48 protein-coding genes and 5 pseudogenes are annotated in these 56,615 nt (G+C 71.5%); 23 read left to right on the top strand and 30 right to left on the bottom strand.

The features are described from left to right. Nucleotides 1–847: 847 nt before the first annotated feature. Nucleotides 848–1,180 (top strand): annotated as a pseudogene (locus tag ABZW32_RS09410) (TRCF domain-containing protein); the annotation flags it as partial. A gap of 60 nt (nt 1,181–1,240) precedes the next feature. Here ABZW32_RS09410 and ABZW32_RS09405 read toward each other — a convergent pair. The 4 genes from ABZW32_RS09405 to ABZW32_RS09390 all read right to left on the bottom strand — a co-directional run bounded on the left by ABZW32_RS09405 (nt 1,241) and on the right by ABZW32_RS09390 (nt 4,466). Then, entirely contained in the window at nt 1,241–2,155 is a 915-nt protein-coding gene (locus ABZW32_RS09405) for a phosphatidylinositol-specific phospholipase C (protein WP_280920310.1), read from the bottom strand. A gap of 211 nt (nt 2,156–2,366) precedes the next feature. Next, nucleotides 2,367–3,164, bottom strand: coding sequence for a VOC family protein (locus tag ABZW32_RS09400; protein ID WP_356213692.1), 798 nt, complete (start codon nt 3,162–3,164; stop codon nt 2,367–2,369). A 428-nt stretch (nt 3,165–3,592) separates the two neighbouring features. Further along, nucleotides 3,593–3,964, bottom strand: coding sequence for a hypothetical protein (locus tag ABZW32_RS09395; RefSeq protein WP_356213482.1), 372 nt, complete (start codon nt 3,962–3,964; stop codon nt 3,593–3,595). Nucleotides 3,965–4,076: 112 nt separating this feature from the next. Beyond that, entirely contained in the window at nt 4,077–4,466 is a 390-nt protein-coding gene (locus ABZW32_RS09390) for a VOC family protein (RefSeq protein WP_356213479.1), read from the bottom strand. Nucleotides 4,467–4,554: 88 nt separating this feature from the next. Here ABZW32_RS09390 and ABZW32_RS09385 point away from each other — a divergent pair, with 88 nt between their 5' ends. Further along, complete coding sequence (locus ABZW32_RS09385) at nt 4,555–5,337, top strand: TetR/AcrR family transcriptional regulator (protein ID WP_356213476.1); 783 nt, start codon at nt 4,555–4,557, stop codon at nt 5,335–5,337. 90 nt (nt 5,338–5,427) lie between these two features. Here ABZW32_RS09385 and ABZW32_RS09380 read toward each other — a convergent pair whose 3' ends face one another. From ABZW32_RS09380 to ABZW32_RS09370, 3 genes are all read right to left on the bottom strand, one after another. Further along, nucleotides 5,428–7,203, bottom strand: coding sequence for a cytochrome c biogenesis protein DipZ (locus ABZW32_RS09380; RefSeq protein WP_356213473.1), 1,776 nt, complete (start codon nt 7,201–7,203; stop codon nt 5,428–5,430). Between the two features lie 191 nt (nt 7,204–7,394). After that, the gene (locus ABZW32_RS09375; protein WP_356213470.1) at nt 7,395–7,925 is read right to left on the bottom strand and encodes a VOC family protein; all 531 of its coding nucleotides are present in this window, start codon (nt 7,923–7,925) and stop codon (nt 7,395–7,397) included. A gap of 113 nt (nt 7,926–8,038) precedes the next feature. Further along, the gene (locus tag ABZW32_RS09370) at nt 8,039–8,842 is read right to left on the bottom strand and encodes a class I SAM-dependent methyltransferase (protein WP_356213467.1); all 804 of its coding nucleotides are present in this window, start codon (nt 8,840–8,842) and stop codon (nt 8,039–8,041) included. A gap of 404 nt (nt 8,843–9,246) precedes the next feature. Between ABZW32_RS09370 and ABZW32_RS09365 the strand changes: the two genes are divergently transcribed. After that, nucleotides 9,247–9,870: a hypothetical protein gene (locus ABZW32_RS09365; protein WP_356213464.1), complete on the top strand. Its 624-nt coding sequence runs from the start codon at nt 9,247–9,249 to the stop codon at nt 9,868–9,870. 90 nt (nt 9,871–9,960) lie between these two features. Here ABZW32_RS09365 and ABZW32_RS09360 read toward each other — a convergent pair whose 3' ends face one another. The 4 genes from ABZW32_RS09360 to ABZW32_RS09345 all read right to left on the bottom strand — a co-directional run bounded on the left by ABZW32_RS09360 (nt 9,961) and on the right by ABZW32_RS09345 (nt 14,657). Then, nucleotides 9,961–11,136, bottom strand: coding sequence for an NUDIX domain-containing protein (locus ABZW32_RS09360; RefSeq protein ID WP_356213461.1), 1,176 nt, complete (start codon nt 11,134–11,136; stop codon nt 9,961–9,963). Next, nucleotides 11,133–11,549 carry a GFA family protein gene (locus ABZW32_RS09355; RefSeq protein ID WP_356213458.1) on the bottom strand — a complete coding sequence of 139 codons (417 nt, stop codon included), beginning with the start codon at nt 11,547–11,549 and terminating at the stop codon, nt 11,133–11,135. Before ABZW32_RS09355 ends, ABZW32_RS09360 begins: the two co-directional genes overlap by 4 nt. Next, on the bottom strand, nt 11,546–12,508 hold the full coding sequence (locus ABZW32_RS09350) for an NUDIX domain-containing protein (protein WP_356213455.1): 963 nt from the start codon (nt 12,506–12,508) through the stop codon (nt 11,546–11,548). The genes ABZW32_RS09355 and ABZW32_RS09350 overlap by 4 nt, the downstream gene beginning before the upstream one ends. Before the next feature lie 133 nt (nt 12,509–12,641). Next, a complete protein-coding gene (locus ABZW32_RS09345; protein ID WP_356213452.1) occupies nt 12,642–14,657 on the bottom strand; it encodes an ABC transporter ATP-binding protein in 2,016 nt (671 codons plus the stop codon). A gap of 538 nt (nt 14,658–15,195) precedes the next feature. Between ABZW32_RS09345 and ABZW32_RS09340 the strand changes: the two genes are divergently transcribed. Then, complete coding sequence (locus tag ABZW32_RS09340; RefSeq protein ID WP_356213449.1) at nt 15,196–15,747, top strand: hypothetical protein; 552 nt, start codon at nt 15,196–15,198, stop codon at nt 15,745–15,747. A gap of 449 nt (nt 15,748–16,196) precedes the next feature. Continuing rightward, nucleotides 16,197–17,587: pseudogene (locus ABZW32_RS09335) on the top strand (FAD-dependent monooxygenase). A 121-nt stretch (nt 17,588–17,708) separates the two neighbouring features. Here the strand turns inward: ABZW32_RS09335 and ABZW32_RS09330 are convergent. The 3 genes and pseudogenes from ABZW32_RS09330 to ABZW32_RS09320 form a co-directional block, all read right to left on the bottom strand. Further along, entirely contained in the window at nt 17,709–18,338 is a 630-nt protein-coding gene (locus ABZW32_RS09330; RefSeq protein ID WP_356213446.1) for an HAD-IA family hydrolase, read from the bottom strand. A 214-nt stretch (nt 18,339–18,552) separates the two neighbouring features. Beyond that, nucleotides 18,553–19,281, bottom strand: coding sequence for a DUF2625 family protein (locus ABZW32_RS09325; RefSeq protein ID WP_356213443.1), 729 nt, complete (start codon nt 19,279–19,281; stop codon nt 18,553–18,555). 300 nt (nt 19,282–19,581) lie between these two features. Continuing rightward, nucleotides 19,582–19,827, bottom strand: a pseudogene (locus ABZW32_RS09320) (transposase); the annotation flags it as partial. Nucleotides 19,828–20,052: 225 nt separating this feature from the next. On the opposite strand from ABZW32_RS09320, the gene ABZW32_RS09315 reads away from it, so the two are divergent. Next, on the top strand, nt 20,053–20,922 hold the full coding sequence (locus ABZW32_RS09315) for a hypothetical protein (protein WP_356213440.1): 870 nt from the start codon (nt 20,053–20,055) through the stop codon (nt 20,920–20,922). Between the two features lie 521 nt (nt 20,923–21,443). Here the strand turns inward: ABZW32_RS09315 and ABZW32_RS09310 are convergent. Further along, the gene (locus ABZW32_RS09310; protein ID WP_356213438.1) at nt 21,444–22,019 is read right to left on the bottom strand and encodes a helix-turn-helix domain-containing protein; all 576 of its coding nucleotides are present in this window, start codon (nt 22,017–22,019) and stop codon (nt 21,444–21,446) included. A 70-nt stretch (nt 22,020–22,089) separates the two neighbouring features. Here ABZW32_RS09310 and ABZW32_RS09305 point away from each other — a divergent pair, with 70 nt between their 5' ends. Further along, nucleotides 22,090–22,983 carry an NADP-dependent oxidoreductase gene (locus ABZW32_RS09305; RefSeq protein ID WP_356213435.1) on the top strand — a complete coding sequence of 298 codons (894 nt, stop codon included), beginning with the start codon at nt 22,090–22,092 and terminating at the stop codon, nt 22,981–22,983. A 137-nt stretch (nt 22,984–23,120) separates the two neighbouring features. Here the strand turns inward: ABZW32_RS09305 and ABZW32_RS09300 are convergent. Then, nucleotides 23,121–23,374 (bottom strand): annotated as a pseudogene (locus tag ABZW32_RS09300) (IS5/IS1182 family transposase); the annotation flags it as partial. A 483-nt stretch (nt 23,375–23,857) separates the two neighbouring features. Here ABZW32_RS09300 and ABZW32_RS09295 point away from each other — a divergent pair. The 10 genes and pseudogenes from ABZW32_RS09295 to ABZW32_RS09250 form a co-directional block, all read left to right on the top strand. Further along, on the top strand, nt 23,858–24,769 hold the full coding sequence (locus tag ABZW32_RS09295) for a CAP domain-containing protein (RefSeq protein WP_356213432.1): 912 nt from the start codon (nt 23,858–23,860) through the stop codon (nt 24,767–24,769). Between the two features lie 255 nt (nt 24,770–25,024). Then, a complete protein-coding gene (locus ABZW32_RS09290; protein ID WP_356213429.1) occupies nt 25,025–25,597 on the top strand; it encodes a hypothetical protein in 573 nt (190 codons plus the stop codon). A 399-nt stretch (nt 25,598–25,996) separates the two neighbouring features. Continuing rightward, nucleotides 25,997–26,827, top strand: coding sequence for a thioredoxin family protein (locus ABZW32_RS09285; protein WP_356213426.1), 831 nt, complete (start codon nt 25,997–25,999; stop codon nt 26,825–26,827). Further along, a complete protein-coding gene (locus tag ABZW32_RS09280; protein WP_356213423.1) occupies nt 26,824–27,486 on the top strand; it encodes a TlpA disulfide reductase family protein in 663 nt (220 codons plus the stop codon). Before ABZW32_RS09285 ends, ABZW32_RS09280 begins: the two co-directional genes overlap by 4 nt. Continuing rightward, complete coding sequence (locus ABZW32_RS09275) at nt 27,483–28,295, top strand: cytochrome c biogenesis protein CcdA (protein WP_356213420.1); 813 nt, start codon at nt 27,483–27,485, stop codon at nt 28,293–28,295. The genes ABZW32_RS09280 and ABZW32_RS09275 overlap by 4 nt, the downstream gene beginning before the upstream one ends. A gap of 236 nt (nt 28,296–28,531) precedes the next feature. Then, nucleotides 28,532–29,116 carry a hypothetical protein gene (locus ABZW32_RS09270; RefSeq protein WP_356213417.1) on the top strand — a complete coding sequence of 195 codons (585 nt, stop codon included), beginning with the start codon at nt 28,532–28,534 and terminating at the stop codon, nt 29,114–29,116. A 38-nt stretch (nt 29,117–29,154) separates the two neighbouring features. Further along, nucleotides 29,155–29,883 carry a response regulator transcription factor gene (locus ABZW32_RS09265; RefSeq protein WP_356213414.1) on the top strand — a complete coding sequence of 243 codons (729 nt, stop codon included), beginning with the start codon at nt 29,155–29,157 and terminating at the stop codon, nt 29,881–29,883. After that, nucleotides 29,880–31,268 carry a HAMP domain-containing sensor histidine kinase gene (locus ABZW32_RS09260; RefSeq protein WP_356213411.1) on the top strand — a complete coding sequence of 463 codons (1,389 nt, stop codon included), beginning with the start codon at nt 29,880–29,882 and terminating at the stop codon, nt 31,266–31,268. The genes ABZW32_RS09265 and ABZW32_RS09260 overlap by 4 nt, the downstream gene beginning before the upstream one ends. A 131-nt stretch (nt 31,269–31,399) precedes the next feature. After that, nucleotides 31,400–32,050, top strand: a complete 651-nt coding sequence (locus ABZW32_RS09255) for a glyoxalase (RefSeq protein WP_356213409.1) — start codon at nt 31,400–31,402, stop codon at nt 32,048–32,050. A 100-nt stretch (nt 32,051–32,150) separates the two neighbouring features. Beyond that, nucleotides 32,151–32,537, top strand: a pseudogene (locus tag ABZW32_RS09250) (DUF1801 domain-containing protein); the annotation flags it as partial. A 47-nt stretch (nt 32,538–32,584) separates the two neighbouring features. Here the strand turns inward: ABZW32_RS09250 and ABZW32_RS09245 are convergent. Together ABZW32_RS09245 and ABZW32_RS09240 are read right to left on the bottom strand one after the other, a co-directional pair. After that, nucleotides 32,585–33,436, bottom strand: coding sequence for an NAD(P)H-binding protein (locus tag ABZW32_RS09245; protein ID WP_356213407.1), 852 nt, complete (start codon nt 33,434–33,436; stop codon nt 32,585–32,587). Nucleotides 33,437–33,554: 118 nt separating this feature from the next. Next, nucleotides 33,555–34,436: an SDR family oxidoreductase gene (locus tag ABZW32_RS09240; RefSeq protein WP_356213404.1), complete on the bottom strand. Its 882-nt coding sequence runs from the start codon at nt 34,434–34,436 to the stop codon at nt 33,555–33,557. 85 nt (nt 34,437–34,521) lie between these two features. Between ABZW32_RS09240 and ABZW32_RS09235 the strand changes: the two genes are divergently transcribed. Then, entirely contained in the window at nt 34,522–35,100 is a 579-nt protein-coding gene (locus tag ABZW32_RS09235) for a helix-turn-helix domain-containing protein (RefSeq protein WP_356213401.1), read from the top strand. A gap of 45 nt (nt 35,101–35,145) precedes the next feature. On the opposite strand, the gene ABZW32_RS09230 is transcribed toward ABZW32_RS09235, so the two are convergent. Then, on the bottom strand, nt 35,146–35,754 hold the full coding sequence (locus ABZW32_RS09230; protein ID WP_356213690.1) for a helix-turn-helix transcriptional regulator: 609 nt from the start codon (nt 35,752–35,754) through the stop codon (nt 35,146–35,148). A gap of 142 nt (nt 35,755–35,896) precedes the next feature. Here ABZW32_RS09230 and ABZW32_RS09225 point away from each other — a divergent pair, with 142 nt between their 5' ends. Continuing rightward, nucleotides 35,897–36,889 (top strand): alpha/beta hydrolase, encoded by a 993-nt coding sequence (locus ABZW32_RS09225; protein WP_356213398.1) that lies wholly within the window; start codon nt 35,897–35,899, stop codon nt 36,887–36,889. A gap of 92 nt (nt 36,890–36,981) precedes the next feature. Here ABZW32_RS09225 and ABZW32_RS09220 read toward each other — a convergent pair whose 3' ends face one another. From ABZW32_RS09220 to ABZW32_RS09185, 8 genes are all read right to left on the bottom strand, one after another. Beyond that, nucleotides 36,982–37,908 carry an MBL fold metallo-hydrolase gene (locus ABZW32_RS09220; protein WP_356213395.1) on the bottom strand — a complete coding sequence of 309 codons (927 nt, stop codon included), beginning with the start codon at nt 37,906–37,908 and terminating at the stop codon, nt 36,982–36,984. 31 nt (nt 37,909–37,939) lie between these two features. Further along, complete coding sequence (locus ABZW32_RS09215) at nt 37,940–39,193, bottom strand: MFS transporter (RefSeq protein ID WP_356213392.1); 1,254 nt, start codon at nt 39,191–39,193, stop codon at nt 37,940–37,942. Between the two features lie 718 nt (nt 39,194–39,911). Continuing rightward, complete coding sequence (locus ABZW32_RS09210; RefSeq protein ID WP_356213389.1) at nt 39,912–41,384, bottom strand: aldehyde dehydrogenase; 1,473 nt, start codon at nt 41,382–41,384, stop codon at nt 39,912–39,914. Nucleotides 41,385–41,494: 110 nt separating this feature from the next. Beyond that, nucleotides 41,495–42,040, bottom strand: coding sequence for an EF-hand domain-containing protein (locus tag ABZW32_RS09205; RefSeq protein ID WP_356213386.1), 546 nt, complete (start codon nt 42,038–42,040; stop codon nt 41,495–41,497). A 66-nt stretch (nt 42,041–42,106) separates the two neighbouring features. Next, nucleotides 42,107–43,714, bottom strand: coding sequence for an acyl-CoA dehydrogenase family protein (locus ABZW32_RS09200; RefSeq protein WP_356213383.1), 1,608 nt, complete (start codon nt 43,712–43,714; stop codon nt 42,107–42,109). Nucleotides 43,715–44,014: 300 nt separating this feature from the next. Beyond that, a complete protein-coding gene (locus tag ABZW32_RS09195) occupies nt 44,015–45,265 on the bottom strand; it encodes a multidrug effflux MFS transporter (protein WP_356213381.1) in 1,251 nt (416 codons plus the stop codon). Nucleotides 45,266–45,268: 3 nt separating this feature from the next. After that, a complete protein-coding gene (locus ABZW32_RS09190) occupies nt 45,269–45,913 on the bottom strand; it encodes an NAD(P)H-binding protein (RefSeq protein ID WP_356213379.1) in 645 nt (214 codons plus the stop codon). Nucleotides 45,914–45,936: 23 nt separating this feature from the next. Continuing rightward, nucleotides 45,937–46,689 (bottom strand): MBL fold metallo-hydrolase, encoded by a 753-nt coding sequence (locus tag ABZW32_RS09185; protein WP_356213377.1) that lies wholly within the window; start codon nt 46,687–46,689, stop codon nt 45,937–45,939. 81 nt (nt 46,690–46,770) lie between these two features. On the opposite strand from ABZW32_RS09185, the gene ABZW32_RS09180 reads away from it, so the two are divergent. The 4 genes from ABZW32_RS09180 (at nt 46,771) to ABZW32_RS09165 (ending at nt 51,551) form a co-directional block, all read left to right on the top strand. After that, nucleotides 46,771–47,400 carry a helix-turn-helix domain-containing protein gene (locus tag ABZW32_RS09180; RefSeq protein ID WP_356213374.1) on the top strand — a complete coding sequence of 210 codons (630 nt, stop codon included), beginning with the start codon at nt 46,771–46,773 and terminating at the stop codon, nt 47,398–47,400. A 191-nt stretch (nt 47,401–47,591) separates the two neighbouring features. Beyond that, on the top strand, nt 47,592–47,861 hold the full coding sequence (locus tag ABZW32_RS09175) for a hypothetical protein (RefSeq protein ID WP_356213704.1): 270 nt from the start codon (nt 47,592–47,594) through the stop codon (nt 47,859–47,861). 777 nt (nt 47,862–48,638) lie between these two features. Continuing rightward, nucleotides 48,639–50,171: an alpha/beta hydrolase gene (locus tag ABZW32_RS09170; RefSeq protein WP_356213372.1), complete on the top strand. Its 1,533-nt coding sequence runs from the start codon at nt 48,639–48,641 to the stop codon at nt 50,169–50,171. A gap of 639 nt (nt 50,172–50,810) precedes the next feature. After that, entirely contained in the window at nt 50,811–51,551 is a 741-nt protein-coding gene (locus ABZW32_RS09165; RefSeq protein ID WP_356213702.1) for a hypothetical protein, read from the top strand. 56 nt (nt 51,552–51,607) lie between these two features. On the opposite strand, the gene ABZW32_RS09160 is transcribed toward ABZW32_RS09165, so the two are convergent. The 3 genes from ABZW32_RS09160 to ABZW32_RS09150 form a co-directional block, all read right to left on the bottom strand. Continuing rightward, nucleotides 51,608–51,988 (bottom strand): hypothetical protein, encoded by a 381-nt coding sequence (locus ABZW32_RS09160; protein WP_356213369.1) that lies wholly within the window; start codon nt 51,986–51,988, stop codon nt 51,608–51,610. A gap of 671 nt (nt 51,989–52,659) precedes the next feature. After that, entirely contained in the window at nt 52,660–55,200 is a 2,541-nt protein-coding gene (locus ABZW32_RS09155) for a Helicase associated domain protein (RefSeq protein ID WP_356213366.1), read from the bottom strand. Nucleotides 55,201–55,251: 51 nt separating this feature from the next. Next, the gene (locus ABZW32_RS09150) at nt 55,252–55,746 is read right to left on the bottom strand and encodes an SMI1/KNR4 family protein (protein WP_356213363.1); all 495 of its coding nucleotides are present in this window, start codon (nt 55,744–55,746) and stop codon (nt 55,252–55,254) included. Nucleotides 55,747–56,615 lie beyond the last annotated feature (869 nt).

Here is a 56,615-nt window from a genome sequence, read left to right as displayed (position 1 = left end):
CCAGCTCGGGCCGGGACCGGTCCGGTAACCGCCACCCTCAGGTCGTCTCACCACCCTGACAATGCGCAGCTCAGGAACCACCGGTCCCACCGTGATCGATGAGACGCGAACCCGGCGCCGCGCTCAGTCCGCCCCGAAGCCCGGGCCTCCACGCTCTGAGTCGCAGCCCATTCCGGGCAGGGAAAACGCACCACTGCTCCTGCCTGTTTCGGCCGGTGGGACAGTGTTCTTGAGGGAGTGTCACCCATGCTGTCCTGCTGCTTCCTCCGTCCGCCGTATCGCCGCGACCGTCCTGGCCGCCGGGGCCGTGGTCGGTGCGGCCGCGCTGCCGGCCAGCGCGCAGGACCACGACCGGCGCCAGCACCCGAGGGTGGAAACCAGCGGGGTTCAGGACGACGACCCCGGACGCGATCCGCATCCACACGGGAACCGGCCGCAACACCTGCACCGACCCCTACCAGGGCAGTCGCGAATACATTCGGGGCAACCAGGCCGACGCCGCCACCCTGCGCGACGACCGCAACCGCGTCGTCGACACCGAGACCTGGGGCCGCCGTCACTGCCCCGCCACCAGGCCCACCGTGCGGGCCGCACCTTTACCGGGTGGCGGCCCGCACCGCTGTCCGAAGGTGGCGTTGTACGCGCGCAGGCGTGCATGCCGGCCATGGTCCACGTCGGCGTACTCCCAGGCGCGGGCTGCGCAGAACCTGAGGGGAAAGTCTCCGCCGGCGATGCTCAGAGCAAGCACCCTGCCGTACCAGCCGAAGAGGACCAGGGCGACGGTTACGACAGCCGCCCCGCCGGGCGCGAGGACCACCACCGGGTCTGTTCCGGCAGGGTGCCCGCCGCCGTCGCCGCCGCCAGCTCGGAGGCGGACATCAAGGCGGTACGGGAGGAACTCACCGACCGCTACGCCACGTTGCCGGAGCCGGTGGAGAACCTGCTGCTGGTGGCCCGGCTGCGGATGCTGGCGCGCGCCTGCGGGGTCGGCGACATCAGCCTGGCGGGCACCAACATCCGCTTCGGCCCGCTCGAGCTGCGCGAATCGCAGGAGCTGCGGCTCAAGCGGCTCTACCCGGGGACGGTCCTCAAGCCGGTCACCTCACAGATCCTGGTGCCCCGCCCGAAGACCGCCCGGGTCGGCGGCAAGCCGCTGGCCGGGCGGGAACTCCTGGCCTGAACGGGGGAGTTCTTCACCACGATCCTCGGCTCGTGACGCCGGAGAGGGCGGCCTGACGGTCTAGAGGAAGTTCTTCTGGACCAGGAGGCGGACGATGTCCGGGAAGAAGTCCGGGAAGTCCATCGGAACGATGCCGAGGTGGACCTTCTCGGTCTTCCGGGCGTCCAGGTAGCGGAGAACGTCCGGCAGCGTCAGATTCGCGTTCTGCTGGGGCCAGTTCCCGCCGGAATAGCTCGTGAAGTTCACGAACATCTGGGAGGAGTCCTGGTGCCACCAGGCGTTGTCGAACTGCTTGATGATGGTGGCGGACTTCGTGAAGTTGGTGGTGTTCCAGTCGTCCTGGATATTGAAGGCCTTGTTGCTGTCCCAGGTGAGGATGCCCCAGTCGTTCGCGAAGTCCGCCGCGATGATGACCTTGCCGCGCACCTGGCCCAGCTTGGGCCAGAACGGTGCGGTCCACACCAGACTCCGGTAGCCCATGGTGTCCAGGTAGTAATTGAAGCGGCGCCGGAACTCTTCGTCCGAGAGGGCCTGGCCGCCCGAGTTCTCGTTCTTCACCCGCATGATGACGGTTTCGCCCGGGTACTTCTTGAAGTGGTTGCGGCAGGCTTCCAGGACGTCCTGGAAGCGGTGTCCCTGGTAGGCGGAGCCGTGGTAGAGGCCGAATTCGTTCGGTGCGCCCTGGAGTCCGTTCAGGCGGATGTCGAGGAAGCGGATTCCGCGCTCGAACTGCTCGGGGACGCCCCAATTCTGGGTCTGGGCCCACTTGGTTCCGTTGTTGGGGTCGGTGCACCACGAGTCGTGGGTCCCGGGGATCGTCAGGGCGGTGACCGGCGTGCTGCCGGGCAGCTTGCCCATCCAATCGGGGGCGTAGTAACCGGCGGCCCGGGCGGTGCCGGGAAGGCCGAGGGTGACCGCTGCTGCGGCGCCTGCTCCGGCTCCCCATTTCAGAACGTCACGACGGGTGGGGCTCATACCTGGTCTCCGTATCTCCGCGGATGCGACCGCGGGAGCGTGCGCGCGGTGGTGGTTGGGCCACCTTGCGCCGACCGTAGGACGCCCCGCTAACGTTTCCCTCACGCCCGCTAACGTTTCCCTCACGCCTCACTGACGTAGGAAAACGAGCCGGAACACGCCGCGGCCGGGGAGGTCACCCTTCGGTGCGCCTCCCCGGTCGCGGAACGGATCAGGCTGGCTGCTCGGGGGCCTTCGCCGTGATCACGGCGAAGACACCGCCCTGCGGGTCGGCGAGGACGGCGATCCGGCCCACCGCCATGTCGAAGGCCGGGGCCAGGACGGTGCCGCCCGCGCGGGTCGCCGCCGCCTGGATCTCGTCGGCGTCGTCCACCTGGAAGTACGGCAGCCAGTTCGGCGGGGTCCCGGGCGGCAGCGCGGACAGGTCCATCATCCCGGCGACCGCGCGGCCGTCGACCTTGAACTCGATGTACCCCTCGGCGCCCGGGATCTCGGTCGTGGCCATGGTGACCGGCAGGACGGCCGAGTAGAACGCGGAGGCGGCGGCGGTGTCGCCGGTGCTCAGCTCGTTCCAGATCAGCGCGCCGTGCTCGTTGACGATGCCCGCGCCGTCGAAGGTGCCGGGCTGCCAGAGGCCGACGACGGCGCCCGTCGGGCCGGCGAGTACGGCCATCCGCCCGAGGTCCATGACGTCCATCGGGCCCATCATGACGCTGCCGCCCGCGTCCGTCACCGACCTGAGGGCGGCGTCGATGTTGTCGGTGGACAGGTACGTCGTCCACACCGTCGGCGGCATCGGCTCCGGCACGGTCCCGTCCGGGTCCGACGTCTTCATGATGCCGGCGACGGGCCTGCCCTTGAGGGTGCAGACGGAGTAGCCGCCGGTCTCGGCCGGTCCGACCTCGCCCTGCCAGCCGAGGAGGTCGCAGTAGAAGTCGAGGGCCGCCTGCTGGTCGGGAACCATCAGGTCGATCCAGCACGGGGTGCCGGGCTTGTAGGGGCCGTTCATGTCGGGCACGGATACCTCCGGGGCGGGTGGTGGGGAAGGACGGGCCGCCCCCTACCTGGGCCCTGTCGGGCGGAACCAGGCCGAACGGGTGACGGACCCGGGGCGGGTGCCTTTCAGCCCGTCCGGCGCTTGAGGACCGGGTCTGAGTGGAGCCCGGGAGGCCGAGTCGCGGGCGGAGTTCGGCCGTGGTTGCCTCCGGCGGCCCCTCAAACGCAGGGGAGGCTGGGATGGCGGATGCTCGGGCCGGGCAGGCTGGGATGGTCACAGGCTGGCCCATACCGTTTTGCCCGGCGCACCGCTGCCCCGCGGCCGCACTCCCCACTCCCGCGCCACGGCCCCCACCAGCACCAGCCCCCGCCCGCTATCCGCAAAGCACGAGTCCACCCCGGCCACCGCCTCCACCGGCTCCGCCTCGCCCTGGGCGTCGCTCACCTCCACCCGGACCCGCAGCCCGGGTGGCTGTTGTCTTCGGACAGGACCCGCAGGATGCGCTGATAGTCCACCGACAGTACCGACCAGGCCAGCCCCTCGCGCCACACCGGCTCCACCGACTTCGGCTCCACCGGCCCGGACTGCGGACCTGTCTCTCGCAGGCCCACGGCGGAATCCGGAGCGGCATCTCCAGCACCGCCCGGGCCGAGGACCTCGCCGACCCGCGAGCGGGCAATGACCCACTCCTTCCAGTCCTGCTCGACCACCACCAGCTCGGCATGGACGCGATCGGCCTCCTCCCGCAACCCCTCCACACGACGACGAGCAGCGAGCTCCCGCTCCTCCAGCAACCCAGAAACTGACGGCATCCACGACCTCCCGGAGAACAACAACCCGACAGGCCAACCCTCCCGCCGAACCACCGCTCCTACTCCTGACCAGCGGAAACACCGCAGCCACGGACGGAAAGACAACAGCCACTCAGCGTCCGGAGGGCGCGTTCCAGTCGACCAGCTGGACGATGACGCCGTTGGGGTCGCGGACCTGGAAGGCGCGCTCGCCCCACTCCTCGTCGGTCAGCGGCATGGTGATCGCGACGCCTTCGGAACGCAGGCGCGCCAGCTCGCCTTCGAGGTCCTCGACGACGAAGGCGAGGATCAGGCCTGCGGCGTGCTCGTCGCGCTGGTCCGCCGGGAGGCTGTCCAGCCCCCGCCGCAAGAAGACGACGTTCATGCCGACGTCGTCGCGCGTCAGGGACGCGAAGCCGTCGGCGGCCATCTCCTCGCGGAACCCGAAGTGCTCGACGAGGAAGGTGCTGGACGCGGGGACATCGTCGACGTTGAGTGACACGGCGCTAGAGGTGATCTTCATGAAGGCTCCTCCGGGACTGCACTGAACTCTTTTTCTGTACGTCGTACAATGTACAGCGTACAGAGAAAGATCGCGAGAGGATGACCCCGTGCCAACGGAACGAACCAGCTCGGGCGACCCGGCCCGCACCCTGCAACTGCTGTGGCGTGACCCCTCCTCCGACCGTCGCCGAGGACCGCGGCGGGGGCTGAGCATCGACGCGGTGGTCGATGCCGCCACCGCCATCGCCGACGCCGAAGGCCTGGACGCGGTGACCATGCGCGGGGTGGCCAAGGAACTCGGCGTGGTGCCGATGACGCTGTACACCTACGTCCCCAGCAAGGCCGAGCTCCTCGACCTCATGCTCGACGCCGCCTACGCCCGCATGCCCCGCACCGGCACCACCAGACAGCCCTGGCGGCAACGCGTCACCGCCATCGCCGAAGAGAACAAAGCCCTCTTCGAACGCCACCCATGGGCCGCGGCCGTCTCCACCGCCAAGCCTCCGCTGGGGCCGGGGCAGATGGCGAAGTACGAGCACGAACTCTCCGCGCTCGACGGCCTCGGCCTCGGCGACGTCGAGATGGACGACTGCCTGACCCACCTGCTCACCTTCGTGCAGGCATGCGCCCGCGCAGACGCCGAGGCCCGCGCCGCTCAGCACGACAGCGCCCTGGACGACCAGCAGTGGTGGGAGCTGAACGCCCCGCTCCTCGCCCGGGTCCTCGACGAGAACGCCTACCCCACCGCCGTCCGCGTGGGCGCAGCCGCAGGCGCGGCACACGGCAGCGCCTACGACCCCGCCCACGCGTACTCCTTCGGCCTGCAACGCGTCCTCGACTCCTTCGCCGCACTGATCGGCCGAAGCGGAAACACGAAGACAGCGACGTGACCACCGCACCCGCGCCCGACGCCATCGCCCCGAGAGCCGGAGCACCTGCCGCCGGTGCTCCGGCCTTGTTCCCCGGGGGGACCTCCGCCGTCAGCCGAAGGTGAACGCGAAGGCCTGCAGGCCGGGGGTCAGACGCAGTTCGAGCTCCGCCTGCCGGGCAGTGCCGTCATCGGTGAGCCGGTAGAGGGTCGGGGCCCCGTGGATCCGGAGGGTCCTAGTCTGCCTGCCGTCGACCAGGACGGTGACATTGCCCTCCCCGGCGAGGACCAGGTTGGCGTTCCTGGCGCGGTAGGTGAAGGCGAGGCGGGCGTCGGGTCCGGCGGTGAACCGTTCGTAGGCGGCGGTCCAGGTTCCGGCGAGGGAGAGCCGGTTCAGCGGGACGCCGTCGGCCGGGAACGCGTAGCCGGTGGCCTTGTCCCCGACGAGTTCGGGGGTGCCGGTGTAGCCGCGGATGCGGGTGGTGCTGAGGTAGGTCTCCGGGGTGCGGCCTTCGGTGAGCCGGTCACTGTCCAGGCCGGTAGCCGAAGGCAGTCGTACCTTCGGGTCGGCCTGCTCGAGGAGGTCGCGGATGAGGTTCTCGGTCTGGGCGTACCGGCCTTCGCCGAAGGTGAAGTAACGGACGGTGCCCTGGGCGTCGATGAGGTACTTGGCGGGCCAGAAGCGATTGCGGTAGCCGTTCCAGGTGTCGAGGTCGTTGTCGAGGGCGACGGGATAGGTCACGCCGAGCTTTCGGGCCTGGTCGGCGACGTTCCCGGCGTCCTTCTCGAAGGCGAACTCGGGTGAGTGCACGCCGATGACGGTCAGGCCCTCGTCCCGGTAGGCGCGGTCCCAGGCTTCGACGTGGGGGAGGCTACGCCGGCAGTTGATGCAGGAGTAGGTCCAGAAGTCGATCAGAACCACTCTCCCGCGCAGCGACGCGAGGTCGACGGGGGATCCGCCAGGGGTGTTCAGCCACTTCGCGATGCCCGCGAGCGGCGGGGCCGCGCCGCAGGAGCGGAGTTCGTTCACGCCGTCCTCGCAGCGGGCGAGGTCCTTGTTGGAGTCGTCGTAGAGGCCGGAGAGCTTCTGCCGGGCGGTCTCGCTGTCCTCGACCTGCTTCTGCGCGGCCGCGGTGTAGTCCGGCAGGGCCTTCTGCAGGGCGGTGGTGGCGTCGAAGGCGAGGGCGAACGCCAGCAGGATCATCAGGATCCCGGCGGCGATCCGCAGCCTGCGGGCGCGGGTACGGAAGGCGGCGACGCGCTCGGCGACCCGGCGGCCGGCCAGGGCGAAGAGCAGCAGGGGGATCGCGGTGCCGACGGCGACGGACAGGGTCAGGGCGACGATGTCGGCGTTGATCTCACCACGTGCGCCGGCGACGGTGATCGCGGCGAGGACCGGCCCGGCGCAGGGTACGTAGAGCAGCCCGAGCCCCAGGCCCAGGACGAAGGCGCTGCCCTCCTTGTTGACCTGACGCTGCGGGATCCGGGCGAAGGGCTTCTCCAGCAGCCGCTCGACCGGCGGGAAGATCAGACCGAGCCCGATGAGGACCAGGAGCGAGAGGCCGACGTAGCGCAGGATGTCCTGCGGCAGCCCCAGCGCGGAGATGATCGTGACCCCGAGCAGGGTGAAGAAGCCGAAGCTGAGGACCAGCCCGGCGACGACGGCGTACGGGCGTCGGTTCCTGGGGGAGGCCGCGGGCACGGTTTCCAGGAGCGCCCCGCCTTCCCGTTCCGCGCCGGCCGGCCCCTCGCTCCCGGCCGTGGCGGACGGCGGTGACTCGTTGCCCGGGCCGCCCGCGAGGAAGACCACCGGCAGAACGGGCAGGATGCACGGCGAGACCGCGGTGATCAGACCGCCGAGCAAACCGATCAGAACCAGGGTGAGCATGAGAACCGCCTCGGCCGGAGGGAACACCCGGTGTGCTCCCTCTCGGGGTGTTCGGACCCGAGGGCGAACCGGATGGGAGAGGCGTCTTCCTGGGGCGTCTTCCCGAGGACCGCACCGGCGGTCGGTTCGGCCGGCGTGACGACGATCTGCCGTCAGCTGCCATACGGCCGAGCCGGAAGGCGATCTCAGTCTCAGCGGGTCGGGCGCCGCGGGGAGCTGGCCACCCCGGTCTCACGGCCGCTGAGCGCGGCGTTCAGAGTCTCCTGGGCCGTACGCATCGCCTCGGCATACCTGGGCTCGGACATTCGCCGCCATGCAAGGTCCGGTGCGACGTGCTCGACCCGGCTCATCACCCACCAGATGTTGCCGAACGGGTCCCGCACCCGGCCGCCGCGGTCTCCCCACGCGCTGTCAGCAGCCTCGGTGATCACCTGTGCCCCGTGCGCAACAGCCGCGGCCATGGCGGCGTCGGCGTCCGGGACGTAGACCCGCAACAGCGAGGGCATCGCCGGCCAGTCGGGCCGTCGGTCGAAGGCCAGCACGACCGTGTCGCCGACCTGGATCTCGCCGTGCCCGATGGTGCCGTCCTCGACCGCTACCCGTGCGATCTCCTCGCCGCCGAACGCGAGGGTGATGAAGTCGAGCAGCGCGCCGGTGTCATCGGTGACCACCCACGGCGCAACGCTCGTGTATCCCTCGGGTGCTGCGTGACTCTGACTCATCGATGCCGTCCCCTCATCTGTCCCGTGCCGTTCGGCGATGTGACGACACTAGCGACCATTCAGGACAGAACTTGTCCTGAATGCGGCGGGAATCAGCGCGTTCACCCTCCGGGTCAAGGACGGCAGGCGATGACGACGTCCGTGCGGACACGCTCTTCGAGCAGCTCACCCTCCGGACGGAGCGCGGTCAGTGCTCGGCGAAGGTCGTGTTCGAAGGCCGGGAGACCGGGGCCGAGGGCGGCCGGGCTGGTGAAGCTGAAGGAGAGCTGGAGCCCGACCACTTCGTCCACGGTCCGGCGGACCGTGCGGTCCCAGTGGACCGCCTCGATCCGGGAGAACGGAGAACGGAGCAGTACGTCCTCGTGCCGCACAGCGGGGTAGGCGCCCGGGCCGGAGTCCGGCCGGCGGTTCGCGCCCAGGTAGCGGTTGCGGACCTCCTCGACCGCGGGCAGCCAGGCCGGGAGGGCGAGATCCTCGTGCCGGGCTCCGCAGGTCGCCAGTACCACCGCTCCACCGGGTTCGATCAGCGTGTCCAGGTCCTGCAGCAGCCGTTCGCGGTCGGTCCAGTGGAACGACGCGCCCATGACCGTCAGCAGTACCGGACCCACCTCCAGCGCGAGCAACGTGCCGGAGTCCCCCAGCCGCCAGTCGATGCCGCCCACGCCTGCTTCGGAGGCGAGCCGACGGCCCTCGGCGAGCATGTCCGGCTCGGGATCGACCGCGATCACTTCGCGGACCCGAGCCGCGAGCGGCAACGTCAGCGTTCCGGGCCCGGCCCCCAGATCCAGCACGCGTTGGGTCCCGTCCAGCGCGAAGCGGGTGCCCAGCAGGGTGAACAGGTGATCGTCGTACGCAGGTCGAAACCTCGCGTAGTACGGCACGGTCGAAGCGAACGGCCCCCGAGGTGAAGACTCCATCCCCGCACTGTTCCACCACGGCCCCCAGGTATGCGGGAAGCCGGAGGTACGGCCCGCTACGGCCTATGCGGACCACAGCGGTGCCTCAAGCAGTCGGGGCTCTCCCACGGCGAGGCATACGGTCCGGCCGTCTCTTGTATACATATCGGCCGAACGGGGGGGGCGGCAAAGGCTCTGGGAGCTCTGCCACTGTGGGGTCCGGACGGACACACCCGTGGGCACCAACCAGGACAGTCCGACCCGTGCCTGCACAGGTGGTCCCGAACGGGGCGTCCGGTCCCATCCCAGAGGTGGGCTCATTGAAGCGGTCGGGGGGAGAGGGGGAGGCTGATTTGGTCGATTCCCCCACGGCCGCTGCTCGGGTGCGGGATCGTCTGACCGGGGGCGGGGATACCGCCCGTGGCGTGGTGCGGGAGGCGCTGGTGGAGAAGGACGAGATCTGGACGTCCGAGGAGTACGGCACGTCGCACCAGGGCCGGGTCGCAACCCTCCTGGAAAACGGCAGCGGACCCAAGCCGGTCTACTTCGATTCGAACTCAGGCGGCTTCGGCTGGGAGGTCCGCCACTGGTCCGTCTACGACGGCGGCACCCACCCGCAGCGCCCCCTGGCGCACGCCCTGCAAGGGGAGTGCTCGTGCGGTTGGCGGGGCGAGCCCCGGATCGTCGACTGGACGGCGGCCGGCGATCTGCCCTTCCGTGAGCACGGCTGGGAGACAGCCGGGGAGTGCCAGGACGACTGGGACCGGCACATCACCGTCGTCGACGCCACCACCGTCCCCTTGCCGCCAGAACTGGAAGCCCAGCTCCGCGACGTCGCCGAGGCGATCGAGCGGCTCGGCCAGGACGCACCGACCGCCGCGCTGAAAGCCGCCCGATCCCTGGAACTCATCGCCGCACGCACCGCCCACGGGGCCGCACACGACGCCCGCGGGCTGGACCCGGAGAAGGTGGCCGCAGCCCTGGGGCTGAACCTCGACGACTCCAGGGCCCTCCTGGCCCGCTACGGAGGCTGGAGCCGCTACGCCTGACCACCCGCCACCTTTTCGGGCGGGGCGGGTGTAGACGACCGCGGCCCTCCCGGCGGGCACTCTCGGCTGCGCCGAGGGAGCTTCCCGGGCCTATCCGCTTCTTGAGCGAATGGCTACGGGGCGGGCTCGTAGACGATCCTGGTGGTCGAGCCCTCCTCGGCCGGCCCGAGGAGGGCCTGGCGCTCCTTCTCGTCGAGCGCGAGGTCCCACCGCAGCTTCGTCCCGGCCCAGGTCGCGGCGTAGGTGCAGCGGTAGGAGCCGTCCGAAGGCAGCCACTCGGCCGGATCCCCGTCCGCCTTGGCTCCCAAGGTGCCGCTCCCACTTTCCGACGGGCAGGGCGGGCTCGGAGTTCGGTCGGGCGGGGGCGCTGCGGTGGATGGCCGCCGCGAGCCGGCCGATGTGCTGGAACAGCCGCCGCTCCTCGTCGGGCGGGCGGACGGAGCCGCGCGGTGACCGGCCCGGTACCGCGGTGGTGACGACGGCCCGCAGCGCCGCGTCGGCGGCGACCAGGCGGGGCGCGGCGCCGCCCAGGGCCGGGACCCAGCTGCGGTAGGCGGTCACCTCCCGCTGGTGGAAGCGGTCGTTCTGGTGGACCTTGACGAACCACACCCCGCCGTCGGCGCCGTCGGCCCGCCACACCCGGCCTGCCTCCCGCGCCCAGGAGGCGTCCGTCCAGCCGGTGACCCGCCCCACCGCCCGCTCGGCGAACTCCCGTACGCGGGCATCCGGCCGCCCTGGTGTCCCGGCCGCCGCGGGAACGGGCCGGCGGCGGTCGAAGGCCGGGTCGAAGGCGATCGGGTCACCGGGCTCCTGGAAGTGCACGGCCATCGCCCCGCCGGTCCGGTACGTGTCGAGCCCGGCCCGGCAGTAGGCGACCATGGGCTCCGGCAGGGCGTCCAGGCCGAACCAGTCCATCGCGTCGCAGACGTCCGGCTCCCGGACGTCCGGGGTGCCCTGCCAGGTGAGGACCTCGAAGAACACGCCCGTCCGGGACCGGCCCCCGGGGCCGCGGTGGTGCACCGCGAGCGCGAAACGGACTTCCGCGGTGTCGATGGCCACGCCGGTCTCCTCCCGTGCCTCGCGGACCAGGGCGTCGACGACGTCCTCGTGCGGGCCGTCGAGATGCCCCGACGGCAGATGCCACATGCCCGCGGCGTAGACGTCCCCCGCGCGGCGGGACAGGAGCACTTCGGCGCCCGCCGCCTCGTCGCGGCGCAGGATCAGATGGACGTCGACCGGCACCGTGTACCGGGGCCCGCCGGTCACTGCCCGGCCCCGGTGGGGCGGGTGTCGGGGACCTGGGGCAGCCAGGCCACGGCGGTGCCACGGAAGCTCTGGGTGACCGGGACGAGGTCGGGCGGGTTACCGAGCGCCGAGAGGGTGATCGCGATGCTGGTCGCCCCGTCGTCCAGGGCGCAGAGCTGACTGCCGCAGCCCGGGCAGAACCCCCGCCGGGAGTCCGGCCACGTGTGGTACCAGGCAGGTTCCCCGCCCTCGCCGGTCCAGGCCAGACCGTCGCGCGGGAAGGAGACCCAGGACATCATCGGGCCGCCGGACAGCCCGAGGCAGTGGGTACAGCTGCAGGTGTGCGGGAAGTCGGCCTCGCCGGTGACGGTGAACCGGATGTTCCGGCACAGGCAACCGCCCGTGCGCGGCATGGCGGAGGGTGTTGCCGTCATGCGTCGCTCTCCTGGGGCCAGTGGACCTCGGCCCAGCCGAGCTCGGTGTAGATCCGGCCCGCCCGGACGCCGTCGAGGGCGGCCGCGGTGTACGGGACGACCGGCTGCGGGAGGGCGTCGGCCGGCCACCATCCCCAGGAAACGCACCGGTCCGGCTCGCGCACCTCGGGCGTGCCCCGCCACCGAGCGGCCCGGAAGAAGAGCGCCATCCTCGGCTGCGATCCGAGCGCGTCCACCATGTGCACCACGTGAACGAGCTCGACGTCCGCCGGGTCGATGACCAGACCCGCCTCCTCCGCGGCTTCCCGCACCACACAGCTCACCGCCGACTCCTGCTCGCAGTGCCCGGAGAGCAACTGGAAGGTGGAGGGAGCGAACGCGCAGTCCGGGTGGCGCAGCCCGAACAGGATCGAGCCGTCCTCCCGCTGGAGGCAGAGGTGGACACCCACCGCGTTCATACGGGGCCGCCCGCCACCGGCGTACGCGGGGCGGCTTTCATGCCTCGGTACGGGTACGGGTACGGGTGCAGGTACGGATACGGGTGCGGTGCGCTCGTGCAGGGCGATGACCTCCGCCGTCCACGGGCACATCGTCAGCCACGCGGTCTTCGCCGCGTCGAACCAGCGGAACATGATGCCCTCCGGGCACGGCAGGGCGTCGGCGTCGCCGTCCCAGGTCCCGAGGAAGACGCTGATCTGCCCCGTACCGCCGTCGGGGCCGTGGGAGTCGACCACCGTGAACGGCTCCAGCGGTACGGTCAGCCCGGTTTCCTCCAGCAGTTCCCGCTCCACGGCCTGGCGGGACGTCTCCTCCCCCTCACGGTTGCCTCCCGGGATCGACCAGGTGCCGGGGTCGCAGATGTGCGGCTTGTTGGCGTCCCGCAGGTGCAGCAGGTACTGACCGGCGGAGTTGACCAGGAGCGCGGCGGTTCCGAGCGGTTCGGCGGAAGGGAAGGTCACGAGAGACTCCTCGGGATCGGGAACGAGTGGCACCGGCGGCCGCGGTGGCGGCGGGGACCGGCATGGAGGTCGGTCGGCAGACCGGCGAGCGCCGCAGAACGCCGCCCCGGGGCCGGGAGGCGCGGTGCGCCCCTCACGAGCGCTCCTCCGCCCTGGCGTCCCCGCCGGGGGCGGCGCGCTGGCCGGGCACGGGGTCCGCGAACGCGGCGGCCTGGATCAGGTAGGAGTCCCGGAAGTCCCCCGTGCCGGTGCCCTCGTCCATGAGTTCGGCGAACGTTCCGGACTCCGCGAGCCGGCCGTCCTTCATGACGTGGATGACGTCGGCGTGCCGCACCGAATGCAGTCGGTGGGTGATGAAGATGATCGTCTGGCCGGTCGCGGCGAGCGCGCGGATCTGATCGAAGACCCGCTGCTCGGCGACCGCGTCCAGGGCGCTCGTCGGCTCGTCGACGACCAGGATCTCCGCGCCTTTGTACCAGGAGCGGCTGATGCCGATCAGCTGCCATTCCCCGCCGGACGCCTCGCGCCCGCCCCTGTAGCCCCGGCCCAGGAGCGTGCCGAAGCCCCGGGGCAGTGCGGCGATGAACCCGTCGGCGCCGGAGAAGGCCGCGGCGTTCCGCACTGCCTCGTCCTCGATGGGCACGGTGGGGCGGCCGATGCCGATGTTGACCCGCACGGTGAACGGCCACCGGAAGAAGGACTGCGACATGAGGGCGATCCGGGCGAAGATCTGTCCGCGGTCGGCCTTGGCGGCATCCACGTCGTCCCACCAGATCGTGCCGCCGCCCTCGTCGGGCAGGTGCAGGCCGGCCAGCAGCTTGACGAGGGTGGACTTGCCCGAGCCGTTCGCCCCGACCAGGGCGATGACCTTGCCCATCGGGAAGGTCAGGGACACCTCGCGCAGGGTCGGGTCCGGGGTCTGGCCGCCGGAGCCCGGGTAGGTGAACGTGACCTTCTCGAAGCGGACTTCCCGCACCCGCCCGGGAAGGTCCTCCCCGGTCCGCGGGATCGCACGGGCCTGGGCCTCCGCGCACAGCCGCTCGTAGTCGGCGACGAACAGGGACTCCTGATGCAGATCGGCCATCTGCAGGACGAGGCCGTCGAGGCTGGAGGCGCCGGCGCGGATGGCGAGGACCGCGGTGCCCGCGACCGCGAGGTCCATCCGCCCGCTCCACAGGAGCAGCCCCAGCGCCCCGTAGGTGAGCAGGGTCGCGGCCCCGGACGCGCCGTCGGCGACGAGGCCGATCCTGGCGGCGTTGCGGGCCAGGCGGGTCTGCTCGCGCTCGCTGGTCTCGGCCATCTCCCGGAAGTGCCCGAGGAGGAACGGTCCGACCTCGTGGACCCGGACCTCGGCCGCGGCCTCCCGCTGGGTCAGCAACTGCCCCAGCAGGTGCCCGGCCCGCGCGTGCTGCACGTAGGTGTGGAAGCTGATGTAGCGCTGCTTGGAGATCGTCAGCGAACTCCACGCGCTGGGCAGTGTCATCAGGACCAGGAGGGGCAGGAGCGCGACGTGGAGCACGGTGAGGACGCTCGCCGCGGCGATCAGGGAGATCCCCGAGTTCAGCGTGTTCGTGCAGTAGCGGATCATCCGGCGGGCGGAGTCGGCCCCGTAGCGGGCGGCGTCCAGCAGCCGGTGGAACTCGTCGTCCTCGATCGCCGCGAGTTCCACCCGGTGCACCAGCCCCAGGTACCGTTCCGTCGCGACCCGCTGGACCTTGGGTTCGAGCTCGCCGGTGGCCGCCGTCGACGCGGAGCGCAGCAGCGAGCCCAGCAGCGCGGTGACCGCGACCAGCGCGAGTGACGGAACGGCCCGGGCGAGGCGTTCGTTGGTCGTGCCGCCGGCCAGGACGTGGCCGAGGACGCTGTTGACCGCGACCAGCCCGATCGCCTGGGTCACGCCCCGCCCGACCTCGGCGCCGAGCACCACGCGCAGGGCCCGGGCGTCGGCGAGGTGGGCGAGCCTCAGCCCGGTCGCGACCATGCCGGGTAAGGCCTTGGCCATGGCAGGCAGGCCGAGCTTCAGCCACGCGCCCTCGTGCTGTTCCCAGCCGACGTCGTATGCCAGCTCCCCACCGAAGAGCAGTCGCTCCGAATCCGACACGGTGGATGCTTCGGGAGACTCCGGTACGGGGCCCTCGTGCCGGGTCATCGGCCCCGCCTCGCAGCCGCTCGCGCCGAAGGGCGGGCGGGGGCGGTCACATCGGTCCGGGGGGCCGTCGGGCGCGGCTCGGGAGGGCGTCCGGGCCGGTGATGTTCGAATGCGGCCCGGGTGTCGGCGAGGATGTGGGCGGGATGCACTGTGTCCTCCAACTGAGTGGCGGGATGGCACTGGTGCTCTAGGAACGCCTCACTTTCGCGGCCGTAACGGCCTTGAAAGGAGGAATGTTTCGCACGCATGTCTGATTTTGGCGTGCGATGTAGTCGCCGCGTGGCAGAGCGCTTTTGAACCCACACGTTCGAGTGATTACTGGCGAGCGGTACCCGATCAGGGGCTTGCGCGAACCCTGGCGACCTCCGGCCGGGAACGGAACGCGGGGCGTGGCGGCCGTCGCGATCGCCGATGCGCGACGACACGAACGCTTCTGCGCCGACGGGCGTGGCCAGACAGCCCTCCGTCAACTTCGCCGGTACGCAGCTCCACTGACCTCCCCCGTCCGGCGTACCGATTCGATTATGATCATGAAATATTGATCGCTCGTTCGGCGCAGGAAGCGCACCTCTACATGGACTTGCACGTCTGTGTGTGCGGCGCGACGCACTTCGATCGACAGCACCGCCTGGAGGACCGGGAAGGGACCCTGGTCAGCGTGTACGAGGGCACCTGCCCGCAGTGCGGCCGGACGCGCTCGTACGAGTTCGCGCTGCCCGACGGACTGCCCGTCGTGCCCCCCGCCTTCGGCGGTCCCGAGCCTTCGCTGATCGTCGACCCGGGTGAGTTCCTCTGGGTCAGCGACCAGGTGGCGACCGATTCCGGGCTGCGGCTCCTCAACACCCCGCGCGACACGCACCGCGACCTCCGTCCTGCCACGGCGTACGCGCTCGCCGCGCTGGAGGAGGTCGCCAAGTTCCTGCCGGAAGGCGCCGACCGGATCCCCGAGGACCGTTTCACCTCGGAGCGGGGCCGGGAGATCTATGCCAAGGCCCCCACACGGTTCAAGCGGAAGGACATCCGGTTCGCCCTGGATCTGTCCCGCAGGATCCTCGCGGGCATCGACAGCCACACCCCGCCGCAGGGCTGATACGCACGATACGGCGCCTCGGCCCGAGGGGCCGGACCTGGCGCGGGGCCGGGACGAAAACGGGCAGGCCTCTCGGCTCGCCCCCGCTGTGGGCACAGGCGCGCACGGGGTGCCGCGACCCGATCGACGTCCGGCTTCGGCAGTACCGTCCGCGCACCCGCGACACCCTTCTCCCGGCCCTGTCACCGCAAGGACTTACGCTGTCGCGCCTGCGCAGCACGACGAAGAGACGGTACGCGTCATCGCAGGCGCCATGGGCCATCCCGATCGGCGCAGGACTGTCGTACCGTCAACTGACCGGTTTCAGAACAGATCTGACGATCGATCGACGGGCACAGTCCACTGTCGAGGTCCCCGCCCACATCGACGCGATCTCGCGGGCCATGCGCCGCACCCGAGCCACCGAGAACGTCCGCCTCCAGGCGACCGTCGCAGAAAGTGTGCCCCCCATGCCTGAGATAGCCAGCCCCCCACGCCCCACCGCCATCGTCATCGGCGCGAGCGTCGCCGGCCTCTTCGCCGCATCCGTACTCACCGAGTTCGCCGACGTCACGCTCATCGAGCGGGACGAGCTGCCGGATGGGCCCGAGGGCCGCAAGGGCGTGCCCCAGGCCCGCCACGCACACCTCCTGTGGAGCGGCGGTGTCCGGGCCTTCGAAGAGCTCCTGCCCGGCCTGACCGACGACATCGTCGCCCGAGGGGGCCGACTGGTCCACATCATGGGCGACATGGTTTCCCGGGCACCGAACGAGGTCTGGTTCCGCCGGTTCAGGACCACCCACCACCGCAACCTCGTCTCTTCCCGCAACCTCCTGGACCACGCCCTGCGGGAGCGGGTGCTGCGGGACCCGCGGATCAGCCTGCTCGACCACACCGTCGTCGAAGGACTGGAGGGTGATGCCTCCCGTGTCACCGGTGTCCGGATCCAGCCCGCCACCGGCGCACGCACCCTCTCAGCCGACCTGGTCGTCGATGCCTCGGGCCGCGGCTCCCACGCCCCGGCATGGCTCACGGACCTCGGCCTGCCTCACGTCACCGAACGCCAGGTCGACGCGGGCGTCGCCTACGCCACCCGCGTGTACCGGGCCCCCGCGGCCACAGTGGGCTCCTTCCCCCTGGTCAACGTGCAGGCCAACCCGGCCAAGACCCCCGGACAGGGCGGCATCATCCTCCCCGTCGAGGACGGCCGGTGGATCGTCACCCTCTCCGGCACCCGCGGCGGCGAACCCACCAAAGACTCCGACGCCTTCGTCGACTTCGCCCTCAACCTGGGCGACCCCGTCATCGGCACACTCATCAAGAAGGCCGAACCCCTCGGCGAGATCGCCACCACCCGCAGCACCGCCAACCAGCGCCGCTACTACGAGAAGATGCGGGCATGGCCCGACGGTTTCGCCGTACTCGGCGACGCCATCGCCGGATACAACCCCGTGTACGGGCACGGTCTGACCGTCACCGCCCAGTGCGCCCTCGCCCTCAGACGAGTCCTGCGCTCCACCGGCCTGACCACCCCCGGCACGGCCCGTCGCATACAGCAGTCCGTCTCCCGGCCCGTCGCCGGCGCGTGGGACCTCGCGGTCGGCCAGGACGCGTTCTACCCCGGCGCCGGCGACACGCCCCCAAGACCGTCGAGAAGCTCCTCGCCCGCTACATCGACCGAGCGGTCGAAACCGGCGCCCGCAGCCCCCGCGCCCTCGGCGCCCTCCTGGACGTGATGAGCCTGGAGAAGCCGGCGACCCGCCTGTTCTCCCCGGACATGCTCGTACCCATGTTCTTCGGCCGGAAGCGGCCGCACCTGCAGGGCCCGCCCCTGAGCGAGGCCGAGAAACAGGGCGTCTGAACCGGACCCGTATCGCGGTGGCCGGGCATCCGCGGCCTGACCGGCGTCTCCCCGCCGTCGGCCGCCATCGCCAGGGGCCGGGCCGGATGGCCCCCGGCCGGCGAGGAGCCGCGTGGTCGGATCAGTGCGCGGCGGTCAGGGGCACGCCCAGCAGGGCCTCCAGCCGGGCGATCGTCTGCTCAGGCTGCTGTGCATGAACTCCCGCGAAGCCGAGCTTCTCCGCCGCCCGCACGTACTCCTCGGTGTCGTCGACGAAAACGCACTCGTCGGCTGCGAGCCCCAACTGCTTCAGCACGACCTCGAACAGCTCCGGGTCGGGCTTGCGCAGCCCGTGGTGCTCGGAGATGACCACGCTGTGGTAGAGGGCATCGAGCTCGTATCCGTCGTACAGGTTCCACGGAGTGAGCCCCACCGAGTTCGACAGGATGCCGACCTTGATCCCGGCCCGCTTCGCTGCGGCGGCCGCGTCGATCAGGGACCTCTCCGGCCGGAGGTCGGCGAAGAGCCGGCCCATCAGGTTGTCCGGAGCGACCCCGAGCTTGGGGGCAGCGGCTTCGTTCCACTCGGTCTGGCTGATCGCGCCGCGCTCCAGCTCGTGGGTGAGCCGAACACCTTCCTCATCCATGTACAGCGCTTTGATGCACGCGCCCTGCGGCAGTCCCTCGCGCTGCTCGAAGGCCAGCACCGCCGGCAGCAGCGGCGTGGTGAGCACCCCGCCGAAATCGAGGACGAGACCGGTGCGGTGGGACATGCGAGAACTCCAGCAGTGGTGATGGACCGGGTGGAGACCTGGGCGACCGTTACGTGTGCCGACGAGGGTGATGCCCCGCTGCGATCGGGCCGAGCCGGCGCTGTCGTCGGAGGGGCAGGGACGGTACGGGCCCGCTCGGTCAGTGCCCAGGTCAGGGGCACACCGTACCAAGCGCTTGACACGGCGCCAGAGCCGGACGGACGGGCGAGCCGGTTCATACGACTCCGAGGAAGCCCGGGTCGGTGCCGTCGAACCGAAGGCACGAGTCGCGGCTCAGGCCGAGGAGTTCCGCCATGGGTACCGGGCGACGGCTGGTCGCCGACAGGTCCTGGCGAGCCTCGGCCGACCACAACGGTGGGTAGAACGACAGTCCCTGCCGGCCGTCCAGCACCGAGACCTCACCGTGCCAGCCGTCCCACCGCATGCCTGCGTAGAACTCCTGGAGTCCTCCGCCGAAGATCCAGGACAGCCATGCCGAGTGCCCGGCGCCCAAGGCCTCCCAGCGGAGCGCGTCAGGGGCGAAGTAGAGGATCTCGCCGGGGGCGCCGGGCCGACCGGCCTCGCGGGGGTCGCCCCCGTTGAGGGCGAAGACCCCGCCCAGCACGTCGTGCGCGACCACGAGACCAGCACCGGGCCGCCACGCGGGATCGAACGCCGACGGCATCGCGTTGACCTCGGCCAGACCGGGGAGTCCGCCGCCGCTCGGGCTTCCGAAGATCCGCAGCCATCCACCGTCCACGAGCAGACCGCCGCAGTTCAGTACGATCCCGCCCAGATTCGACCGGGCGGAGACCTGTAGTTGCAGCAGGGCGGCTCGGCCTGCTGCGGGATCGCCGGGCACTACCTCGACCGGTACGTCGGTACCGGACAGCTCCTGGAGAAGGAGCGGCCATGCAGGGTCTTCGACGTCGATCAGTTCATTCAGCTCATTGTCCTTGCGCATCTGCGCATCGTTGCACCAGCGCCGAGAGGCGCGGTCCGCCGGGGTCACCCGTAGGCCGGTCTACCGATCGAGACGACGTCTGGCTCCGCGAACGGCCTGCTGGCCGTGTTGGGCCGTGGGCGCCGTGGGCGCCGTGGGCGCCGTGTGCGCCGTGGCCGCCGTCGCCGCAGGAACGGCGTTGCCACTTCTGCCGGGGCAGCCCGGGATCAGGTCATGGACGGGGTGGTCGATGGCCCGGCGGGTGACAACGATGTCGTGCCGGGTGGTGGCCATGACGTGGAAGACGTCCGCCCGCTCCAGCTCTGCCCGCCCGGCGGTCCCGGAGCATTGCCGCTGGACGCCGGCCGAGCGGACACCCTTCTTCAGGAACCCGGTGTCGTCCACGATCAGCACCGCATCCGGATCGCCGAGATGCTCGACGACGCAGTCCCGCACGTCGTTCAGGACCTCGTCCGAGTTCCGGTCGTTCCGGTTCAGCAGCCGGTGGATCCGGTCCGGACCGCCATGCCCGGCTTCCTCGGCCGGCGTCCAGCCGTTTTTCCGCTCCCACCCGTGACCTGACCAGTGACCGACCTGCCCAACTGTCACGTCAAGGACCGTTGCAGTACCAGGCAGTCTCTTCCGGATCTTGCCCGACCCGCGCCGCCCGGTGGTGGGGCCGGCTGTCGTCGTGCGGGTGAAAGACCGGGTGCAGATGGGTGCCCGCCCTCCCGCCCGGGCACCGGGCGGGTACTCCTGTCCTCCGACGACCGCACCACGAGGAGGCCGGCCATGGGATCCATCCGCACGACCGCACTCACGGCGACCCTGCTCGCTGCCGCCCTTTCCACCGCCCTGCCCGCCGCCGCTGCTCCGTATGCCCGGGCGGACGGCGGCACTTCGTCCACGCGGCCGGGGACCGCTGTCCGCACCGTCACCCAGCAGGTGGGCCATCCCGCGATCATGTATCCGAACAGGCTGTACACGGTGGCGGCGTACTGCCCGCAGGGCACGAAGCCCACCGGGGGAGGCGCGACGGTGGAGGACGACCCGGTGAGCGCGGTCTTCCTCAAGGACTCCTACCCCGACGTGGCCGGAAACCGTTGGGTGGTGCGGGCGTTCAACGCCTCTGGCGAGGTGCAGACCCTGCACCCGCGGGTGGTCTGCTCGACGGATCCCTCCATCAGCTACGAGGTCGGAGCCGACAAGCCCCTCCAGCCGGGGGAGGCGGCCAACCCCAGCCGGGCGAACTGCGGCTTCGACCGCACCCGGTTCGTGGTGGGCGGCGGCATCGAGGCCGGGGACCGCACGTACGCCAGTGAGACGAGCATCGGTAACGGGGAGTGGGTGGCCCAGGCGAAGTACACGGACTTCGACCCGGACGCGCCCCTGTCGTTCGTGCGGGCGACCGCCGTCTGCTCCACCACCGAGTCCGACTTCAGAGTCAGCAGGACCGTCCAACTGGCGGTCGGAGAGGTCGCCACCGTGCACGTCGAGTGCCCCGCCGGACTGGTGCCGATCGGCGGTGGCGGGGACGCGAGCCCCGACGTCCTGCTCAACTCCTCGGCGCCGACGCCTACGGGTTGGACGGTCAGGGCCACGAACAAGGGCTTCAGCGACCGTGACGGGGTCTTCGCCTTGGCGGTCTGCGCGACCCCCTGATTCAACGCAGCTCCAACAGCAGCCCCCACACCTACGCCGCCCGGGCCGCTTCGACTGGGTCGTTCCCGGTCGACTCCACCATCGTCCGGGCCCATCAGCCCACCGCCGGGGCCCGTCAAAGGCAGCTCGGGCCGACGAGCCGGCCGACGGCACCCTCGGACGCTTCCGCGCGGTGGGCTGACCACGCAGATCCACCTCGTCGCAGACTGCGATGTGCCGGGGGTGGTGTCAGCGGGGGTTGGCGGTGACGGGCCGTCAGTCGGATGCGTTCGTGCTGGTCGTATGGCCAGGAGGCACGTCTGCTGTTGACACGGAAGCGGCGGGCGGCGTGCAGCTGTGCCGACCGGGCAGGCGGCCCTGGAGGGCCCTGGCCACGTATGCGGTCGGCAGGGGCTGGCATGTCCCGCCCGGCTGCGCGGTGCTCCGCATTCGGTTCGCCCTTCTCCACCATCTCCCCGGCCGCCTTCGCCTTCACCAGCCCCTCGACCTTGGCTCATGGTCTCCGCGGCCGCCGTCCTGGCTCAGGGCGCAGTGGCTTCCCAGGCCGCCTCGATCATCCGGAAGACCTCGTCCACCGTGGCGTCCGGATCGTCCGCCCAACAGGCCAGCGCGTAGGCGTCGATGGCGAACCGCGCGGTCGCCCGGCAGGCCGTCGCGCTCCGGGACAGGCGGGTATCGGCGGCCATCGCCTCTGCCAGCGCCTGCGCGTGACGCAGGCTCATCGACTCCTCGTACTCCCGCAGGGCGGGTGAACCTTCGATCATGCGGCGGACGGGTGCAGTGCCCTCCGCCGTGCAGTGGCGTACCAGGGCCTGGATCTCGCGGTGCAGCGCCGGGATGAGCGGCTCGTGCGGAGCCCGGTCGGTCACCGCCCGGGTGAGGCGCTGCTCGAAGTCCTGGTCACGTTCGAACACCAGGGCTTCTTTCGAGGCGAAGTGGGCGAAGACGGTGGTGACGGCCACGTCCGCCTCGGCCGCGACGTCACGGATGCCCACGGCGTCGTACCCGCGCTCCAGGAAGAGGCGCAGCGCGGTGTCAGCGATCTTCTGGCGGGTCGCGGCCTTCTTGCGTTCGCGGCGTCCGGACGGCTCGATCATGTCCTGACACTATCAGGTATGAATCCCTGACCGTTGCGAAATCCTAACCGTTAGGTCTACTGTCCGCCGCATGAGGAAAATCAGCTTCGCCGAGTTCGGCGGTCCCGAGGTCCTGCAACTGGTGGACGCCGAGGAGCCCCAGGCGGGCCCCGGCCGGATACGCATCGCCGTGCGGGCGGCGGGTGTCAACCCCGTCGACTGGAGGATTCGGGAGGGACAGGTGCTCGGAGCCCATCCCGTCGAACTGCCCGCCGGGGTCGGACTGGACGCCGCCGGGGTGGTGGACCAGGTCGGGGAGGGCGTGGAGGGGGTCGAGGTCGGTGACCGCGTGTTCGGCGAAGGCTCCGACACGTACGCCGAGTTCGCCGTGCTGTCGGCCTGGGCCCGGATGCCCGAGGGGCTGGCCTTCGCGGAGGCTGCCGGGTACCCGTCGGTGGTGGAGACCGCCCTGCGCATCATCCGCGAGGTCGGCGTGCGGCCCGGGCAGAGCCTGCTGGTCAGCGGCGCCTCCGGCGGTGTCGGGTCGGCCGTGCTGCAGATCGCCCGCGCGCACGGCATCAGGGTGATCGGCACGGCCGGGGCTGCGAACCAGGGCTACCTGCGCGGCATGGGCGCGCTCGCCACGACGTACGACGAGGGCTGGGTCGAACGGGTGCGGCAACTGGGCCGTGTCGACGCGGCCCTCGACCTGGCCGGCTCGGGCGTGATCCGCGAACTCGTCGAGTTGACCGGCGATCCGCGCAGGGTCGTCTCCATCGCCGACCTCGATGCGCCAGAGCTGGGTGTCCGGTTCTCCGGCGTGGCCGGGAGCGTACCGGACGCGCTCGCCGAGGCCGTCGACCTCATCAGCCGGGGCAGGCTCCACATCCCCGTCGAGAAGTCGTACTCGCTCACCGAGGCGGCGGCTGCGCACACCGACAGCCGCGCCGGCCACACCCGGGGGCGCCGGGTCCTGGTCATCTGAGCCGCGGCCCACCGGGCCCGGTCCACGCGGTGAACGACCTCGTGAGGCTCCATGGGAGTCCTGTACCCCCCAAAGGCTGTTGCTGAAGGTCCGTCCCGGCAGGCCTGAATGGCATCTGACCTGCTGTTTCGCCGCTTCATGGCGAGATTGTGCAAGGTGGCGACGGCCTGGACGGCCTGGACGGCCTGGACGGCGTGGTGGAGGCCGTCTCCTTTCTGGCGGCAGCCTCGGAGGTTCTTGCAGTTCTTCATGCGGGCGAAGGTGTGCTCGACGCGGTCAAGGACCTTCGGTGTTCGGAGCTATCCCCTTCCTATCCCCGCAGGCGGCCGGCCCCTCTGCGGTGAGGGACGATCAGCCCGGTACCCAGGTAGGCGCCGTCGGCGATGACCGTGGCTCCGGCTACCGCGGCCGGCAGTCCATCAATCACCAGGCAGCCCTCACCTCGACCACACTTCCCTGGGCGCCAACCGGGACACCACGCACCAGCTGGTCGGCGCCGACGTCGACAACGACGGCAAGCGCGACCTGAGAGCCGTCCAGGCCCCCGCCACCAGCACCGGAACCCTCTACCCCTACCCCGGCACCGGCGCCACCGCACTGGGCCCCCGCGCCCAGACCGGCACCAACTGGTGCGCACCGACCGCACGGCCCGGTGCGCACCACGGCCCGCGATCGCGAACGGCGGACGGACATCGCCGCGACGAACCGAAGAGGGCCGCCGGAGTTGGGGGCAATGTTCCGGATCATCCCTGTGTCGATCCTGCGGGCTTCCTTAGGGCAACCTGAAGAAGCCCCTCCACGGGGCGATGTGCCCTGTTCACCGGCCTAGGCTCGGCCGTACTTCCCGTCCCCTCTCCAGTGAGGTGTTACCGGCATGAGCCGCAGCCGAACCCCCGAGACCCCGTCCCGCGCCGAGGCCCGCCGGAAGAAGGCGACGCGTACGCGCATCGTGCTGTCCGTCACCGCGGCCGCCGCGGTGGTGGCGGTCGGGGTCGCGGTCGCCGACTCGGGAGGCGGTGACCGTACGGACCGGCAGGCAGCCGGAGCCGCCGCGTCCGACGCCGCGTCGTCGAAGGCGGCGACGGACACCACCGGGGCGCTCCCGGCCGCCCCGGCGTCGGCGAGCGCGAGCGCGAGTGCGAGCCCGAGTACGAGTGCGAGCGCGTCCGCGAGTGCCGGCCCGTCGGGCACGCCCGGGACGCAGCCCGGCTCCGGCGACGCGAAGGGAGCCGCAGCCCCCGACGAGGACGCCACGCGGCCCGAGAGCGCGCCGGACACCTCGGGCGCCGGCCGGCCCGCCAAGCCGGCCCAGGGCTCCACCTCCACGAAGGGCACCGGCTCCGGCGGCTCCTCCGGCTCGGGCTCAGGTTCCGGTTCCGGATCGGGCTCCGGAACCGTCAACGGGGACACCGAGGCCGCCGTGCTCACCCTCGTCAACAAGGAGCGCGCCAACGCCGGATGCGGCCCCCTGACGGTCAACTCGAAGCTGAGCGCGGCGGCGCGGGCGTACAGCGACACGATGGCCCGCAGCGGCGTCATGTCGCACACCGGGCCCGACGGGTCCACCATGACGAGCCGGGTGGAGGGGGCCGGCTACCAGTGGTCCGGCCTCGGCGAGAACATAGCCCGCGGGCAGGGCGACGCCGCTGCGGTCATGTCGGCCTGGATGAACAGCCCCGGCCACCGTGCCAACATCCTCAACTGCTCCTTCAAGGAGATCGGCATAGGCGTCCACAAGGGCGACGGCGGCCCCTGGTGGACCCAGGACTTCGGCACCCCGAGGTAACCCCTCGACCGCCTTCCGGCGCGCCGCCCCCCCCCACAACCCCCACACCCCCCACAGGGCGGCCCCCGCACACCTGCGCGCAGGTTCGCGGACGGCCACGTCCCCCTGGCCCGGCGGCCAGGGGGACGTCCGCGTTCACCCGGAGCACTCCGGAGCACCCCGTTGCACCCCCGTGCGCAACCCGCCGGCGACGGGTTCCGGTTCGGCCGGGGCACCGGTGTACGCGAACCTGCGCCCGTCGGTCACTATGGGCCCGTGCCCCGACTTCCGCGCTACCTGCTCATATGGCTGTCGTGCACGGCCGCCAGCGTGACCGCCGTGCTCGCCACGGTCCAGTTCGTGGTCGGGTCGACCAGCCACAAGCCCCCCGTCGCGCGTTCCGCCCCGGTCGTCATCGACACGCCCCCCGCCTGGCAGGCGGGCAGTCCCGGACCGCAACAGGCCTCCCCGACCGCGAGCGCCTCGGTCAGCCCTTCGCCGACCGTGACGCAGCAGCCCTCGTCGGCGCCCCCCTCTCCCAGCCCCACCCCCGCCAAGGCCTCGCCGGAGGCCTCCCGGACCAGCGCGCCCCGGTCAGGCGTCGACTGCGAACAGGGCGGGGCGGGGCTGCACACCGTCCCCTCACAGGGCGGCAAGGTCACGGTGCGTTTCGGGAGCCGGGGCGTCTGCCTGATCTCCGCGGTTCCCGGCCTGGGCTTCCGGACGACCACCTCGCAGGACTCCGACGACACCCTCACCGTGACCTTCAGCGGCGACGACCACCGGTCGGTGATCACGGCCACGATCACCCCGTCGGCCAAGGTGAGCGTCCGCGAGAGTTCCTTCTGACGGTACGGCAGGCCGCCCACACTCCGGCCCGCTTGACGACCGCGCGGCCCGGCCACCCGGCCGCCGCGTCGCCCGGCCGCCCGGCCCGACCCCCCGGCCGCCCGGACCGTGCCGCTCGGGCACCCCGTCCGCTCCGCCCCGTCCGTTCCGCCCCGTTCGCGACGCTCCTGCCCCCGGCCGGGGCGGGGCGCGGCGAAAGGGAAGGTGAGCAGTTCCTTAGGGCAACCTCAAGATCGCCCCGAGCCGGTTCCACGGGCCCCCGCCGGCCCTATGCTCGCGTCAGCCGAGCGGCCGTCGGCACCGGGGCACGAGCCCCCGCGCACCGACGGCCCCGGTTTCACCGAGCCGGGACGCGCCTCGCCCGTCCCGCCGTCCGAACCTGCCCCAGGGGTCTTCGCCATGAGCTCTCGCCTGCTCCGGTCCGTCCGCTCCGGACGCCGCCCGGCGCCCTCCCGTCCCTCCCTCGCCCGGCGCCTGCCGATGGTCGCCGCCGCCGCCGTGGTCGTGGCCGGGCTGGCCACCGCGTGCGGGCCCTCCTCCACGCCCGCCGGATCCGCCGCGCCGACCGGCGTCCAGGAGCCGGCCTCGGTGCCGGCCGCCGACCGGACGTCCCAGGACGCGTCCCCCGCAGCGTCCGCCACCGCCTCGGTGCTGCCCTCCGCCTCGGCCTCCGCGTCCGTCCAGGCCTCACCGCCCGGCGCCGCCACCGGTTCCTCATCGGGCAGCGCAGGCAAGGGCGGCGGCACAGCCGACTCCGGATCGCGTTCCGGTTCTGGTTCCGGTACGGGCGGCGCCAAGCCGACGTCGGCCGCCCTCCCCGCACCGGCCCCGGCCAAGGTCCCCGGTCCCGGCTACGACAGTTCGGCCGACGCCCGGGCACTGATCGACGCGGCCCTGCGCTCGGCGAAGTCCGACGGCCGGATGGTCCTGCTCGACTTCGGGGCCAACTGGTGCGGGAACTGCAAGGCCGCCGACAAGGTGTTCGCCCAGCCGGCGACCTCGGAGCTCCTCGCGGACGACTACCACCTCGTCAAGGTCGACATCGGCGGCGACAGCTCCGCCAACTCCGCGCTGCTGCGCAAGTACAGCCCCTCCGGCGGGACGTACACGATGCCCGTACTGGTGGTCGTATCGCCGTCCGGCACCACGCGGGTCGACACCCACGTCACCGGCAACCCGTCCCTGACGGCGGACGGCATCGGCTCCTTCCTGCGCAAGTGGGCCCCGTGAGAGGGCCGGTACGCAGGGCCGCCGTCCTCCCGGTCGGCGCCGGTCTGGCGGTGGCGGCGGCCCTGCTGCTGATCGGCACGGTGACGGACGGCTCCACCACCGGCCCCCGGACCGACTCCACCCCCACCTCCAGCACTGCCACCCCCACCCCCGGCACCGCCGCGGCCGCCCACACCGTCGCCGTCACGTCGGAGTCCGGCGCCACGGTCGCGGCCCCGCGGGCCCGCCCGCCCGCGCCCGCACTGACGGGGACCGACCTGGACGGGAACCCGGTCTCGCTCGCCGCCCTCCGCGGGGAGGTCGTCGTCCTCAACGTCTGGGGTTCCTGGTGCGCGCCCTGCCGCGCCGAGGCCGGCGACCTCGCCCTGCTCAACGGGGAGGTCCGGGGCGCCGGGGTCCGCTTCCTCGGCATCAACACCCGCGACCGGGACCGGGACGCGGCCCGGTCCTTCGTACGCGCCCACGGCCTGGACTTCCCCAGCCTCCACGACCCCGCCGGCGCCCTCCTGCTGCGGTTCCCGCCGGAGGTGCTCAACCCGCAGACGATCCCCTCGACCCTCATCGTCGACCGCGAGGGCCGCGTCGCCGTGGCCATCGGCGGCGCCGTCAGCGCCGCGCGCTTGAAGCCGCTGATCGACCGCGTGGCGGCGGAAGGATGACGGCGTCCGCGTACTGGCAGCCGGCCGCCACCCCGCTCTCGGCCACGGCCGCCACCGCCACGGGCGCCGCCTCCCTCATCGACGGAACGGTCCTGGTCGCCGCCCCGGTCGCCTTCGCCGCCGGGCTCGTTTCCTTCCTCTCGCCGTGCGTGCTGCCCCTCGTACCCGGCTACCTCAGCTACGTCACCAGCCTGTCCGTCACCGATCTCGCCGACGCGCGGGGCGGCCGACGCGGCCGGATGGTGACGGGCGCCGTCCTGTTCGTCCTCGGCTTCACGGCCGTCCTCGTATCGGGCGGGGCCCTGTTCGGCTACGTCGGGCGGAGCCTGCTGGCCCATCAGGGGGAGGTCACCCTGGTGCTCGGCCTCCTCACGGTCCTCATGGGGCTCGCCTTCATGGGCCTCCTCCCGGGCTTCGCGCAGCGGGAGTTCCGCAGCCACCTGCGCCCCGCGCCGGCCCTCGCCGGAGCTCCCCTGCTGGGCGCGGTCTTCGCCGTCGGCTGGACGCCGTGCATCGGCCCGACTCTCGCCGCCGTCCAGGCCCTCGCCTGGAACGGGGCGAGCGCGGCCCGCGGCGCCCTGCTGATGGCCGCCTACTGCCTCGGACTTGGCCTCCCGTTCGTCTTGGCCGCGCTCGCCTTCCGGCGGGCCCTGGGCGCGTTCGGCCTGGTGAAACGCCACTACGCAGGGGTCCTGCGGACGGGCGGCGGCATGCTCGTGATCGTCGGCGTGCTGCTGGCCACCGGAGTGTGGAACGACCTCGTCTACCGCATGCAGCTGTGGAGCACGAGCTTCACGGCGGCCCTGTGAGGCCCTCCGAACAGCCCGGCCCGCAACGTCCCGTCGGCCCCCCACCGCCCAGGCCCCCCACCGCCCAGGCCCCCCACCGCCCCGGCCCCTCACCGCCCCGACCGCCCTCACCGCCCCGACCACCCAGCCGCCCCGACCACCCCACCGCCCCGGCTGCCCTTCGCCCTCCCCACCCTTCCGCCCCGAGCCACTCCCCACACCCCACCTCGCCGCCCCACGAAACGAGAAGGCCCCCGATGACCCCCTCCCCGCAGCCCCGGCCCCGGCTCCGGCGCCCGCTCCGCGCCGCGGGCGCCCTCGTCCCGCTGGCCCTCCTCGTGGCCTGCGGCGGGAAGCCCGCCGGAGCCGCGGCCGACGGACCCCCGCCCACCGCGCGCTTCTCCGAGAACGGAGTCACCGTCACGCTCTCCGTCTCCGATTGGCAGCCCTCGAAGCGGACCGGCACCCTCACCGCCGTCTTCGCGCCCGAGGCCGCCGGATTCCACCTCTACAGCACCGCCCTGCCGCCCACCGGCATCGAGGGCGTCGGCCGGCCGACCGCGGTGGCCGTCACCGGGACCCTCGCCGCTGACGGCCCGCTGACGGCGGCACAGCCCGTACGGCCGATCCGGGTCCCGGGGGTCGACTCCCCAGTGCCCGTCTACCCCGACGGCCCGGTCACCACCACCCTCCCCGTCCGCGCGTCAGGCAGCGGCGACGGCGCCACGCTACTGATCGGCTACGCGAGTTGCAGCACGCGGGACGGCTGCACCATCCCGGTGTCCGACCACCCCGTACGGCTCCGCGTCACCGACGGGGTCCCGGCCTTCGTCACGCCCTGACCGAGGCCACCACCGGAACGAGCCTCTAAGGTGTGCGCATGCCAAGCGTCCTGGTCGTGGAAGACGACCCCAGCATCCGCCAGTCACTGATAGAAGTCCTGGCCGAGCAGGGGTACGCCGTGCGCAGCGCCGCCGACGGCTTCGGCGCGCTCCGCGAGGTCACGCAGGCGCCCGTGGACGCGGTCGTCCTCGACCTCGGACTGCCCGACCTCGACGGAGGCGACGCCCTGCGCATGATCCGCGGCATCTCCTCCGTACCGGTGCTCGTGGCCACCGCCCGCGACGACGAGTCCGAGATCATCAACATCCTGAACGCCGGCGCCGACGACTACCTGGTCAAACCCTTCTCCGGGGGCCAGCTCCTCGCCCGCCTCTCCGCCGTCCTGCGGCGCACCGGCGGCGCGCCCCCCGCCTCCGCCGGCGCCGCCGTCGGCGCGGCGCCCGCGCAGGCCGGTGAGCCCCTGCGGCCCACCGTCGTCGGCGAGCTGGCGGTGGACCCGGGCGCGCGCACCGTGCACCTGGCCGGACAGGAACTGCGCCTGACCCGCCGCGAGTTCGACCTGCTCGCCTTCCTCGCCCACCACGCCGGCCAGGTCGTCTCGAAGCGCCGCCTGCTGACCGAGGTGTGGCGCGAGCCGTACGTGGACGACCAGACCGTCGACGTGCACCTGTCCTCCCTGCGCCGCAAACTCGGCGAACGGGCATCGGCCCCGCGCTACCTGCTGACCGTGCGCGGGGTCGGCATCAAGCTGGTGGCACCGCGTTGAGGCGCTCCCTGGCCGGTGTGGCCCTCGCCGTGACCTCCATGGTCGCCCTCTCCTTCCTCATACCGCTGGGCGCCCTGGTGATGTCGCTGGTCAAGGAACAGGGCGTGACGGCCGCCCAGCAACGCGGCGCCGCCCTCGCGCCGGTACTCGCCCTCACCACGGACCCGGACGCCCTGCGCGAGGCCGCGGCCGGCCTGGACGCGGCCGACCACCTGGTCGTCCACCTGCCGGGGGCCGGCTCCCTGGGGCGGTCCAAAGCCCCCGCGGACCTGCTCGAACGGGCCCAGCGCGGGCGGGAGTCGATCTCCCAGGAAGTCCCCGGCGGGTGGGTCTGCCTGCAGCCCGTGGTGCTGCCGGGCGACAAGGTCGCCGTCATCGAGAACTTCGTGCCCGAGGCGGAACTCACCCGCGGGGTGGCGCAGTCGTGGGCCGTGATGTGCTTCCTCGCCGTCGGGCTGATCGCCGGCTCGGTACTGGTCGCCGACCGGCTCGGAGCCAAGGTCGTCCGCTCCTCCCAAAGGCTCGCCCAGGCCTCCCGCGCGCTCGGACTGGGCGACCTGGACACCCGCGTCGAACCCATGGGCCCCCCGGAACTGCACGACGCGGGCGTCGCCTTCAACGCGATGGCCCAGCGCATGAACGAACTCCTCGCCGTCGAACGCGAACTCGTCGCCGACCTCTCGCACCGGCTGCGCACCCCGCTGACCGCACTCCACCTGGCATCGGAACGGATGGCGGGCACGCCGGAGTCGGCAAGGGTCGAGGCGGCCGTCTGCGAGCTGGAGACCGAGCTGCAGGCCATCATCGCCGCGGCGCGCACCCCGCTCGCCGTCGGCCCCATGGGCCAGGGCCTGCTCGCCACGGAACGGCCCCCGGGACGCGGCTCCGCCCCCGCGGCGGGCGCGGGCCCGCGCAGCGAGGCGGCGGAGGTCGCCCGCCGCCGGACCGCCTTCTGGGCGGTCCTCGCGGAGCAGCAGAACCGTTCGTGCTCCCTGGACATCACCCAGGAGCCCACGGCCGTCGCCCTCTCCGACGACGACGTGGCCGCCGTGGTGGACGCCCTCATCGGCAACGTCTTCCGCCACACCCCGGAGGGGACCGCATTTGCGGTCGCCGTCGTACGCACGGCCCAGGCCGTGGAACTCGTCGTCGAGGACGGCGGACCGGGCATCCCGGAACCGGACCGCGCGCTGTCCCGCGGAAGCAGCACCGGCTCCACCGGCCTGGGCCTCGACATCGCGCGCCGCTCCGCGACCGCCACGGGCGGTACGGTACGCGTCACGCGCGGCCCGCTCGGAGGGGCGCACATCACCGTGACCTTCGCCCTGGCCGCCGCCGCCCCCTCGGGCCACCGCACCCGCTTCGCCCGCCGCCGCAGACGCTGACCCCGGCCGGCCGCCGGCGCCCCGCTCCCCGGCCCTCCCGGCGAAACCGGCCCTCCCGGCCCTCCCGGCGAAACCGGTCCCGGACCGGTCAGGAATCGAGAAGCCCCGCCCGCCACCCGGCCCCTAGCGTGATGTCCATGGCAACCACGACTCCCACCGCGGCGAACACCTTCTCCCTCAACTCCGTCACCCTGGAGGTGGCGGATCCGGAGGCCGCCCGCAGTTTCTACAGCGCCTTCGGCGTGGACGCGTACATCGGCCTGCGGGCCTGCGACGCGCACTCCACCGGATTCCGCGGCTTCACCCTGGGGCTCACGGTGTCCGGGCCAGCCACCGTCGACGGCTTCTTCGCCGCCGCCGTGGCGGCCGGCGCCACCGTCCTGAAGCCCACCGCCAAGTCCCTGTGGGGCTACAGCGGCGTCGTCCGGGCCCCCGACGGCACGATCTGGAAGATCGCCACCTCGGCGAAGAAGGACACCGGCCCCGACACCCGCGAGATCGACGAGATCGTCCTGCTCCTCGGCGTCGAGGCCGTCAAGGCCACCCGCAAGCTCTACACCGGCCTGGGCATGACCGTGGCCAAGGGCTTCGGCGGCAAGTACGTCGAGTTCGCCCCCGGTCAGTCCAGCCCCGTCAAGCTGGCGCTGTACAAGCGCGGCGCCCTGGCCAAGGACCTCGGAGTCCCCGCCGACGGCACGGGCTCCCACCGCATCGCCCTCGGCGGGGCCGCCGAAGCCTTCACCGACCCGGACGGCTTCACCTGGGAAACCACCGCCGCGTAGCCCGCCCCCACCTTCCCCGCCACGAGAGGAACCCAACATTCCGACCACGAAGCAGAGCGCCTAGAAGTACGAGGGATTCACCGCCGAGGAGCGGGCCGTGATGAAGGCCCACGCCCGCGACGAGAAGAGGACGGCCGCGCGGCGCGGCCCGTCCCGGGCGCAGCAGGAGGCGGCGGCGGAACAGGACGTCCTCGCGAAGATCGCCGAGATGCCGGACACGGACCGCGTCCTCGCCGAGCGGATCCACGAGATCGTCAAGACCGCCGCCCCAAACCTCGCGCCAAAGCTCTGGTACGGCATGCCCGCGTACGCCAGGGACGGCAAGGTCGTCTGCCACTCCCAGAGCGCGGACACGTTCACGTCGCGCTACGCCACGCTCGGCTTCAGCGACCTGGCTGCTCTCGACGACGGCACCATGTGGCCGACCTCCTACGCCCTGAGCGAGCTGACCGCACCCACCGAGGAGCACATCGCCACCCTTCTCCGCGGCCGGCCGCACGGACCGGTCCCGTACGGCTGGTCAGTGCGACAAGCTCAGCGGAAGTCGTCGGCGTGGCAGACGGCCCACTGGGCGTAGGTGTGTGCCGGAGCGCCGGTGATCTTTTCCGCGATGGCGGAGGTCACCGCCACGACGCCGTCGGCGGCGGCCCACTGACCCACGATCGCCTCGGCCACGACCGGATGCATGGTTCTGGCGATTTCCGCGCGAGCCTGCTCGTCGGAGACGTGTTCAACCCGGATACGACGGCCGATGGCCTCGCCGATGTGCTCGACCTGGCGCTGCAAGGTCAGGGACTCGGCCCCGTAGACCGTGTAGGCCTGGTGCGAGTGGCCCGGTTCGGTCAGGGCGGTCACCGCCAGCGCCGCGATGTCCTTCTCGTGCACCGGTGCCGACTGCGCAAGCGGATGGGGAAGGCGGACGACGTTGTCGGTGCGGATCGATTCGGCCCACCAGGTGCGGGTGTTGGTCGCGAAGGTCCCCGGCCTGAGGAACGTCCAGTCCATGCCGGACCGTTGGACGGCCTGCTCGATCGTGCGGTTCAGGCGGGCGACCGGGTGGTCGGCGTCTAGGTCCAGGACGACCGACACCGACGAGAGCAGGACCACCTGCCGGACCCCTGCGGCTGCGGCCGCCGCAGCGACCTTCTCGATGTCGTAGGGCTTCTGGGGGTCGAGCATTCCGTACAGGAACACCTTGTCGGCACCGTCGAGCGCTGCGGGCAGCGTCTCGGGACGCTCCAGGTCGGCGACGACTGCTTCACACCCGGGCGCCAAGCCCGCGGCTGGGGTCCTGTTGACCGCTCTGACCTGCTCACCGGCGACCAGCAGGCCATCGGCCACGTGACGTCCGACGTTACCGCGAGCACCGAAGACGACTGCCACCATGAGGGAACCTCCTGCTTGTTGTGGACATGAAATGGCGGGGGTGGTGCGAGATGTGCCGCCGCCACACGGATGGCGGGCCGGCGCCGGCAGCGGGTCCGCCCCGGTCGTCGGTCGCCGATCAGGGCCGGATGTTCTCCAGGTCCTCCAGAAGGCCGGGGTGCTTCGGTTCCCAGCCGAGCGCCTGCCGGGTGTGGGTGCTGGACGAGGGCTGGTCGGCCTTGAAGATCGGGCCGAGCGGGCCGTAGGTCTCCTCCGGCACCGACTCGACCGGCAGGCCCAGCCGTCGGCCGATGACGGCCGCGATGTCCCGTACCTCGTCCCCCTCGTCGGCCACGGCGTGCCAGGCGGTACCGGCCTCCGCCTGCTCCAGGGCGAGCCGGAAGAGAACGGCCGCGTCGAGCGCGTGGACGGCGGGCCAGCGCTGCGTGCCGTCGCCGGGGTAGCCGGAGATCCCGCTCCGGCGTGCGATGTCGGTCAGCAGACCGGCGAACCCGCCCGTGCCCCCGTGGTGAACCGTGCGCGGCATGCGTACGGACGTACTCCGGACCCCGCGCGAGGCCAGGCCCAGGATCGCCGTGACCGTGCGGCCGCGGCCGCCGACCGGCCCGTCGGTCGGCACCGGGTCGGCCTCGGTGGAGGCGCGGTTCGGCACCCAGGGCGTACCCGAGACGGTGACCAAGGGACGGTCGCTGCCGACGAGCTCCTCGCCGAGGGTGGTGAGGGCGGCGGTCTCCTCGGCGATGTTCCGGGCGAGGGCCTCGGGGCTGCTGAAGTCGTTGCCGAAGGCCAGGTGGATGACCCCGTCGGCCCGGGCGGCGCCGGAGCGCAGTACGTCCGGATCGGCGAGGCCTCCCCGCAGTGGCTCGGCGCCGGCTGCCTCGGCGGCCTGTGCGGAGGCGTCGGAGCGGGCCAGTGCGAGGACGGTGTGGCCCTTGCCGAGGAGTTCGGCGACGACGGCGGAACCGATCAGACCGGTGCCGCCGGTGACGAAGACGCGCATGGAAACCCTCCCAGAGTGATGGGACTCTTGTCCCATCACCCTAGCAGGGTGATGGGACAAGAGTCCCATCGCATATGATGAACCCATGGGTCGATGGGAACCAGGTGCGCGTGAACGCCTCGTCGTGGCTGCGGTCGACCTGTTCAGCGAGCAGGGGTATGACGCCACGACGGTCGCGCAGATCGCCGAGCGTGCCGGGGTCACCAAGAGCACCTTCTTCCGGCACTTCCCCGACAAGCGCGAGCTGCTGGTCGCCGGGCAGGAGACGCTGTGCCGACTGCTGACCGAGGGGATCGCCGACGCGCCCGGCAACGCCACCCCGCTTGAGGCAGTCGCTGCCGGTCTCGAGTGCGCCTCGGCCGCGATGGGCCCCGGGAGTCGCGATCTCGCCCCCCGCCTCAAGGCGGCCGTCGCCTCCAGCGCCGAGCTTCAAGAGCGCGACACCCTCAAGACCGTCAGTCTCGCGGCCGCGATGACGACCGCTCTGATCGCCCGCGGCGTACCCGATCCGACTGCGGCTCTCGCGGGCGAGCTGGGCGTCCTCGCTTTCAAGCGGGGGTACGCCGAATGGGCCGAGGGCGATCGTGGCGCCGAGGACGACCTCGCCGGGTGCACCCTGGCGGCCCTGGACGAACTGCGTGCGGCGAGCGCGTCGCTGGGCTGACCGGACGAGCATCGTCCCGTGCTGGTGCGCCGGACGAGCGGCGCTTTAACGGGCCCATCGGCCGGGGTCTGGGGTACGCGATCGTGGGCGCTCCCCCTGCGGCCCGAACATGATCAGGTACTCGACCGGTCCGCCGGGCCCGGCGTTCGCGACTCCGTGCGCGGTGCGGGTGTCGAACTCGGCCACGTCCCCGGCGCTCAGCACGAGGTCCTGCTCGCCGAGTGCCAGCCACAGCCGCCCGTACAGGACGCACAGCCATTCGTACCCGTCATGGGAAACCTGGCGCGGCCGCACCGGCGGCGCGTCGACGGCGGGCAGGACGTGCTTGTGGGCGTGCAGGCCCCCGACGTACCGGGTCAGTGGTAGCACCGCCTTGTCGTTTCCGGAACGCTGCGGCACCGGAGTGCGCGGTCCGGCCGCCGCGGCGGGTGCGGTGCCGGCCAGCTCGTCCAGGGAGACGTCGTACGCCTTCGCGAGCCGCAGCAGCACCTCCAGGGTCGGCTTGCGCCGGCCGGTCTCGATCCGCGACAGCGTGCTCGGCGAGATGCCGGTCGCACGGCTGACGCCGGTGAGCGTCGCACCGTGCCGCTCGCGCGCGGTCCGCAGCCGGGGGCCCATGGCCGCCGACGTGTCGGCCGTGTCGTTGCCTGTCACCATCGCCCCGCTCCCTCCGGCCGTGCCGCTTCCCCGCCGTGTCCTGCCAGTTTGCCAGGATGGCAAGAGCGCTCGCATCGCGCGGCCGCCGCGCCGCATGATCGGTGGGCAACCGCGGCCGCCCGTCAACCGAGGAGAAGCGATGTACCAGCAGCCCGTACCGTCCGCCGACCTGCGCCACCGCACCATCGAGGCACCCGCGGGGCGCCTGCACCTGGTCGAGCAGGGCACCGGACCGCTGGTCCTGCTCGTCCACGGCTTCCCCGAGTCCTGGTACTCCTGGCGCCGCCAACTCCCGGCCCTCGCGGCGGCGGGGTACCGGGCCGTGGCGCTCGATGTTCGCGGCTACGGCCGCTCCTCCAAGCCCGCCGCGACGGACGCCTACGGGATGCTCGACCTGGTGGAGGACAATGTCGCCCTGGTGCGCGCCCTGGGCGAGGAGAGGGCGGTGGTCATCGGGCACGACTGGGGCTCCAGCATCGCGGCGGCCTCCGCCCTGCTCCACCCCGAGGTCTTCCGCGCCGTCGGACTGCTGAGCGTCCCCTACGCGCCGCCCGGCGGCCCCCGCCCCACCGACGTCTTCGCGCAGATGGGCGGTGACCAGGAGTTCTACGTCTCCTACTTCCAGGAGCCCGGCCGGGCCGAAGCAGAGATCGAGCCCGACCTCCGGGGCTGGCTCGCCGGTTTCTACGCGGCCATGTCCGCCGACACCATGCCCGCCCGGGGCGAGCCCGACCCGCACTTCGTGGCCCGCACCTGCGGCCGGCTGCGCGACCGCTTCCCCGGCGGCACGCTGCCCGCCTGGCTGACCGAGGACGACCTCGACGTGTACGCCGGGGAGTTCGAGCGCACCGGCATGACCGGGGCCCTCAACCGCTACCGCAACATGGACCGCGACTGGGAGGACCTCGCCCAGTACGGCGGAGCCCCGATCACGCAGCCGTCCCTGTTCATCGGCGGCTCCCTGGACGCTTCCACGACCTGGATGGCCGACGCGATCGACGCCTACCCGACCACCCTCCCCGCCCTGGCCTCCACCCACATCCTGGAAGGCTGCGGGCACTGGATCCAGCAGGAGCGTCCCGAGGAGGTCAACCGCCTGCTGACCGCCTGGCTCGACTCCCTCCGGGGCTGAATCGGCAGGTGTGCCGGCCGTTGAAGGTCACCGGAAGAAGGAGAGGCTGCCCGTTGGGCGGCGGCCGCGCCCTCGGGAAGAGGGCCATGTGGTCAGCGCGGGACGGTGTGTGCGGTGGCGGGGACGGGTGCGAGCCGGTAGGCGTCGTGGTGGGTGATCACGAGGCCGGCGGTGGGCGGCGCGAAGTGCGTGCCGAGGATCAGGGTGTCGGTGCCGGCGAGGGAGTCGAGCAGTTCGCGGCGCGTGGCCTCGGACTGCGCCGGGTCGATGTCGACGCAGGCGCCGATGCCGGGGTGGGCGAGCTGGACCGGGTGGTGGATGCAGTCGCCGGTGATCAGCGCCGTCTCGCCCAGGCTGGTCAGCTCGACGGCGATGTGGCCGGGGGTGTGTCCGGGCGTGGGCAGCAGGCGCAGCCCCGGGGTGATCTCGACTCCCTCGACCGGGACGTCGACGAGGTTGAGCATTCCCGCCTCCTCGACCGGGATCACGGAGTCGAGGAACATCTGCCTGCGTGCCTCCTCCATGTCGTACGTGGCCCAGAACTCTCGCTCGGCGCGGGAGGTGATGTAGCGGGCGTTGGGGAAGGTGGGGACCCACTCGCCCTTCACCTTCTGGGTGTTCCAGCCGACGTGGTCGGCGTGCAGGTGGGTGAGGATCACCAGATCGACGGAATCCGGGTGGAAGCCGGCGGCGGTGAGGTGGTCGAGGAAGTCGGACCGCAGGTCGTGCCACGCCGGGTTGGCCCGTTCCTTGCCGTTGCCGATGCCGGTGTCGACGAGGACGCGCAGCCCGCCGATGGTGAAGGCGAAGCTGTGGCTGTCGATGCGCAGGATGCCTTCGTGGTCGGCGAAGTCCGGGTGCAGCCAGTCCTGGTGCCTGACCACGTCCGTGGTGGCGTCCGGCAGCAGCCAGGGGCCGGTCGCGGGCGGCAGGGGGACCTCGTCGATGCGGTGGACGGTGACGGCGCCCACGGTCCAGGAGGGGATGGCGTTGGTCCGGTCGGTGGGTGAAGCGTTCATGGTCCGTCGTTCCTTCGGCTTTTCGGTGGGTTCAGCGGTGGTGGTGGTCGTCTGCGGAACGGGGTGCCTTGCGTCCGGACGCGGTCAGCGCTGCCGCCGCCGCGACGGCGGACAGTGCGGCGGCAGCGGCGTAGACGAGGCAAGTGGTCCGCAGACCGAAGTGCTGGGTGGCGACGCCCGCGGCGATGGCGGGCAGGCTCATGGACAGGTAGCTGAGGATGTAGTACGTGGCCAGGGCCGCGGCGCTGTCCCCGTGGCCCAACGAGCCGAGCATCATGCGCAGCGTGCCCTGGGAGACGGCGCCGAAGGCGATGCCGGCCAGGGCCGCCCCGCTGTAGACGGCGACCAGGCCGGCGCCGTGCAGACCGAGCAGGCTCAGGGCCGTGGAGGGGACGACCGCCAGGGATCCGCGGGTGGCGGCGGTGAGCGGCGTGGTCCCGCGCAGCAGCCACACGGTCAGCGCCGCCCCGGAACTGACGACGAAGAAGACCATCCCGGCGAACACCGACGGGGCGCCGGGGGCCATCAGGCGTACGAGCGCCGGTCCGAGGGAGGAGTAGAAGCCGCCCAGCGCCCAGACGGCGGCGACTGCGGTGCCGGCCGTCAGCAGAACGCGGCGTCCCGGGGGCGGCACGGCAAGCCGCGGGAGCAGGGAGCGCAGCGCGCCGGGGTGAGGGCGGGCCGTCTCCGGCGTCAGGACGACCGCGACCGTCTGGGCGGCAAAGAGTACCGCCAGGATGACGTACACGGTGGCCGTGGGAGCCGGAACGAAGCGCACGAGCAGGGTGGAGGCCAGTACGCCGGCCGCCATGCCGAGGACCGGGGCGATGCTGTTGGCCAGGGCGGAGCGGCCGGGACGCCGGGGGTCCTCGAGGTCGAGGAGGGCGGCGCCCGCGGCGCTGATGGCGGTGCCCGTTGCCGCTCCTTGCAGGATGCGGGCGGCGATGAGCTGCCCGGCGCCGTCCGCCGAGGCCAGCAGCAGCATGGAGGCTGCCGCCAGGACCAGGGCGCTCATCAGGACGGGCCGCCTCCCCAGGTGGCCGGAAAGGCCTCCGGCGGTGAGCAGGGCCACCAGCAGCGCCAGGGCGTAGGCGCTGAAGACCACTGTGATCGTCAGGGCGGTCAGGCCCCATCGGTCCTGGTACAGGGGGTACAGCGGCGTCGGCGCACTGGAGGCGGCCAGGAGGAGCGCGAGGATCGACACGTGCAGAGCGGAGGAGGCCGCGCGGGTGCGGGCGGCGGGGCGCGGGCATCGCGCGGCCAGGTCTGACGTGGCATTGAACATGGGACCCCTCCCGCTAAACGCAATCCGTTTGCTTTAAATCACCGTAGATCTTGGTGCCGACTAAAGCAAATCGTTAGCTTTTGATGGCGCCGGCGGCGTCGGCGGCGGAGGAACGCCCTCCGACCGCCGGGCGGAGGATCGGCTGACCTGGACGCGGCTTCTGATCTCCGAGGGCGTCCTGCCGCACACACGCCGATGTACCGTCGGCTGTCCTCGCGGCAGCCCCAGGCCCACCGGGAGGGCCGCTTCCCCGACCTGATCGACACCATCCGCGAAGTCCAGCTCCCGCCGGCCTGACCGGACGCGGACGCGTTCGCCGCCGCCGAGATGCCCGCCTGTTCCGCCTGGACCGCACTACGGGCCAGCAGCAGGCCCTGTACGTCGCGGTGGAACAGGACACCCTGCGGCAGCAGCTGACCGGCTGGCTCGAGTTCGCGGGCATCCCGGTCCTCGTGGTCCGCGGGGTGACGGGGCTGGTGTGGATGCCTGTCAGGATCCAGGCGCTGTGGTTCATGGGGGCGAGGAGGCCGTTGGACCAGCGGGTCGTCCCGGCCTCGGTGTTCGCGTCGTCGCAGATGCTGAAGAGTCCGTCGTTCACGAAGACGACCAGGGACGTATCCAGGCCCGCGGGTCGTCGAAGGGGGCGGGCTTGCCCGAGCGGCCGGCCTGGTGTCAGTTTCCCAGGCCGGTGTCGGTTTTTGAGATGGCCGCTGCGGTGTCACAGGGCGTGGTCTTGCGCCGTGGCGTGGGTGGCGTCGCAGATGGCTTGGAGTCTGCTGGTGCGCTGGAGTGGGAGTGCGGCGCCGCCGAAGGGGCCGCCGGAGTGGCCGGTGCCGCCGTGGGTGGGCAGGACGGGGATGTTGCCGCTGTGCGTGTCGTTGATCTTCAGGATGCCGCCGTTGCGTAGTTCGTTGGAGAATCGTGCGATGACGTCGGGGTCGGCCGCCCACAGGGAGTTGCGCAGGCCGTAGGGGTTCGCGTCGAGGAACGCCAGCGCTCGGCCCAGCAGTTCGGCGTCGGGGGCCCGGTCGGGCACGACGAGTTTCAGGAGTGGGAAGAACGTCTCCTCGTAGACGCTGGGGATCGCCGACGCTGTCTGGAGGCCGTCGATCCGGATCACGGTGGGCTGGATGAACATGCCGTCGGTGGTCGGCCGGCCGGTGTGGTCCCACTGGGCGCCGCCGGTCACGACCCGGGCGCCGGCCGCCGTCGCCTCGCTCAGTGCCTGCCGGAACTTGGGCGCCTTGAACACGGGCGAGAGCAGCACCTGCGGATCCTCGGGGAGCCCGGGGCGTAGTGCTTCGGCCTGTTCGACCACTGCGGCGATGACGCGGTCGGCGATGTCCGGGTGCACGATCGCGTAGCGGGGCACCATGCAGATCTGCCCGGAGGCGTGGAAGCATTCGGCCAGCGCGCGGGCCGCCTGGGCGGGATCCGCGTCGCGCCAGATCAGCGCCCCGTCGTTGCCCGACAGTTCGAGCACCGGCTTCTTGCCCCGTGCCAGGCAGTCGGCCGCGAGTGCCTGCCCGCGCCCGGAGGAGCCGAAGTAGAAGACGGTGTCGACGTCGGGGCTCTCGAGCCAGGAGCGCAGCGTCTCCTTCGTATCACCGCACAGCACCGACAAGATGCCCGGCGGCGCGCCGGTCTCGGCCAGGGCCGGGGAGACGATCTCGTGATAGAGGAAGGCCAGCGCCAGCGGGCTGCTGCGCGGCGCCCCGACCACCAGGGCGTTGCCGCCGGCCAGCGCCCACACGCCGAGCGCGCCGGCGCTGGCCGGGGCGTTCTGCGGGGGGCTGAGGGCGACCACGCCGTCGGGTTGGTAATGCAGGCGCACGGTGCGGCGTCCGACGCGCGTCTCGTGCTCGGCGGTGTGGCGGGCGAAGGCGATCGAGTCCTGATGTGAGCCTTCGAGCATTCCGGACAGCTCCCACCGGGCCACCGGCAGCGGGTGGCCCTCGGCGACGCACAGGTCGACGAACTCCTCGCCGCGGCGGGCCAGGCGGTGATGGAATGCGGAGACCAGCGAGAGGCGCTGGTCGAGCGGGACGCGGGCCCAGGCGGGCTGGGCGGTGCGCGCGGCACGCAGTGCGCGGGCGAGCTGGTCCGGGCGGGCCAGTGCGACCCGCCCGGCCAGCCGGGGGTCCTCGCTGTCCTCGCCGTCGGCCTGGCCGCGCTCGCGCTGCAACACCATGCGGCCGACGGTGAGTGGATCTCGGATCAGTGCGCTCGCGCGGGCGGTGTACACCCAGTGGTCGGCTGTCTCGGGTGCGCCGGCGACCAGAGGCGGATAGGAGCGGAGCACTACGCGCCGAACAGCAGGTCGCCGACGGGCTCCTGGCCCTCGCCGGTGTAGAACTGTCGCGCCGCCGCATCGATCTGATCGATGCTCACCTCACCGCGGCCGTCGGCGTCCAGGCGTTGGAACGCGGCCTCCACCTCGCCGTCCGGGGTGCCCAGGGCGGCCTGCAGCACACGGAACTCCTGCGGAGTGATCGTCCCGTCGCCGTCGGCGTCGGCCAGTTCGAGCACGGCGCGCACCGCGGGGTGGAACGTGCGGTCGTAGCCGCCGCCCTTCTGCACGAAGGCGCCCGTCATGCCGCGGTGGTACTCCTGCGGGCTGATACGCCCGTCGCCGTCGATGTCGCACTGCTCACGCAACGCCTCCCAGACATCGAGCACGGCGCCCACGAGCGCCTTGCCCTTGGCGGAGGTCGGGCTGCTCTCGCAGGCGGAGAGCACGCGCACGCCGAATGCCACGAAGTCCGTGCGCTCGATGTAGCCGTTGCCGTCCAGGTCGAGCTGCTGCTCGAACGCGCGCTGGTGCTTGGATTCCAGGTGTGCACTCATGATCGTGAACTGCCTTTCTCTCGGGATGATGCGACGGCGTGCTCCCCAGCGGGCGCACGGTGATACTCAGATGCCGATCCCGTCCTGCATGGGGGCACCGAGGAACTCAGGGGCGTATCCGAAGGCGTCGACCAGCTCCTGCGCGATCTCGGCCAGCTCCCGATGGCCGTGTTCGAGGCGTTCGCGCGCCGCTTTCCAGGACTGCGGGTCCAGGAGCCCGTGCGCCAGGTACCAGTCGGCGTGCCGCAGCACCGCGCCCAGGCCGTAGTGCTCCAGGACGCACCGCGCCGCGTCGGCGCCGCCGGCCGGGATCCGTTCGCCGAGGCTGCGAAACGCCTCGGCGTCCGCGTACGCCAACGCGGCGTCGCGCAACGCCTCCGCGGCCGTCTCGCGTCCCGGCGCCCGGCCGTCGGTCCGGTGGATCCGGGCCGCTTCGCCGAGCAGGCCGCGGACACGGGCCTGTAGCAGGGACCGCAGCCGCGCGGCGTCGAAGGCCCCTCCGGACGGTGCGGGGCCGAGCGCGTCGAGCCGGCCGAGGTGGGCTGGAGGCCGGGCGGCCAGCAGGCGGCCGAGCGCGAGGGCGATCACCTGGTTGTCGCCCTCGGCCGTCACCGCGCCGTGCGCGATGCCCAGGTACTCGGCGATACGGTTGCCCAGCAGCATCCCGCGTGCCCCGGCCCGCTCCCGGCATTCGTCGATCACCGACAGGGCCGTGTAGGAGGCGTGGACCTTCACGCTGTTGACCATCAGGGTGCGTTCGGGCTCCGTGATACCCGCGGCCCAGCGGTCCTTGGCGTCGTTGACGAGGGCGGTGGCCGCGTACACCCGGCTCAGGCAGGTCATCAGGGCCGCGCGGTGGTTGCGCTGGGACAGGGCGGGCACCGCCGCCCAGGCCGCACCCCGCGTCATCCGGCGCAGGGAGTAGCGCACGGTGATGGCCAGTGACGCGCGGGCGGTTGCCAGCGCCATGCTCGGCAGCAGAATCCGCCCGAGCTTCAGGCAGTCCAGGGTGAGCCAGAACCGGCCGGGGGAACCGGGATCGGGCCTGCGCGGATCGGCGTCGGCACCGTCCGGACGCGGCCCGGCCAGCCAGTGCTCCCGCGGCACCACCACCCCGTGGAACCCGGTGCGCGCGTAGTCCATGCCCCCGGCCAGGCCCCGCGACAGCGGAGTAACGGAGACTCCCGGGACCGGCCCGTCCTGCGTGGCGATACGCACCAGGAAGGCGTGCAGCGGACCCCGGTCCCGCCCGCCCGCCCCGGCCGGCGGGTCCAGCCGGGCGAGCACCACCGCGATCTTCGCCACCCCCGGATACGCCGACGTCGACATGACCTTGTACGCCGCCGGGTCCGGGCTCGTCAGGACGAACGAGTCCGTCGCCTCGTCGTACCGCGCCCGGGTCCTGACCGAGGTCAGATCGTTTCCGGTGGTGCCCTCCGTCGCCATGAGCAACCCCACCGAGCGCATGCCGTCGAGCTCCGCGAGCAGGTCCCGGGTGTACTCGGGCCGCTGGGACAACCCCACGATCGAGGCGACGCACAGGTTGTAGTGGACGCTCATCAAGGCCCCGGCCGTCGGCTCGGCGACCGCCGCCCAATCGTGCACGGCGCACAGCCGGTGCACATCGCGGACGATCACGGACGGCGGGTCCGCCGCGGAGCACAGCGCGCGCATGACCGCGTAGGAGCGGGCCGTCGCCGCCTCCGGAGCAAGCCCCGTCCGGGAGCCACCGGCGATCCGTGAAAGCAGACCGGGAAGCTCACCATCGAGGTCGGCACTCTCACCCGATAAGACGATTCCGCGCATGGCGTCCGCCAGCGCGCCCCCGCACCGAGAGGACGCGGGTTCCACCGAGACCGACATTCACCTCAGCCCTCCCCCAGAGATGACCCACTCCCTTCCGCACGGAGAGGCGCACCCTGGCGTGTCAACGGCGCCAAGGTACCCGAATCCGCAGCGGCCTCGAGGGGGCTGTCAGTCGAATGGCGTAACGGTGCCCCTGTCTATTTGGTCAAGGCGTCCTTGGCGAGCCGGCCTGCGAGTGCGCTCACCGGGCATCGAGCGGGTGAGGACGCCGAGTGTGAGCAGAGCGAGCGTCGGCAGCACGGCGACGATGATTCCCATCGGCAAGGCGTCGGTGGCGCCACCCGCGCCGGCCAGCGGAGCAAGTGCCCCGCCGAACATGAACTGGCTGAAGCCGAGCAGAGCGGCTGCCGACCCGGCGTGTCCGCCGTGGTCGGCCAGGGCCTGGGCTGCGGCGTTCGGCATGACCAGGCCCACACTGGAGACCAGGACGAACAGGCCGATCAGGAGCACGGGCAGGGGTGCCCGTGTCAGCACCGCGCCCAGGACCGTGGTGCCACCGGCTGTCGCGCCCAGGAGACCGGCGAGCAGCAGCAGGCGGGCGCCGGCCCGGGCCACCAGCCGGCCGCTGATCTGGGCGGCCGCGATGAGTCCGGCGGCGTTGACGGCGAACACGGCGCTGTACTGCTGCGGTGACAGGCCGTGGATTTCCTGCAGGACGAACGGCGAGCCGGAGATGTAGGCGAACATCGCCGCGAAGACCAGGCCGTTGGCCAGGACGTACCCGGTGAAGACCCGGTCGCTGAGCAGCTGCCCGACGACAGCCGGCAGCGGCTGGGGTGACGCGGAGGGCCGGGTCTGCGGCAGTGCTGCGGCGGAGGCCGCCAGCATCACGGCGCCGAGTACGGCCAGGCTCACGAAGATCCCCGGCCAGGCCGTGACGCGCAGTAGCTGGCCGCCGAGGACCGGCGCGAACACCGGCGCCAGGCCGGTGATCAAGGTCAGTGTGGAGAAGAGACGTGCGGTCCGGGTCCCGGAGGTGCGGTCGCGGACCATGGCGTTGGCGATGACGATGCCGAACGCCCCGCCGATGCCCTGGACCAGGCGTAGGCCGATGAAGGTCCGGACGTCGGGCGCCACCGCGCAGAGCGCGCTGGCGATCGTGTAGAGGGCGAGGCCCACCAGCAACGGACGCCGCCGGCCATAGGTGTCGCTCAGCGGCCCGGCGATCAGCTGCCCGATGGCCAGCCCGGCCAGACAGGCGGTGATGGTGAGCTGGGTGGCCGCGGCGCTGGCGCCCAGGTCGCCGGCGAGGTCCGGCAGTCCGGGCAGGTAGCTGTCGATGGACAGTGGTCCCAGGGCCACGAGCGCTGCGAGCAGGACGATGAATCGGGTGTGCCGGCCGGCGGCGTCGTTGCTCATGGCTCAGTACGCCACGGTGATGCGGCGGCGGATCGCGGTGCCGCTCTCGATCGTGTCGGCCAAGGCGATCGCGTAGTCGGCGTACGAGATGCGGCTGTTGCCGTCGTCGTCGGTGAGCAGGGTGTCCCCGGCGCTGCGGTAGGCCCCGGTCCGCTCGCCCGCTCCGATGACCGCGGCGGGCGACACGTACGTCCAGTCGAGGTCGTGCACGCCGCGGTAGAGGTCGAGCGCTTCGGACTGGGCCTCGGCATTGGCCTTCCACAGCGCGGGGAAGTCCGGGTCGTCCATGACCCGGGTGCCGGTCGGCGTACGCAGGCTACCGGCACCGCCGATGGTGACCAGGCGGGTGACGCCGGCTCGGCGGAGTCCGTCGATCAGTGCACGGGCGGCACCGACGATCGTGGCGCGGTCGTTCTCCTGGCCGATCCGGGGGCCGACGGCCGACAGTACGGCGTCGTGGGAGGCGGCGAGGCCGGCGACCGCGGCGGCGTCCGTGACGTCACCGGTGGTCACGGTCAGGGCCTTGTGCCCCAGTCCGTCGACGTGGCCGGCCCGGGTGACCGCGGTGACGGTGTGGCCGCGACGCAGTAGTTCCTCGGTGGCGGGCCGGCCGATGTTGCCGCTGGCACCGAACAGGACGATCTTCATGTGTTGCTCCTTGTTTCTGATGGTCACAGGACGGGCTGGCCGTCGGCGACGATGGCCGCGGTGATGCCGCGCTCGTCGGCGGCGTGCCGGAAGCGCTGCTCGATGTCGGGTTGTTCGGTGTAGAACGGCGGGTTGTGGAACAGGCCGTAGTGCATGGCGCAGACGGTGCCCGCGCCGAGTGCGACGGCGGCCTCGACGCCTTGCTCGGGGGTCATCGTCGCCGGGACGTTGGCCGCGTAGCCCTCGAAGTGGGCGATGACGCCGTTGACCGGGACGAACGCGACGTCGAACGGGCCGTGGTCGCGGGCGATCTGCCACCAGCTGCCGTGCCACTGGGTGTCGCCGCAGTGGATGACCCGCCGGCCGGCGCCCTCGACGACCCAGGCGACCTGGTCACAGTCGTTGCCGCGCCAGTCCAGCGAGGTCACCGGGGTGACGGTCAGCTCTCCGATGCGGCGTGACCGGCCCAGGTCCTGGGCGACGGGGGTGATGCCCACCTCGCGCAGCGCCGCCGCGCTCGGGGTATGGCAGCCGATCGTGCCGGTGGCCGCGATCCGGGCGATCAGGTCGTGGTCGTAGTGGTCGGGGTGCAGGTGGGTGATGAGGGCGTGGGTGCCGGGCGGGGTATCGACCGGGTCGACCGGCCGGTGCGGCGGCCCCATCACCGGCGCCAGCGGAGCGACGTTCTCGAGCGGGTCGATCAGCAGGCGAGTGTCGCCGAGACGGATTTCGACGCCGGCCCAGGCCAGCCGACGAACGGAAAGGGTGGGGGTCATGGGCAGCGACGCTAGACCGACCTTGTTGAGAAAGTCAACAAGGAAGTTTTGAATCTCAACACCACGATGTAGGGTGGTGGCATGCGCACCTACGGGCAGTACTGCGGCATCGCGAAAACACTGGACACTGTCGGCGACCGATGGACCCTGCTGATCGTCCGTGAGCTGTTCGCCCTGGGTCCGTGCCGGCACACCGACCTGCGCAACGGGCTGCCCGGGATCGCCAGCAACCTGCTGGTCGACCGGCTTCGCGAACTCGAGGAAGCCGGCCTGATCCACCGCGAGGCCGCCCCGCCGCCGGTGGCCACCACCCTGTTCTCCCTCACCGAGCGTGGCCGCGAGCTGGAGCCGGTGCTGCGGGAGCTGAGCCGGTGGGGCATGCCGCTGTTGCGTGAGCCGGGCGGCAGCGACACCTTCCGCACCCACTGGCTGGACATGCCCGCCCGGGCACTGACCGACCACCGCCCCGACCAGCCGGCAATCGCCCTGCAACTGCACGCCGACGGCAGCGAGGACCTGGTCATCGAAGTCAAGGACGGCTCGGTGCACACGCACGCAGGCCGGGTCGACCACCCCACCGCGTCACTGACCGGACCGCCGCACCTGCTGGCCGCGACCCTGCTCGGCGACCTCGATCTGAACGCCGCAGTACAGCAAGGCCTGCGGCTCAGCGGCGAACGCGAGGCAGTACTGCGCATCCTGCCCCGCTGATCGACCGGCCGCTCGCGAGACTGCGACCTCAAGCTCTACCGAGTCTGCGCCGGTCTCAAAACGGTCCATTGAGCGTTTTCCAACTGGCTTTGGGCAGCTAAGGGCGCCTATCGGGGTAGAGCGCGGGATCGGGTGAGGCTCCCGGTAAGACAAACAATCGACCAAGGAAAATGCCTTTCCCGGGAGCCTCGTTGCTGTCCTACCCTGCCGCGATCCCGCTGTCCACCCGATCGCTGAACCACCTCGCCGACCTGATCCGCACCCAGAGGCCTCGACGACCGCGAGGCTGGGCGACCATCGAGCAACTCGCCCCCAACCAGCCCGACCTGCGCATCGACGGCGAGCTCTACCAGCGGTGGCGGGACCGGGTCGCGATTCGCGTGCGCGGGCGTCCCGGTCTTCGGCCGACCGTCGCGGTCGCCGGGCCGCGCGCGGCGGGAAAGTGCGAGCGGGCTCGCTGACCGCCCGCTGAACGCACCGGAACAACGGAACGCCGGTCCGGGGCCGAGACCGCCCGACCGGCGGGAGCGTGAGCGGTAAACGCGCGACGTCGGGTATCCCTGCCCTAACCCCTAAGGGGGCGGGGGCGGGGGCTTCGTGCGCCGATCAGGTGAGACCGGAAGGTTGCGAGGCTGCGTCGAGTGGGCCGACGCGCTGGCCCGGCGCGTCACCGCCGCTTCTGACGAACTCGCCGCTCCACCTCTGCCACCGCTCGGCACGCGGCCGGACCACTGCACGGCTCGCCCGTGCCGGGCCCCTGCTGTCCGCGTGTGGGTGCGGGCGGCGGCGGGCGTCAAGTGAGCACCACTGCATGGTCGTTGACCTCCGCCCGCTGGGTGTGGAGCGTGGCCCGGAGCGACAGCCCGGCCGGTGTGGGGTTGCGAGAAGTCTGCTGTCGTCCCCCCCCCCCCCGCAGATGCCGGAACGCCGCAGCCGTGTTCTCCCGCTCCTGCCCTGGCGCCGACGGCACACCGATCGGCCGTTGCCGTCGGCACCGCGGCCGCGTGCCATTGCTGTGCCGCAGGGCCGGGTGTCCACGGGGTGACGGCCGACAGGGGCCGGCCGGGCACGCACCCTGACCGACGGATGCGAGTAGTCGGACTCCAGATCCACCTCGGTGCGTCGTCGTACACCACAAGTTGGATCACGAGCCCATTCCCGAGCCGTACGAGGTACGAGTGGACGGAACACAGACTGGAAGCAACCCGAGACACTCATTCTGTACAGAGGACTGGCGCATGTTTCTTCGAGGCGGACGAACGATTTCCGTACTGACCGTCGGTGCGGCGACGACCGTGATGGCAGCGCTCACCCCCGCGACGGCGTTCGCGGCGGGGGATCCGCTTCAGCCGTACGCCCAGCAGAGACTGCGTTGGGAGCGCTGCGATACGGGCCACCCGGCGGCGTTCGAGTGCGCGAAGGTCAAGGTGCCACTGGACTATGGCGACCCCGGGGGCCGGAAGATCGACCTCGCGATATCGCGGATCAAGGCGGGCAGCGCGAGGGAACGGCACGGGGTGCTGCTGATGAACCCCGGGGGTCCGGGCGGTCCGGGGCTGACCATGCCCGTGGAGATGGAGCCCCTGTTGCCGACGGAGGTACGCGAGCGGTTCGACCTGATCGGCTTCGACCCTCGCGGGGTCGGGCAGAGCTCGCCGATCGGCTGCGACCTGACGGGCGACGAACAGACCTTCCATCACCCCTACGACGCGGGAACCTTCGAGAAGGATGTGGCCCGGGCCCGGACGGTGGCCGACAAGTGCTGGGCCAAGGCGGGGGACGTGCTGCCGCACATCACGACCCGAAACACGGCGCGGGACATGGACGTCGTGCGGGCGGCACTGGGGGAGAGGAAGATCTCCTACTTCGGGCACTCGTACGGCACATACCTGGGCGCCGTATACACGCAGATGTTCCCCCGGCGTTCGGACCGTTTCGTGCTCGACAGCGCGCTCGATCCGGCGCTCGCGTGGCGAGGTCTGTTCCGGGGATGGTCGGCGGGGGCAGAACTCGCCTTCACCCGGTGGACCGAGTGGGCCGCCGCGCGCAACGCCACGTACGGGCTGGGCTCGACTCAGGCGGAGGTCCGGAAGACGTACTGGGAGCTGATCGCCCGCGCCGACCACACACCGGTACCGGTACAGGGCGGGACGCTCAGCGGTGGCGCCATCCGTTCCCAGTACGGCGCGTTTGTCCACGTCGAGACCGTCACCCCGTGGATCGTCGCGTTGAAGACCGCGGCTGCGGGCGGATCGCCCGCGCCAGCCACGCCGACCGCGGCGATGGTGCCCGACTCCGTTCCGGTCCGGACCGCCGACACGGGGGCAGGAGCGGCAGCGTTCGGTGCGGACGTTCCGTCGGACAACGCGTCCGCCGTCGTGTGGGCCGTCTTCTGCGGTGACAGCCGCAGCTGGCCGCGCGACCCCGAGCAGTACCGCCAGGACGCGATCCGTGACCAGGCCAAGTACCCGCTGGCCGGCGACCTGGGGGCCAACATTCAACCGTGCGCGTTCTGGAAGTCGGCGGGCAGCGAGCCGGCCACCGCGGTGAGCAACGACGTCAACGCGCTGATCGTGCAGAACCAGTGGGACCCGCAGGCGACGCTGGCCATGGCGCAGGGCATGAGGCGGGCGCTGCAGGGCGCGCGGATGGTCACGGTGGCCGGGGGTGAGGGCCACGGCGTGGTGGTGGCCGGCCCGTCCTGCGCGGACGCCAGCGTCACGCGGTACCTGACCACGGGCCGACTGCCTGCGAAGGACCTGACCTGCTAAAGGGTGCTGCAGAACGTCCATCTCGGGTAGGTCTGAGTGGTGCTTGAGCTGTTGTTTCACCGTGTCATGGTGAGGTTGTGCATGGTGGTGGCTTTATTCACGGGTTGTGGTTCTGGCACAACTTCCGTGAAACCACGCCGCTCGGGCTCGCGCCGACCTATGGGCGATCCGCTGACCTGCCAGTTCACCAGGGCCGCCTGCATTGGACACCGAGGGCCGGTACGACTTCACGGAAGTTGTGCCAGAACCGCTGGAGATGAACAAAGCCATCGGCGGTGACGTCGAGTTCCCGGACGTCCACTCGGATCAGGTGGCCGCGCTGGGCCGCCGCCGGGACCTGCCTGCCCTCCTGGACCGGCATGTTCCCCTGGGCTCGGATCAGGAGGCGGTACGTCTCGGTGTCCGCCGTTCGGAGTTCGATTTGTTGGTGGAGCGGGGGTATGTCTCGCCGGTGGGGTCGGTGGAGATCGATTTCAAGCGGCAGGGTGGCGTCACGACCGTGGCTCTCTACAGCGCGGAGGAGGTGGCCCTCCTGCCGGTGGTGTGGCCGTCCGTGGACTGGCGGGCGGCGCGCACGGTCGCGGCTGGGCGCCGGTCCCCGCTCGCCGGTCTCGACCCGGTGGACCCGGGCGGCTACCGGTGTTGCTGGCGGGGGTGGCGCGGATCGCCGGGGTGGGGCGTGCCGCGGTGGTCCAGTGGCGCCGCCGCCACGACGACTTCCCCGTCCCCGTCGGCGGGACCGGTGTCCACCCGGAGTTCGACCGCGCCGCCGTGCTGGCATGGCTGCTCGCCCACGGGAAGATCGAGATGCCCACCCGGACGCCGACCGGTGCACTCCTGATGGCACGCCCTGGTGGTGGTACGCGGACGTTCCGGCTGGACGACCCGCTCTTGACTCTGGCTGAGGATGCGTCGGGTGAGGACCTGCTCTCGGGCTGGTCCACGGACGACGACGCCGACACCCTCGCCACCCTGACGGACACCGGGTCCGGTGGGGCGCTGCGCCGGCTGACCATGCCGGGCACGGTCGCGTGGGCGGTGCCGGGCGGGGTGCGGGTTCTGGACCGGGTGCGCACGGGCGCGGGGGGTCTGTACGTGACCCTGGCGTGGCCTGCCGGTCTGCGGGGCGCGGCTTCACCGCGGCCGACGGGCGGCGTGATCCGCCACGCACTCCCGTACTCGGCGCCGGGGGAGGCCTGCGCCTGTCGGCGTCAGGAGTGCGGCGGCCTGGTCCCGGCCGGCTGGTGCGTCGAGCATGGCGACGCAGCCGGCCCGGCGGTGGAGTGGCATCCCGGCGGCGGCCTGCGCTGTGCGGTGCTGGCGGGGAAGGCTGGTTCGGGCGGTGCGACCGTGGCGGTGTCGGGCACACTGCCGGAATGACCGATGTTCACCGGCGGGCGTCTGGGACACCCGCCGGTGTTGGTGCGGGGGTGTGACTACAGCACGGCGAGGGTGAAGACTCCGTCCTTCCACTCTCCGGTGCGAGGATCGTCGGAGCCGATCTTGAAGTCGTGGGGGCCGTCGCAGCCAGACGCCCCGGGCAGGTACAGGTTGAGCCTCCGCCAGTCGTGCGTCTGTGTCACAGCGATGGCGCCCTCGCGTTCGATCGTGTTGTCGAACGTGACGCAGTACCTGCCGGTGTCGAGCCTCCTGGTCTGGGCGACATGCTTGCCTGACCGCAGGGTTCCATCAGCGTTGATGATGGCGGCGCCCCGGGCGTAGGGAGCGTTGCTGTCCGCTGCGGCCGGGCTTGCGAGGGCGGCCGTTCCAGCACAGGCGGCGAGGAGGACTGCTGCGGTTCCTGCGAAGCGACGCATGAAATTCTCCGATTCTTCCAGTTCAGCGCCATTGTGGCGCAGCCTCGGTTATCGCCGGAGAGCTGTCCTTCGGGAGGCAAACTACGCATAACTGGGGCTTAGTTCACCAATTAACGCGAATATGCCTGTTCTCTGGATTGAGAGCCGGAGGTCTCGTATGGGTGGTCCTTCCCCAGGTCCCAACTACCACTGGGGCCTCCGTAGATCGACAACATCGACCCGCACAGGCTCCGCCGAACGATCAGCCCAGGTCAAAGTGCCGAACAGGGCCGCGAAGGCTTAGCGCACGATCTGACAGCAGGGCGCAGCGAGGGTTGTTCTCCGGTACCTCGGGGGTGGTGCGCAGCAAGGCCTGAAGGGCCGGGCCCTTCGGGCCATTTTGCTTCTGGGGCTTGCCGCAGGGTGCCACACGACGCACCGCGGCCGCCCTCCGGGTCCTGGCGGGCCCTGCGGGCGAATCGCCGGGAGCCCTTCTGCGATCTCTCGGTTTCGTGACGGTGGAGTGAGAGACAGTGAGGGTGTGTGTGTTGGCTCAGGTCAGCGTCGGTTTCCGTGGCGGGGCTCGTTGTTATGGGTGTGAGAGATCGGGGTGATTCCACTGTCACGGGGCGGTATTCGTGCTGGTGGTGCACTGACACGAAACCGAGAGATCTTAACCACGGCCCCTGCGGTCATGGGCCGGCCCACTCCACGCCGAGGTCGGCGAGGGCGGCGAGTTGGTCGGCGTCGAGCCGGTCGCGGCGCTGGCGTTGGTTGGCCAGCCATACACCTGTGCGGTGCGGGCCGTCCGGCAACTGCTCGACGTGAGCCCTGCCGGGCATGCCGCCCTCCCGCTGCACGTACTGCTGGAGGGCTTGGAGGCCCTTCTCGAACGCTGCGGCCCCCCGCCCGGACGTGGGCGTCGCACCCGCGGTCGCACCCGCGGTCGGGGCCGCCGTGCGGGCTCGTACGACCCGCGCCGGGGTGATCCCGAGCTCGCCGAGCCGCCGTTGCTGCTCCTCGTTGAGCCGGGCCCAGTCGCGTCGTTGGGTGGCGAGCCACCGGCCGATGTCTTCGCCGTGCCGGGTGACCCCGGTGGTGATGGCTGTCAGGAGTGCGCCGTCGTCCAGGAGCTGGGTGAGGTAGGCGTAGTGGCGTTGCCAGTCGACCGTCCATCCGCGTGTTCCCGGGTTCCAGTTTTCGTCGATTGCGGCCAGCGCCGCCGCCCGACGTGCGGCGCGTACCGGGTCTTTCCCGAGCCCGCCGGGCCGGCGCACGTTGGTGAGCCACTGCCCGATCTGGATGTCGAGGATCGCCGCACCCCGCGGGGCCGCCAGGGTGCCGTGCAGGCCGTAGTACGCCCGCGCGGCGGCGAGGTTCTCCTCGAAGGCGGCGTCGGCGGTGTCCCAGACGATCCCGAGCCCCTCCAGTTCGGCCGCCCGCTCCCCGGTCATGGTCCCGGCGCGGAACGCCCTGCGCTGGTCGGAGAGCCACCTCCCCAGCGGGTACGGGCCTTCGGCGTGGTCGTACGGGACCTGGAGGTCGCCCTCGCGTTCCCGGTACCGGAACGCGGCCTCGACGCCCCTGCGCCAGTCCTGCCGCTCGGTGTTGAAGACGTGGTAGCTGATCCACTTCGCGATCATCGCCGGATCCCGGGGGGCGGCGAACCGGAGGAGGAGCCGGTGTTCCTCCTCGCCCTCGCCGGACGCCTTGCCGACGGACAGCGACGGATGCACGATGCGTTTCTGGTTTTCCTGGGGAATTGCGAGCATTTCCACGGCACGCTCATCGTGCGCTCGAAGCCCATTCAAAACCCGAATAAGGGGGCCATACGACTTCGAAGTGAGAATGTCCTCGGGATTCTCGTCCTCCCTCAAAAATACGGGCACGATCAAGGTGGCCGTCTTTCCCTGTCCGGGCTTCTGGCGGAGCGCCCGGCCGATGGCCTGGACGATGTCGACGGCGGATCCCTTGGGGTCGATCAGGGCCACCGAGTCCACGGCTCGGATGTCGACGCCCTCGCCCAGGACCCTGCAGTTGGCGAGCACGGCGCGCCCGGCCCGTCGGCCGAAGTCGGCGAGGACGGCGGCCCGGTGTTCTGCTTCGTGCTTTCCGTGCAGCCACCCCGTCCACACGGTTGCGGGGTGCCGGACGGGGTCGACGGCGTGCAGGCGGGCAGCGACGCGGTCGAGGCCTTCGGCGAAGGCCTCGGCTTCGATGGTGCGGTGGTGGAAGGTGATGGTGGTCTTGAGGTCGTGTTCGGCCATGGTCTCCAGCAGCGTTGTCTGCACGGCGGCCAGGCGCTGGCCGCGCAGCCGTTCCTCCCAGCGTTCCTCGCTGTAGAGCCGGGCCGGTGTGACGACCGGGTCGACCAGTTCGGCCACCACGACCTGATACCTCGCCAAAAGCCCCCGGGCGATGGCGTCGGCGAGCGACAGCTCGTACACGACGGGCCCAAAGACGCGCACGTCGTCCATCGAGCAGGCCATCTCCTTCGGGAGTCGGTCCCACCGCGACCGCGGCACGAAGACCCGCCCCTGAGCCTCCGCCTTCTGTCGCCGCTCCTCTTCCTCGCGCCGTTCTTCCTGCGCCAGCTCCTGCTTCAGCCGTTCCTGTTCCCGAGTCCTGGGCGGGCGTTCGGCCCAGATCCGGGGGGTGGCGGTCATGTACAGCCGGCGCCGCGCCGGGATGACCTCCTGGAGGTGCACGTCCGCCCACGCCTTCCCCGCCGACCCCGACGTCCGGTGCGCCTCGTCCACGACCACCAGGTCGAAGGCCTCCATCGGGAGCCCGTACTCCCCGCGGTGCGCCTCGGCGATCACGGGCAGGGATGCGTAGGTGGCGTAGACGGTGACCGGGCCCCGGCCGTGCCACAGGGCGAGCTGCGGCGCCGACGTCGTCGTGCGCACCTGAAGCCCGTACAGCTGCGCGTTGTCCTCCAGTGAGCACACCGCGACAGCCGGCCCGTCGTGGCCGGCTGTCCTCCACTCCCGGACGGTCTGGGTGAGCAGGTCCAGGGTCGGCAGGAGCACCAGGACCCGCCCGCGCCGGGCCAGTCGAAGCGCGGCCGCGGCGGCGATGAACGTCTTCCCGGTCCCGCACGCGGCCACCACGGTGGCTCGTAGGCCGGTTTTCGGGATCCGTTTCCTCGGTGGGATGTCGAGCCCGCTCACGATGGCTTCGACTGCCTCCTCCTGATGGGGACGCAGTACGACGTCACTGGACTTCTGCATCTGCACTCCACCTGATTCGAAGAGGGAATCGTTGATCGGGCGCGTACCGGGCTAGGCCCAGGGGTCTTGGCCTGTGGCTGTGATCTGGCGTTCCTGTGCGCGGGTGAGGAACCGCGGCGCCGCGACGTCCCACAGTGGTGTGCCGGACAGCGGATGCCCGGGCAGCTGGGCCCGGAAGATGCGGACGAGGAACTCCGTCATCCCGCAGTCATAGAGCTTGAACGCGTCCTTGCCGCGCTCGTACACCAGGACGGGCCACTGGTCGGGATTGTCCCCGGTCCGCAGCCAGCAGAGGAGGTCGCCCGTACCGTCGACGGCCCAGGCGAGGACCCAGTCTGCCTGGGCTTCGACCCCCGGTATCCCTTCCAGCTCTTCCCAGAGCTCCTCGGCCACGGAGCTCTCCTCGGTGATGGGCCCCGATGGCCGGCCGGAGCTGTCGAGTGCCGGCTCGAAGACGCTCACGAAGTTCTCGATGGCTCCGGCGCCGTAGTGCTCCACGAATGCTCTGTAGTCTGATGGAAAAGAGAAGCCCCACGCCTTTTCCATCACGCCCCAGTCGACTTCAGAACCAGCTCCAGGACGTGGAGGCATTGTGGTAAGCAAGGTATTGACCGACATTCGTCACTCCGTGGAAAGTATGCCCCGGGAGGCAGTGGCCAGGTTCTCGGGATTCTGCACAGTGCATCTCACGAGTACACATACAGAAGACTGTACCGGAGCGAGCCCTGCCGTGAGCGGAATCGTCTCGTAGAAGGGTTGTGAATGGGCTACGGAGCCGAGCGGCGGGAGATCGAGTAGGCACTGCGCCGGAAGGCGATCGGAGGGGCGTCCACACTGGAGATGCTCACCTGGCTGAGAGGCGATCTCGAGACCCGCATCAGCGATCCGGTCGACCGTGACAGCGCGATCTCCTTCTTCATAATCTCGATGTTCACAACGGTCTTCGATCTCGGACTCACACCCGGACGGTTCATCGCCTCCTGGGACCGGTTCGGAGGCCACCTGAACGACGAGGAACTAGTCCGCAGACTGGGCCCGCTGATCCTGGCACCGGGCATGGAACCCTCATCCTGCGAGTGCGAAGCCAACTGCGGCGGATTCTGGGTCCGACAGCAAGCCCACCCCTCCCTACTGCTGGTGCCCGCGGAGCGGGCCAGCCCTGGAGGCGAAGCCGGAGAGACTCCGGGCGGGGGAGCGAAGCGGACCCGCCCAACAGGCCGAAGGCCCAGACCCCATGAAACGAGGTCACCCCAGGCCGCGCAGCGGCCCGTTCGGGATGAAGCGAAGCGGAATCCCGAACTCGTCCGAAGCGAAGCGTAGGACACCGGCCCGAAGGGCCGGCCTTGGGCCGGCGAAGCCGGGCCCCGCCGAGCGCAGCGAGGCGGTTCTCTCCTGGGGCGCGCAGCGCCCCAGGG

This window comes from Streptomyces sp. NPDC004667 (assembly GCF_040609475.1).
Classification (GTDB): Bacteria; Actinomycetota; Actinomycetes; order Streptomycetales; family Streptomycetaceae; genus Streptomyces.
This window is presented reverse-complemented; position numbering and strand designations above follow the sequence as displayed.

Coding starts and splice junctions, on each gene's coding strand:
- ABZW32_RS09405 (WP_280920310.1), bottom strand. CDS start 2,155: ATGAGCCCCACCCGTCGTGACGTTCTGAAATGGGGAGCCGGAGCAGGC.
- ABZW32_RS09400 (WP_356213692.1), bottom strand. CDS start 3,164: ATGAACGGCCCCTACAAGCCCGGCACCCCGTGCTGGATCGACCTGATG.
- ABZW32_RS09395 (WP_356213482.1), bottom strand. CDS start 3,964: ATGCCGTCAGTTTCTGGGTTGCTGGAGGAGCGGGAGCTCGCTGCTCGT.
- ABZW32_RS09390 (WP_356213479.1), bottom strand. CDS start 4,466: ATGAAGATCACCTCTAGCGCCGTGTCACTCAACGTCGACGATGTCCCC.
- ABZW32_RS09380 (WP_356213473.1), bottom strand. CDS start 7,203: ATGCTCACCCTGGTTCTGATCGGTTTGCTCGGCGGTCTGATCACCGCG.
- ABZW32_RS09375 (WP_356213470.1), bottom strand. CDS start 7,925: ATGAGTCAGAGTCACGCAGCACCCGAGGGATACACGAGCGTTGCGCCG.
- ABZW32_RS09370 (WP_356213467.1), bottom strand. CDS start 8,842: ATGGAGTCTTCACCTCGGGGGCCGTTCGCTTCGACCGTGCCGTACTAC.
- ABZW32_RS09355 (WP_356213458.1), bottom strand. CDS start 11,549: ATGACGGCAACACCCTCCGCCATGCCGCGCACGGGCGGTTGCCTGTGC.
- ABZW32_RS09345 (WP_356213452.1), bottom strand. CDS start 14,657: ATGACCCGGCACGAGGGCCCCGTACCGGAGTCTCCCGAAGCATCCACC.
- ABZW32_RS09330 (WP_356213446.1), bottom strand. CDS start 18,338: ATGTCCCACCGCACCGGTCTCGTCCTCGATTTCGGCGGGGTGCTCACC.
- ABZW32_RS09325 (WP_356213443.1), bottom strand. CDS start 19,281: ATGCGCAAGGACAATGAGCTGAATGAACTGATCGACGTCGAAGACCCT.
- ABZW32_RS09315 (WP_356213440.1), top strand. CDS start 20,053: ATGGGATCCATCCGCACGACCGCACTCACGGCGACCCTGCTCGCTGCC.
- ABZW32_RS09310 (WP_356213438.1), bottom strand. CDS start 22,019: ATGATCGAGCCGTCCGGACGCCGCGAACGCAAGAAGGCCGCGACCCGC.
- ABZW32_RS09305 (WP_356213435.1), top strand. CDS start 22,090: ATGAGGAAAATCAGCTTCGCCGAGTTCGGCGGTCCCGAGGTCCTGCAA.
- ABZW32_RS09295 (WP_356213432.1), top strand. CDS start 23,858: ATGAGCCGCAGCCGAACCCCCGAGACCCCGTCCCGCGCCGAGGCCCGC.
- ABZW32_RS09285 (WP_356213426.1), top strand. CDS start 25,997: ATGAGCTCTCGCCTGCTCCGGTCCGTCCGCTCCGGACGCCGCCCGGCG.
- ABZW32_RS09275 (WP_356213420.1), top strand. CDS start 27,483: ATGACGGCGTCCGCGTACTGGCAGCCGGCCGCCACCCCGCTCTCGGCC.
- ABZW32_RS09270 (WP_356213417.1), top strand. CDS start 28,532: ATGACCCCCTCCCCGCAGCCCCGGCCCCGGCTCCGGCGCCCGCTCCGC.
- ABZW32_RS09265 (WP_356213414.1), top strand. CDS start 29,155: ATGCCAAGCGTCCTGGTCGTGGAAGACGACCCCAGCATCCGCCAGTCA.
- ABZW32_RS09255 (WP_356213409.1), top strand. CDS start 31,400: ATGTCCATGGCAACCACGACTCCCACCGCGGCGAACACCTTCTCCCTC.
- ABZW32_RS09245 (WP_356213407.1), bottom strand. CDS start 33,436: ATGGTGGCAGTCGTCTTCGGTGCTCGCGGTAACGTCGGACGTCACGTG.
- ABZW32_RS09240 (WP_356213404.1), bottom strand. CDS start 34,436: ATGCGCGTCTTCGTCACCGGCGGCACCGGTCTGATCGGTTCCGCCGTC.
- ABZW32_RS09235 (WP_356213401.1), top strand. CDS start 34,522: ATGGGTCGATGGGAACCAGGTGCGCGTGAACGCCTCGTCGTGGCTGCG.
- ABZW32_RS09225 (WP_356213398.1), top strand. CDS start 35,897: ATGTACCAGCAGCCCGTACCGTCCGCCGACCTGCGCCACCGCACCATC.
- ABZW32_RS09220 (WP_356213395.1), bottom strand. CDS start 37,908: ATGAACGCTTCACCCACCGACCGGACCAACGCCATCCCCTCCTGGACC.
- ABZW32_RS09215 (WP_356213392.1), bottom strand. CDS start 39,193: ATGTTCAATGCCACGTCAGACCTGGCCGCGCGATGCCCGCGCCCCGCC.
- ABZW32_RS09210 (WP_356213389.1), bottom strand. CDS start 41,384: ATGGTGTTGCAGCGCGAGCGCGGCCAGGCCGACGGCGAGGACAGCGAG.
- ABZW32_RS09205 (WP_356213386.1), bottom strand. CDS start 42,040: ATGAGTGCACACCTGGAATCCAAGCACCAGCGCGCGTTCGAGCAGCAG.
- ABZW32_RS09200 (WP_356213383.1), bottom strand. CDS start 43,714: ATGCGCGCGCTGTGCTCCGCGGCGGACCCGCCGTCCGTGATCGTCCGC.
- ABZW32_RS09195 (WP_356213381.1), bottom strand. CDS start 45,265: ATGAGCAACGACGCCGCCGGCCGGCACACCCGATTCATCGTCCTGCTC.
- ABZW32_RS09190 (WP_356213379.1), bottom strand. CDS start 45,913: ATGAAGATCGTCCTGTTCGGTGCCAGCGGCAACATCGGCCGGCCCGCC.
- ABZW32_RS09185 (WP_356213377.1), bottom strand. CDS start 46,689: ATGACCCCCACCCTTTCCGTTCGTCGGCTGGCCTGGGCCGGCGTCGAA.
- ABZW32_RS09180 (WP_356213374.1), top strand. CDS start 46,771: ATGCGCACCTACGGGCAGTACTGCGGCATCGCGAAAACACTGGACACT.
- ABZW32_RS09170 (WP_356213372.1), top strand. CDS start 48,639: ATGTTTCTTCGAGGCGGACGAACGATTTCCGTACTGACCGTCGGTGCG.
- ABZW32_RS09160 (WP_356213369.1), bottom strand. CDS start 51,988: ATGCGTCGCTTCGCAGGAACCGCAGCAGTCCTCCTCGCCGCCTGTGCT.
- ABZW32_RS09155 (WP_356213366.1), bottom strand. CDS start 55,200: ATGCAGAAGTCCAGTGACGTCGTACTGCGTCCCCATCAGGAGGAGGCA.
- ABZW32_RS09150 (WP_356213363.1), bottom strand. CDS start 55,746: ATGGAAAAGGCGTGGGGCTTCTCTTTTCCATCAGACTACAGAGCATTC.